This window comes from Streptomyces sp. NPDC031365 (genome assembly GCF_055569765.1).
This window is the reverse complement of the sequence record NZ_JBVIIM010000001.1, coordinates 245,091-301,171: the sequence shown is the minus strand read 5'-3', so window position 1 is coordinate 301,171 and position 56,081 is coordinate 245,091. Positions and strand designations below refer to the sequence as shown.

At 71.7% G+C, this 56,081-nt stretch carries 54 protein-coding genes and 2 pseudogenes (2 of these 56 cut by a window edge); 26 read left to right on the top strand and 30 right to left on the bottom strand.

Features of this window, described 5'->3' with window-relative positions; translation table 11 throughout:
• Nucleotides 1-499, top strand: partial view of a sigma factor gene (locus ACZ5C2_RS01420; RefSeq protein WP_468785305.1) — the 3' portion only. 83 nt of this gene lie to the left of the window's left edge; the window shows 499 of its 582 coding nt (coding positions 84-582); the start codon falls outside the window, past its left edge; it ends in the stop codon at nt 497-499.
• Nucleotides 496-1,731 (top strand): maleylpyruvate isomerase N-terminal domain-containing protein, encoded by a 1,236-nt coding sequence (locus ACZ5C2_RS01415; protein WP_468785303.1) that lies wholly within the window; start codon nt 496-498, stop codon nt 1,729-1,731. Before ACZ5C2_RS01420 ends, ACZ5C2_RS01415 begins: the two co-directional genes overlap by 4 nt.
• A 239-nt stretch (nt 1,732-1,970) precedes the next feature.
• Here ACZ5C2_RS01415 and purU read toward each other — a convergent pair whose 3' ends face one another.
• Both purU and ACZ5C2_RS01405 read right to left on the bottom strand, forming a co-directional pair.
• The gene (purU, locus tag ACZ5C2_RS01410) at nt 1,971-2,852 is read right to left on the bottom strand and encodes a formyltetrahydrofolate deformylase (protein WP_468785301.1); all 882 of its coding nucleotides are present in this window, start codon (nt 2,850-2,852) and stop codon (nt 1,971-1,973) included.
• Nucleotides 2,853-2,899: 47 nt separating this feature from the next.
• Complete coding sequence (locus ACZ5C2_RS01405) at nt 2,900-3,346, bottom strand: SCO4402 family protein (protein ID WP_468785758.1); 447 nt, start codon at nt 3,344-3,346, stop codon at nt 2,900-2,902.
• Between the two features lie 172 nt (nt 3,347-3,518).
• Between ACZ5C2_RS01405 and ACZ5C2_RS01400 the strand changes: the two genes are divergently transcribed.
• The gene (locus ACZ5C2_RS01400; RefSeq protein WP_468785299.1) at nt 3,519-4,826 is read left to right on the top strand and encodes an ABC transporter substrate-binding protein; all 1,308 of its coding nucleotides are present in this window, start codon (nt 3,519-3,521) and stop codon (nt 4,824-4,826) included.
• Nucleotides 4,827-4,919: 93 nt separating this feature from the next.
• Here ACZ5C2_RS01400 and ACZ5C2_RS01395 read toward each other — a convergent pair whose 3' ends face one another.
• Nucleotides 4,920-6,722 (bottom strand): hypothetical protein, encoded by a 1,803-nt coding sequence (locus ACZ5C2_RS01395; protein WP_468785297.1) that lies wholly within the window; start codon nt 6,720-6,722, stop codon nt 4,920-4,922.
• Nucleotides 6,723-6,899: 177 nt separating this feature from the next.
• A complete protein-coding gene (locus ACZ5C2_RS01390) occupies nt 6,900-8,285 on the bottom strand; it encodes a transcriptional regulator (RefSeq protein ID WP_468785295.1) in 1,386 nt (461 codons plus the stop codon).
• 306 nt (nt 8,286-8,591) lie between these two features.
• Here ACZ5C2_RS01390 and ACZ5C2_RS01385 point away from each other — a divergent pair, with 306 nt between their 5' ends.
• Together ACZ5C2_RS01385 and ACZ5C2_RS01380 are read left to right on the top strand one after the other, a co-directional pair.
• Nucleotides 8,592-9,254 carry a bifunctional DNA primase/polymerase gene (locus ACZ5C2_RS01385; protein WP_468785756.1) on the top strand — a complete coding sequence of 221 codons (663 nt, stop codon included), beginning with the start codon at nt 8,592-8,594 and terminating at the stop codon, nt 9,252-9,254.
• A gap of 21 nt (nt 9,255-9,275) precedes the next feature.
• Nucleotides 9,276-9,584, top strand: a pseudogene (locus ACZ5C2_RS01380) (P-loop NTPase family protein); the annotation flags it as partial.
• A 37-nt stretch (nt 9,585-9,621) separates the two neighbouring features.
• Here ACZ5C2_RS01380 and ACZ5C2_RS01375 read toward each other — a convergent pair.
• Complete coding sequence (locus ACZ5C2_RS01375; protein WP_468785293.1) at nt 9,622-10,494, bottom strand: alpha/beta fold hydrolase; 873 nt, start codon at nt 10,492-10,494, stop codon at nt 9,622-9,624.
• Between the two features lie 592 nt (nt 10,495-11,086).
• Complete coding sequence (locus tag ACZ5C2_RS01370; RefSeq protein ID WP_468785291.1) at nt 11,087-11,779, bottom strand: metal-dependent transcriptional regulator; 693 nt, start codon at nt 11,777-11,779, stop codon at nt 11,087-11,089.
• Nucleotides 11,780-12,012: 233 nt separating this feature from the next.
• Between ACZ5C2_RS01370 and ACZ5C2_RS01365 the strand changes: the two genes are divergently transcribed.
• Nucleotides 12,013-12,768 (top strand): SIS domain-containing protein, encoded by a 756-nt coding sequence (locus ACZ5C2_RS01365; protein ID WP_468785289.1) that lies wholly within the window; start codon nt 12,013-12,015, stop codon nt 12,766-12,768.
• 56 nt (nt 12,769-12,824) lie between these two features.
• Here ACZ5C2_RS01365 and ACZ5C2_RS01360 read toward each other — a convergent pair whose 3' ends face one another.
• Nucleotides 12,825-14,237: a PAS domain-containing protein gene (locus ACZ5C2_RS01360; RefSeq protein ID WP_468785287.1), complete on the bottom strand. Its 1,413-nt coding sequence runs from the start codon at nt 14,235-14,237 to the stop codon at nt 12,825-12,827.
• A gap of 300 nt (nt 14,238-14,537) precedes the next feature.
• Nucleotides 14,538-15,212 (bottom strand): helix-turn-helix domain-containing protein, encoded by a 675-nt coding sequence (locus tag ACZ5C2_RS01355; RefSeq protein WP_468785285.1) that lies wholly within the window; start codon nt 15,210-15,212, stop codon nt 14,538-14,540.
• A gap of 270 nt (nt 15,213-15,482) precedes the next feature.
• Here ACZ5C2_RS01355 and ACZ5C2_RS01350 point away from each other — a divergent pair, with 270 nt between their 5' ends.
• Nucleotides 15,483-16,925 (top strand): NCS2 family permease, encoded by a 1,443-nt coding sequence (locus ACZ5C2_RS01350; RefSeq protein ID WP_468785283.1) that lies wholly within the window; start codon nt 15,483-15,485, stop codon nt 16,923-16,925.
• A gap of 329 nt (nt 16,926-17,254) precedes the next feature.
• On the opposite strand, the gene ACZ5C2_RS01345 is transcribed toward ACZ5C2_RS01350, so the two are convergent.
• Nucleotides 17,255-18,355: a citrate synthase 2 gene (locus ACZ5C2_RS01345; RefSeq protein WP_468785281.1), complete on the bottom strand. Its 1,101-nt coding sequence runs from the start codon at nt 18,353-18,355 to the stop codon at nt 17,255-17,257.
• A 284-nt stretch (nt 18,356-18,639) separates the two neighbouring features.
• Between ACZ5C2_RS01345 and pdxH the strand changes: the two genes are divergently transcribed.
• Nucleotides 18,640-19,308 (top strand): pyridoxamine 5'-phosphate oxidase, encoded by a 669-nt coding sequence (gene pdxH, locus ACZ5C2_RS01340; RefSeq protein ID WP_468785279.1) that lies wholly within the window; start codon nt 18,640-18,642, stop codon nt 19,306-19,308.
• The gene (locus ACZ5C2_RS01335; protein ID WP_468785277.1) at nt 19,305-19,463 is read left to right on the top strand and encodes a hypothetical protein; all 159 of its coding nucleotides are present in this window, start codon (nt 19,305-19,307) and stop codon (nt 19,461-19,463) included. The genes pdxH and ACZ5C2_RS01335 overlap by 4 nt, the downstream gene beginning before the upstream one ends.
• Nucleotides 19,464-19,475: 12 nt before the next feature.
• Here ACZ5C2_RS01335 and ACZ5C2_RS01330 read toward each other — a convergent pair whose 3' ends face one another.
• The 11 genes from ACZ5C2_RS01330 to ACZ5C2_RS01280 form a co-directional block, all read right to left on the bottom strand.
• Nucleotides 19,476-20,033 (bottom strand): hypothetical protein, encoded by a 558-nt coding sequence (locus tag ACZ5C2_RS01330; RefSeq protein WP_468785275.1) that lies wholly within the window; start codon nt 20,031-20,033, stop codon nt 19,476-19,478.
• 3 nt (nt 20,034-20,036) lie between these two features.
• Nucleotides 20,037-20,651: a TetR/AcrR family transcriptional regulator gene (locus tag ACZ5C2_RS01325; RefSeq protein WP_468785273.1), complete on the bottom strand. Its 615-nt coding sequence runs from the start codon at nt 20,649-20,651 to the stop codon at nt 20,037-20,039.
• Nucleotides 20,639-21,373: an enoyl-CoA hydratase family protein gene (locus ACZ5C2_RS01320; protein ID WP_468785271.1), complete on the bottom strand. Its 735-nt coding sequence runs from the start codon at nt 21,371-21,373 to the stop codon at nt 20,639-20,641. Before ACZ5C2_RS01320 ends, ACZ5C2_RS01325 begins: the two co-directional genes overlap by 13 nt.
• Entirely contained in the window at nt 21,370-22,950 is a 1,581-nt protein-coding gene (locus tag ACZ5C2_RS01315; protein ID WP_468785269.1) for a 4-coumarate--CoA ligase family protein, read from the bottom strand. The genes ACZ5C2_RS01320 and ACZ5C2_RS01315 overlap by 4 nt, the downstream gene beginning before the upstream one ends.
• A 34-nt stretch (nt 22,951-22,984) precedes the next feature.
• Complete coding sequence (locus ACZ5C2_RS01310; RefSeq protein WP_468785267.1) at nt 22,985-24,148, bottom strand: acyl-CoA dehydrogenase family protein; 1,164 nt, start codon at nt 24,146-24,148, stop codon at nt 22,985-22,987.
• A 111-nt stretch (nt 24,149-24,259) separates the two neighbouring features.
• Nucleotides 24,260-26,104 (bottom strand): acetyl/propionyl/methylcrotonyl-CoA carboxylase subunit alpha, encoded by a 1,845-nt coding sequence (locus tag ACZ5C2_RS01305; protein ID WP_468785265.1) that lies wholly within the window; start codon nt 26,102-26,104, stop codon nt 24,260-24,262.
• A 14-nt stretch (nt 26,105-26,118) separates the two neighbouring features.
• Nucleotides 26,119-27,717: an acyl-CoA carboxylase subunit beta gene (locus tag ACZ5C2_RS01300; protein ID WP_468785263.1), complete on the bottom strand. Its 1,599-nt coding sequence runs from the start codon at nt 27,715-27,717 to the stop codon at nt 26,119-26,121.
• On the bottom strand, nt 27,714-29,396 hold the full coding sequence (locus ACZ5C2_RS01295) for an acyclic terpene utilization AtuA family protein (RefSeq protein WP_468785261.1): 1,683 nt from the start codon (nt 29,394-29,396) through the stop codon (nt 27,714-27,716). Before ACZ5C2_RS01295 ends, ACZ5C2_RS01300 begins: the two co-directional genes overlap by 4 nt.
• On the bottom strand, nt 29,393-30,187 hold the full coding sequence (locus tag ACZ5C2_RS01290; protein WP_468785259.1) for a TIGR03084 family metal-binding protein: 795 nt from the start codon (nt 30,185-30,187) through the stop codon (nt 29,393-29,395). Before ACZ5C2_RS01290 ends, ACZ5C2_RS01295 begins: the two co-directional genes overlap by 4 nt.
• 162 nt (nt 30,188-30,349) lie before the next feature.
• The gene (locus ACZ5C2_RS01285) at nt 30,350-30,508 is read right to left on the bottom strand and encodes a hypothetical protein (protein WP_468785257.1); all 159 of its coding nucleotides are present in this window, start codon (nt 30,506-30,508) and stop codon (nt 30,350-30,352) included.
• Between the two features lie 24 nt (nt 30,509-30,532).
• Nucleotides 30,533-31,486 (bottom strand): EamA family transporter, encoded by a 954-nt coding sequence (locus ACZ5C2_RS01280; protein WP_468785255.1) that lies wholly within the window; start codon nt 31,484-31,486, stop codon nt 30,533-30,535.
• A gap of 227 nt (nt 31,487-31,713) precedes the next feature.
• Between ACZ5C2_RS01280 and ACZ5C2_RS01275 the strand changes: the two genes are divergently transcribed.
• A complete protein-coding gene (locus tag ACZ5C2_RS01275) occupies nt 31,714-32,166 on the top strand; it encodes an NUDIX hydrolase (RefSeq protein WP_468785253.1) in 453 nt (150 codons plus the stop codon).
• Between the two features lie 707 nt (nt 32,167-32,873).
• Here ACZ5C2_RS01275 and ACZ5C2_RS01270 read toward each other — a convergent pair.
• The gene (locus ACZ5C2_RS01270; protein WP_468785251.1) at nt 32,874-35,738 is read right to left on the bottom strand and encodes an FAD-binding and (Fe-S)-binding domain-containing protein; all 2,865 of its coding nucleotides are present in this window, start codon (nt 35,736-35,738) and stop codon (nt 32,874-32,876) included.
• Between the two features lie 291 nt (nt 35,739-36,029).
• On the opposite strand from ACZ5C2_RS01270, the gene ACZ5C2_RS01265 reads away from it, so the two are divergent.
• From ACZ5C2_RS01265 to serC, 7 genes are all read left to right on the top strand, one after another.
• Nucleotides 36,030-38,138 carry an ATP-binding protein gene (locus ACZ5C2_RS01265; RefSeq protein WP_468785249.1) on the top strand — a complete coding sequence of 703 codons (2,109 nt, stop codon included), beginning with the start codon at nt 36,030-36,032 and terminating at the stop codon, nt 38,136-38,138.
• A complete protein-coding gene (locus ACZ5C2_RS01260) occupies nt 38,135-38,542 on the top strand; it encodes a roadblock/LC7 domain-containing protein (protein WP_468785247.1) in 408 nt (135 codons plus the stop codon). The genes ACZ5C2_RS01265 and ACZ5C2_RS01260 overlap by 4 nt, the downstream gene beginning before the upstream one ends.
• Complete coding sequence (locus ACZ5C2_RS01255; protein ID WP_468785245.1) at nt 38,539-38,886, top strand: DUF742 domain-containing protein; 348 nt, start codon at nt 38,539-38,541, stop codon at nt 38,884-38,886. Before ACZ5C2_RS01260 ends, ACZ5C2_RS01255 begins: the two co-directional genes overlap by 4 nt.
• A gap of 103 nt (nt 38,887-38,989) precedes the next feature.
• Nucleotides 38,990-39,574 (top strand): GTP-binding protein, encoded by a 585-nt coding sequence (locus ACZ5C2_RS01250; RefSeq protein WP_468785754.1) that lies wholly within the window; start codon nt 38,990-38,992, stop codon nt 39,572-39,574.
• Complete coding sequence (locus ACZ5C2_RS01245; RefSeq protein ID WP_468785243.1) at nt 39,571-40,812, top strand: cytochrome P450; 1,242 nt, start codon at nt 39,571-39,573, stop codon at nt 40,810-40,812. Before ACZ5C2_RS01250 ends, ACZ5C2_RS01245 begins: the two co-directional genes overlap by 4 nt.
• Entirely contained in the window at nt 40,809-42,059 is a 1,251-nt protein-coding gene (locus ACZ5C2_RS01240) for a cytochrome P450 family protein (protein WP_468785241.1), read from the top strand. Before ACZ5C2_RS01245 ends, ACZ5C2_RS01240 begins: the two co-directional genes overlap by 4 nt.
• A 144-nt stretch (nt 42,060-42,203) precedes the next feature.
• Nucleotides 42,204-43,322, top strand: coding sequence for a phosphoserine transaminase (serC, locus tag ACZ5C2_RS01235; protein WP_468785239.1), 1,119 nt, complete (start codon nt 42,204-42,206; stop codon nt 43,320-43,322).
• A 66-nt stretch (nt 43,323-43,388) separates the two neighbouring features.
• Here serC and ACZ5C2_RS01230 read toward each other — a convergent pair whose 3' ends face one another.
• Together ACZ5C2_RS01230 and ACZ5C2_RS01225 are read right to left on the bottom strand one after the other, a co-directional pair.
• Nucleotides 43,389-43,568, bottom strand: coding sequence for a DUF397 domain-containing protein (locus ACZ5C2_RS01230; RefSeq protein ID WP_468785237.1), 180 nt, complete (start codon nt 43,566-43,568; stop codon nt 43,389-43,391).
• Nucleotides 43,569-43,579: 11 nt separating this feature from the next.
• On the bottom strand, nt 43,580-44,434 hold the full coding sequence (locus ACZ5C2_RS01225) for a helix-turn-helix domain-containing protein (protein WP_468785235.1): 855 nt from the start codon (nt 44,432-44,434) through the stop codon (nt 43,580-43,582).
• 137 nt (nt 44,435-44,571) lie between these two features.
• Between ACZ5C2_RS01225 and ACZ5C2_RS01220 the strand changes: the two genes are divergently transcribed.
• Nucleotides 44,572-44,994: an ATP-binding protein gene (locus ACZ5C2_RS01220; RefSeq protein ID WP_468785233.1), complete on the top strand. Its 423-nt coding sequence runs from the start codon at nt 44,572-44,574 to the stop codon at nt 44,992-44,994.
• Nucleotides 44,975-45,265 (top strand): hypothetical protein, encoded by a 291-nt coding sequence (locus ACZ5C2_RS01215; RefSeq protein ID WP_468785231.1) that lies wholly within the window; start codon nt 44,975-44,977, stop codon nt 45,263-45,265. The genes ACZ5C2_RS01220 and ACZ5C2_RS01215 overlap by 20 nt, the downstream gene beginning before the upstream one ends.
• On the opposite strand, the gene ACZ5C2_RS01210 is transcribed toward ACZ5C2_RS01215, so the two are convergent.
• Both ACZ5C2_RS01210 and ACZ5C2_RS01205 read right to left on the bottom strand, forming a co-directional pair.
• Complete coding sequence (locus ACZ5C2_RS01210; RefSeq protein WP_468785229.1) at nt 45,255-46,103, bottom strand: helix-turn-helix domain-containing protein; 849 nt, start codon at nt 46,101-46,103, stop codon at nt 45,255-45,257. The two genes, ACZ5C2_RS01215 and ACZ5C2_RS01210, sit on opposite strands and share 11 nt — an antisense overlap.
• 17 nt (nt 46,104-46,120) lie before the next feature.
• Nucleotides 46,121-46,872 (bottom strand): annotated as a pseudogene (locus tag ACZ5C2_RS01205) (DUF6879 family protein).
• 195 nt (nt 46,873-47,067) lie between these two features.
• On the opposite strand from ACZ5C2_RS01205, the gene ACZ5C2_RS01200 reads away from it, so the two are divergent.
• Both ACZ5C2_RS01200 and ACZ5C2_RS01195 read left to right on the top strand, forming a co-directional pair.
• Complete coding sequence (locus tag ACZ5C2_RS01200) at nt 47,068-47,301, top strand: DUF397 domain-containing protein (protein WP_468785227.1); 234 nt, start codon at nt 47,068-47,070, stop codon at nt 47,299-47,301.
• Nucleotides 47,302-47,375: 74 nt separating this feature from the next.
• Nucleotides 47,376-47,843, top strand: coding sequence for a hypothetical protein (locus ACZ5C2_RS01195; protein WP_468785225.1), 468 nt, complete (start codon nt 47,376-47,378; stop codon nt 47,841-47,843).
• 229 nt (nt 47,844-48,072) lie between these two features.
• Here the strand turns inward: ACZ5C2_RS01195 and ACZ5C2_RS01190 are convergent, their stop codons facing one another.
• Nucleotides 48,073-49,062 (bottom strand): WD40 repeat domain-containing protein, encoded by a 990-nt coding sequence (locus ACZ5C2_RS01190; protein WP_468785223.1) that lies wholly within the window; start codon nt 49,060-49,062, stop codon nt 48,073-48,075.
• Nucleotides 49,063-49,150: 88 nt separating this feature from the next.
• Between ACZ5C2_RS01190 and ACZ5C2_RS01185 the strand changes: the two genes are divergently transcribed.
• From ACZ5C2_RS01185 to ACZ5C2_RS01175, 3 genes are all read left to right on the top strand, one after another.
• On the top strand, nt 49,151-49,828 hold the full coding sequence (locus ACZ5C2_RS01185; protein ID WP_468785221.1) for an SGNH/GDSL hydrolase family protein: 678 nt from the start codon (nt 49,151-49,153) through the stop codon (nt 49,826-49,828).
• A 110-nt stretch (nt 49,829-49,938) separates the two neighbouring features.
• The gene (locus ACZ5C2_RS01180; protein ID WP_468785220.1) at nt 49,939-50,529 is read left to right on the top strand and encodes a Uma2 family endonuclease; all 591 of its coding nucleotides are present in this window, start codon (nt 49,939-49,941) and stop codon (nt 50,527-50,529) included.
• A gap of 44 nt (nt 50,530-50,573) precedes the next feature.
• A complete protein-coding gene (locus tag ACZ5C2_RS01175; protein WP_468785218.1) occupies nt 50,574-51,566 on the top strand; it encodes an aldo/keto reductase in 993 nt (330 codons plus the stop codon).
• A 132-nt stretch (nt 51,567-51,698) separates the two neighbouring features.
• On the opposite strand, the gene thpR is transcribed toward ACZ5C2_RS01175, so the two are convergent.
• Entirely contained in the window at nt 51,699-52,271 is a 573-nt protein-coding gene (thpR, locus tag ACZ5C2_RS01170; protein WP_468785216.1) for an RNA 2',3'-cyclic phosphodiesterase, read from the bottom strand.
• Nucleotides 52,272-52,392: 121 nt separating this feature from the next.
• Between thpR and ACZ5C2_RS01165 the strand changes: the two genes are divergently transcribed.
• Complete coding sequence (locus ACZ5C2_RS01165; protein WP_468785214.1) at nt 52,393-52,980, top strand: Uma2 family endonuclease; 588 nt, start codon at nt 52,393-52,395, stop codon at nt 52,978-52,980.
• Between the two features lie 24 nt (nt 52,981-53,004).
• Here the strand turns inward: ACZ5C2_RS01165 and ACZ5C2_RS01160 are convergent, their stop codons facing one another.
• Both ACZ5C2_RS01160 and ACZ5C2_RS01155 read right to left on the bottom strand, forming a co-directional pair.
• On the bottom strand, nt 53,005-54,369 hold the full coding sequence (locus tag ACZ5C2_RS01160) for an MFS transporter (RefSeq protein WP_468785212.1): 1,365 nt from the start codon (nt 54,367-54,369) through the stop codon (nt 53,005-53,007).
• A gap of 50 nt (nt 54,370-54,419) precedes the next feature.
• Nucleotides 54,420-54,857: a MarR family winged helix-turn-helix transcriptional regulator gene (locus ACZ5C2_RS01155; protein ID WP_468785210.1), complete on the bottom strand. Its 438-nt coding sequence runs from the start codon at nt 54,855-54,857 to the stop codon at nt 54,420-54,422.
• Nucleotides 54,858-55,014: 157 nt separating this feature from the next.
• Here ACZ5C2_RS01155 and ACZ5C2_RS01150 point away from each other — a divergent pair, with 157 nt between their 5' ends.
• Nucleotides 55,015-55,197 (top strand): ribbon-helix-helix protein, CopG family, encoded by a 183-nt coding sequence (locus ACZ5C2_RS01150; protein WP_468785208.1) that lies wholly within the window; start codon nt 55,015-55,017, stop codon nt 55,195-55,197.
• A gap of 31 nt (nt 55,198-55,228) precedes the next feature.
• Here the strand turns inward: ACZ5C2_RS01150 and ACZ5C2_RS01145 are convergent, their stop codons facing one another.
• A protein-coding gene (locus ACZ5C2_RS01145; protein ID WP_468785206.1) for an NCS2 family permease crosses the window boundary here: on the bottom strand, nt 55,229-56,081 show its 3' portion. It continues 599 nt past the right edge of the window; the window shows 853 of its 1,452 coding nt (coding positions 600-1,452); its start codon lies off the right edge, out of view; the stop codon is at nt 55,229-55,231.

The following is a 56,081-nucleotide window of genomic DNA, read 5'->3' as shown; positions in this document are numbered from 1 at the left end:
GCTCTACGACCGGTTCGCCTCCCTCGTCCACGGACTCGCCCACCGCGTCGTCGGTGACGAACGCACGGCCGACACCGTCACCCGCGACGTCTTCGCCCACGTCTGGCAGCACCCGGACTCCTACGACCCCCGGCAGGGCTCCCTGCGCAGCTGGCTCGCCGCGCTGACCAACCGGCTGGCCGTGCAGCGGCTGCGCACCACCGAGACCGCCGCCCTCGCCCGGGGCGGCCCCGGCACCCCCGAGGACCTGGAGCGCAGGCTGCGGCACGCCTCGGTGGCCGCCCGCGCCGACTACATCGTCCAGTCCATGCCGGCGCCGCTGCGGGCCGCCCTGGAGCTGGCCTACTTCCAGCGCCGGGACTACCACCGGACCGCCGTCGACCTGGGCGTCACCGACGACGAGGCCCGCCGTCGGCTCCGACTGGGCCTGCAACTGCTGGCCACCGCCCATGACGTCGAGGCACCGGGCGCCACGCCCGGCATCGGCGGTGCCGCGTGAGCGAGCACCGCCCCGGCCCGTACGACGGCGGATCCGAGTCGTACACCGGCGAACGGACCGGTGGGCGGCACGAGCGGACGGCCGCCGGCCCGCTCGCCGCGAACGGGCCGGACGACATGAGCTCCGAGCCGGCGCACCACGTACTGAAGTCGCTGCTGGGCGCCTGGGCACTGGCCGCCTGCGGGCCCGCGGAGGCGGAGGCCGTCGAGGAGCACCTTGGCGACTGCGGGTCCTGCGCGGACGAGGCACTGCGGCTGCGGGAGGCGGTCGGCCTGCTCCAGCGGCCCGAGAGCCTCGATCCGGACCCGGGGCTGCGCACCCGCGTCCTGCAGTCCTGCCTGGAGCGGCGCCCGCCGCGCGTCCCGGTACCGGAGTGGGCCGCGGCCTACGACGCCGAGACCGCGCGCCTGGACGCGCTGCTGCAGGACTTCGGGGACTCCGAGTGGCACGCGCCGGTGCGGCTGCGCTGGTACGAGGCCGACGAGGCGAGCAGCCGCCGCACCACCGTCGCCGGGGTGATCGCGCATCTGCTGACGGTCGACGGGCTGGTCGCGGTGGCCCTCGGCCTGGACGACCCGCTCGGCGACGTCACGGCCGCCCGGCCCACGCCGTCGGACCGTACCGAGACCTACTGGCGGGCCGCCCACTTCCCGCCCAACCGCTCCGTCCGCGCGCCCTGGCGGGAGCAGAGCCACGCCCTGGTGCGGACGGTGTCCTGCACCGGCGACGGCCAGGGGCGGGCGGCGGTTCCGTACGGCGATTTCGAACTGCCGCTGCACGACGCGATGCTGGACCGGGCCTTCGAGTGCTGGGTGCACGCGGAGGACATCGCCGACGCGGTGGACTACCCCTACGACCCGCCCTCCGGACGGCACCTGCACCGCATGGCCGACCTGGCCGCGCGGATGCTCCCGGCCGTGCTGGAGCACCGCCGGCTGCACGGGCTGGCCTCCCCCGTCGAACGGCGGCTGGTCGCCGCCGGGGAGCCGGGGCGCAGCCTGCGGCTGGAGATCGAGGGGTCCGGCGGCGGGGAGTGGCTGATCCCGCTGGATTCGTCTGCCGCGAAGGGCTCCGCCGAGCATGAGGTGGCCCATGTGGCGCTGGACGGCGCGGAGTTCTGCAGGCTGGCGGCGGGGCATGTGCCACCGCGGGAGGCTGCCGTCGGGCAGGAGGGGGATCGCGTGGCCATCAAGGACGTGCTGTTCGCTGCCGCGAGCCTGAGCAGAATGTAGGGCGGGCGCGCAGGATGTAGGCGGGTGCGTGGGATGTAGGGCGCGTGCGCGAGGTGGGGCCGGTTGCGGTACGTCGGGCCGGTTGCGGTACGTGGGCGGCCGCGGGTGCGCGGAGGGCTGTTCGCGCGGTTCCCCGCGCCCCTTCGGGCGCGTCCACCGCATCACCTCATACGCGGGGAACCACGCGAGCGGCCACGGACCCACCTACGGCCGCGCGCGAGACGGAAACCCCCGGGTTCCTAGGCGAACACGACCGTCCGGCGGCCGTTCAGGAGAATCCTCCGCTCCGCATGCCACTTCACCGCCCGCGCCAGCGCCTGACACTCCACGTCCCGACCGATGGCGACGAGCCCTTCGGGGGTGACGTCGTGGCCCACCCGCTCGACCTCCTGCTCGATGATCGGGCCCTCGTCGAGGTCGGCGGTGACGTAGTGCGCCGTGGCACCGATGAGCTTCACGCCCCGGGCATGCGCCTGGTGGTAGGGCTTCGCGCCCTTGAAGCTCGGCAGGAAGGAGTGGTGGATGTTGATGATCCGCCCGGAGAGCTGCTTGCACAGGTCGTCGGAGAGCACCTGCATGTAACGGGCGAGGACGACGAGTTCGACCTTCTCCTCGCGCACGATCTCCAGCAGCCTGGCCTCGGCCTCCGGCTTGCCGTCCTTCGGCACCGGGAGGTGATGGAAGGGAATGTTGTACGAAGACACCAGCTCAGCGAAATCGGTGTGATTGGACACCACTCCGGCGATCTCCACGGGCAGCGCGCCGGTCCTCGCGCGGAACAGCAGGTCGTTCAGGCAGTGCCCAAACCTGCTGACCATGATCAGGATGCGCATCTTCTCGTCGGCCCGGTTGATCTGCCAGTCCATCCGGAAGGAGTCACCGATCGCCGCGAAACTCGCCCGCAGCTTCTCCACGGTCACCGGGGCTTCCGCGGAGAAGTGCACGCGCATGAAGAACAGTCCCGTGTCGTGGTCGCCGAACTGCTGGCTGTCCTCGATGTTGCAGCCCGTCATGAACAGATAGCTGGACACGGCGTGCACAATGCCCTGCTTGTCGGGGCAGAACAGGGTGAGGACGTACTGGTCGGCCGGGGCCGTGGCTCGGGTGGACTGCTCGCTCATGCGGAGAAGGGTCCCACACGCGGGGTCGCGCCCGGCCGGCCGTTCCGCTACGCGGACCGCGTCAGGATCCGCAGCACCTCGAGGGTGCTCGGCGGGACGTCGGGGTCCTCGCCGTCGGCGGACGCCATCCGCACATGCGCGTCCCGCGCGGCCCGCACCGCCTCCGGCCATCCCTCGTTCTCGAGATAGGCGGTCACCGGTGCGTCCGGCCCGACCTGGTGCATGATCCGCAGCACCCGCAGCACCGCGGAGTCGACGAGCGCCGCCTCCTGGGAGTCGCGGAAGATCGTGCCGACGTACTTCTCGGCGGACCAGTTGTCCAGCCAGGTGTCCTCGACCAACCGGTAGACGGCGTCGGTGACGTCCCCGTAGCCGGGCACACCGGCCAGCCAGACGTCCCGCTGGAAGCCGGGGTCGGAGAGCATGTGCAGCGCGGAGCGCACATTGCTGCGCCAGCGCCACCACGGCATGTCGTTGAGTGGCATGCCGCCCATGGTGGAGGAGCGACGGCCGCGACGGGAAGAGTTCTCCGAACCTTGCACGGTCGTCGATCGTACGTTTCCGCGCTTCAGGGGTCGCACGGGACCCCGTAATTCACCTCCCCGTCACCGACTGTTGACCAAGGGTCACTCCCGGGTTGGCCATGTGGCGGAATCGTGCGGGAGCATGACCGGCAGGCGCCAGATCCGCAGCACCTTCTTCCCCCACCTCCTGACCCGGCCCTTCAGAGGCGGCGCCCTGACCACGGGCGCGATGGTGGCGTGCGTGTCACTCGCCGCCGGGTGCGGGGTCGTCCCCGGTGCCACGGGGGGCTCCGGGGACGGCACCGTCACCGTGATGACCTGGGCGCCCGAGGGCACCGACGCCACGAACAAACCCGGGATGCCCGCGCTCGCCGAGGCCTATGCCCGCTGGATCAACACACAGGGCGGTATCAACGGCCGCCGGCTCGAGGTACTGACCTGCAACGAGCGGAACGACGCCGTGGACGCCGCGCGGTGCGCCCGGCGCGCGGTCGAGGAGAAGGCCGTCGCGGTCGTCGGCTCCTACAGCCAGTACGCCGACGCCTTCCTGCCCACCCTGGAGGCCGCAGGCATCCCGTACATCGGCGGCTACGGCATCACCAACGACGAGTTCACCAGTCCCCTGTCCTACCCCGTCAACGGCGGCCAGCCGGCGCTGCTGGCCGGTCTCGGCCGCACCCTCGCCGACAGTTGCGGCCCGGTCACCCTGGTCCGGCCCGACAGCATCACGGGCGACCAGCTGCCCCCGCTGCTCGGCTCGGGCCTGAACGCGGGCGGCCACGAGCTCGCCGGTGACCAGCGCGCCGCGGAGGCCGCCACCTCGTACGACAGCCAGGCGAAGCGGGCCCTGGAGCGCGTCACCACCGACCCCGCGGTACCGGGCTGTGTCGTGCCCGCCCTCGGCGACCGCACGGGCACCTTCATGGACTCCTTCCGGCGGGCCCGCGGTGACTACCCCGAGGTGCGCACCGCGACCGTGCTGGGCAGCGTCGACCAGTCGGTCATCGACGCGTCCGGCGGGGCGTCGGGGCCGTACGAGGGGTCGTACGTCACCGGCTGGTACCCGGCGGCGAGCGATGCCCGCTGGGACACCATGAAGAAAGTGATCAAGAAGGAGGCGTTCGGCGACAACCGGATCGACGCGGCGGACGCCGGGGTGCAGACCACCTGGATCGCCTACACCGTGTTCCAGCAGGCCGTGGAGTCGCTCGGCGGCGGCGAGGTCGACGCCGACGCCGTGAGCGGGGCGCTGGACGGCGGGCTGAAGGTCACCACGGGCGACCTCACCCCCACCCTGCGGTGGAAGTTCCAGGACGAGCTGGCCGCCGTCGGCTTCCCGCGCCTGGTCAACGCGAACGTGACCCTCCAGGTGGTCGAGAACGGCCGGCTGGTGGCCGCCCGCAAGGGCTTCACCGACGTGACGCAGACACTGCGGGACGCGGACCTCTGACCGGCTGAGGTCCGGTCCTAGCCGGGCCGGCCGAGGTCCGGACAGAGCCGGGCCGGCCGACGTCCGGTCAGAGCTGGGCCGGCCGACGTCCGGTCAGAGCTGGGTCGGCTGGCGTTCGGTCAGGCCGTACTGCTTGGCGATCGTGTTCCACAGCCCGGCCGCCTTGCCCTTCTCGGCGGTCGCGGTGCCGCTGGCCCGGTTACCGGCCTGGGTCTGCTTGGTCGTGCGGGCCTTGCCGTTCTTGCAGCCCTTCTTGCCGGCGACCTGGTCGGCCCAGGCCGCGTAGTGGTTGTCGGCCGAGGCCGATGCCTGCCAGGCCTTCATGAGCGCGGTGGTCAGTGCCTGGTGGTTCGGAAGCTTGTCGACCGACAGGCCGGAGAGGTCGGTCACCAGCTTGCTGCGCTGGCCGGCCGCGTCCCGCAGGTCCTTGGCCGCCTGGCCGAGGTCGCGGCATGCCTTCACATCGGCCACCGCGTTGATCACGGCGGTCCGGCTGTCGCCGCTGTCGGCCAGCAGCTTGTCCAGCTCGACGGCCTGCTCACGGGCGGGGTCGACGGACGGAGAGGGAGAGGCCTCCTGGCCGGTGGAGGCGGAGGCGGACACCGTCTGGTTGTCACCACTGTCGTCATCGCCCCCGCTGCCGAGCAGGGCGCCCGCGCCGACGCCCAGGACGGCGATACCGACACCGAGCGCCGCGATGACCGGCAGGCGTGAACCGGTGCGGCCACCGCCGCGGCCACCCCGGCCGCCGCCGGCCGGGCCGGCAGGCCGCGGAGTGTGCGCGGCGGGTGCGGACCCGCCGTACTCGACGCGCGGGAGCTGCTGGGTGGATCCGGCCGGGCCGGCGTCGTCGCTGCGGAAGAGGTTGTCGAACTCGGCGGGCGGCTGCCGGTTGCCGTCACCGGGCGGCGGGGCCGGGGCGCCGAAGGGCTGCCCGGGAGGCTGGTCGGTGACGGGGGCGATGTACTGGGTGGCCTCGGCGTCGGGCCCGCCGGCGGGCGGCAGGTGCCCGGTGCCGGGTGCGTTCTGCTGGGGAAGGCCGAGGTACCGGGTCTCCTCGGAGTTGTGTGCGGCGGGCATCTCGGGCGGCAGCGCGCCCGGGCCCACCGGGGGTATGTACTGCGTCGCCCCCTCGTCGGTGCCGTCCGCGGGCACCGGCGGCAGGAACTGGGTCGCCCCCTCGGACCCGTCGGGCGCCGCGGGAGGCAGGGGCGCGGCACCGCCCGGGGAGACGCCGTAGGCGTGGTGGGCGGGGGCCCCGTGGGCGGAGCCGTAGGCGTCGGCGGAGCCGTTCGGCCCGGGATGGGCACCGAATCCGGCCGCGTGCCCGGCGGACGAGCCGTCCGGGCCCCCATGACCGCCGTACCCGGCCCCCGGCTGCGACACCGGCGCGGCACCGTACCCGGCCCCTCCGGCAGCGGCACCGTATCCGTCACCGCCGGCGGCACCGTACCCGTCACCGGCCGCGTGGCCGGCGGACGAGCCGTCCGGGCCCCCCTGACCGCCGTACCCCGCGTCGGTGCCCGGGAACGCCGGCCGGGCGCCCTCGGGGGGCAGCGGGCCGGGACCCTGGGCGCCCGGGGGCGGGTTCCGGGTGCCCCAGGGGGACTGCTCCGGCGCGCTCCACTGTCCGTCGGACGAGGGCTGCCAGTCCTGGCCCGGCGGCGGGCCGGGGTCCGTCCGGCCGGGGCCCCAGGGTGTGCCCCAGGTCTGGCCGCCGGGCGGTGCCGAGGCGGGGAAACCGCCGGCGGGGGGCCGGCCGTCCGCGCTGCCGCCGGGGGCGACCGGTCCGGCCGTCGTGCCCGGCAGCAGGGGTTCACCACCGTCGGAGGGCAGCACGATGCCTTCGCGCGCGGGGCGCGCCGAGGGCTCCTCGCCCTGTCCACTCTGCGTCACCGGGACTCCTACCAATGGGGGACCTTGTGAATCGTCGACTCACGCTACCGGGTTCCCCGAGCCCGGTGCCACGCAGCACAGAACCTGACCTCTTGCCCTGTGAGCGCGGTAACAAAACCAGGTCACCGCACGCTGACTACGTCACCTCCTCCCCATCCTCCCTCCCGGTAACGGGCGTCACGCCGCCGCCTGGAGCTCCATGCGCGCTCCGAACTCCCGCACCACCGGCTCCTCCCGGTACGGCTCAAGGCGCTGCTGGAGGTCCTCCAGATACTCGGCGCCCCGGTTGGAGCGGAGCCCGCCCAGCAGCCCCGCCGCCTTCAGGCCCGTACTGCAGGCCTGTTCGATCTCGCGTTGCTGCACCTGCGCCGTGGCGAGCAGCACATAGCCGATCGCCCGCCGCCGGGCCCGCGACTCGGGGTGCCCCTCCAGCGACTGGCGGGCGCACCGCGCGGCGGCCTCGGCGTGACCGAGGTCCCGGTGACAATGCGCCAACTCATCGGCCAGATAAGCCTCGTCGAAGTGCGCGATCCACACCGGGTCGTCACCGGAGCCCGGATCGGCGGCCTCCATGGCGCTCACGGCGCGCCCCGCCGCCGCCTGAGCGGCGTGCGTGTCGCCCATCAGCGCGTGCCCGCGCGCCTCCGCTGCGAGGAACATCGCCTCGGCGCGGGGTGTCACCCGCCCCCGCGCGCCCTCCTGCGCCGCCCGCGCCAACTGCGCGATCTCACGCGGGTTTCCGAGCTGCGCGGCCAGATGACTCATGGAGGCGGCGAGCACATACCCGCCGTAGCCGCGGTCGCCTGCCGCCTGCGCCAGCCGCAGTGCCTGGATGTAATAGCGCTGGGCGAGGCCCGGCTGTCCGGTGTCGACGGCCATGTACCCGGCGAGTTCGGTCAGCCGCGCCACCGCCGCGAACAGGTCCCGGCCCACCGCCTCGCGGTACGACCCCGCCAGCATCCCCGAGACGACGCTGTTGAGGTAGTGCACCACGACCGGCCGGACATGCCCGCTGCCGTACTGGTGGTCCAGGTCGACCAGGGCCTGCGTCATGGACCGTACGGCCTGCACGTCGGACTGCCCCACGCGCGGACCGGCGGAGCGCGACACCTGCCCGTCGGGAGCGGAGATCAGCCAGTCACGGCTCGGTTCCACCAGCGCGGAGGAGGCGACGGAGGAGCCGGACAGGAAATCCCGCCGCCCCACGTCGCTGCGCCACAGCTCGCAGACCTGCTCGATGGCCCCCAGTACCGTCGGCGAGAACTGGAGACCGACACCCGACGCGAGGTTCTTGCCGTTGGCCATGCCGATCTCGTCGATCGTGACCGTCCGGCCCAGTTTGCGGCCCAGGGCCTCCGCGATGATCGCCGGTGCCCGGCCCCTCGGCTGCTGTCCGCGCAGCCAGCGCGCCACCGACGTCTTGTCGTAGCGCAGATCGAGGCCGTGCTCCGCTCCGCACATGTTGACCCTGCGGGCCAGTCCGGCGTTGGAGCATCCGGCTTCCTGGATGAGCGCCTGCAGCCGTTCGTTCGGCTGCCGCGCGACGAGAGGCCTTGCGGCCATGGCGTACCCCCTCAGGCTGCGGTGCCTGCCCACGCACCGGGTTGACGTTCTTCCGCGGCCGTACTTCTCACGTCCCGGCGAGAAGAACCGGCCGTGAAGATCAATGCCCCGCCGAAGTGCCGACAATGCGAAGCATGTGAGGATTGCCGGGGTAACGGCAGTCGCCGGCCCCCCTCGTGGCTACCCATCCGCGGATGCGGATCCTCCCGCGCGCCCCCACGGATGCACCCATGCGCCCCGATCGGAGAAACGGTGCCCCTCCCCCGCGCATGCGCACGGGCGTAACCCCTGGTGACGGCCGTAGTTGTGTTCATCGTGGAAGAGACGATCGCGGGCACCGACGCCGTAGAGATCCCGAAGCAGCGCGGAGAATCGCTGCTGGACACCGCAGTCCGCTACGCGGAGGAGCGACACTGGGACGTGTTCCCGGGCACCTGGCTGGAGGCCCCGGAGGGGGTGCAGGGCTGCTCGTGCGGTGACGCGGCGTGCCCGGCGCCCGGCGCGCACCCGGCTCGCGCGGACTGGGCGACCGAGGCGACCGGCAGCGCCACCGTCGTCCGGCGGATGTGGCAGACGCGGCCGGCCGCCTCGGTCCTGCTGCCCACCGGGCGGACGTTCGACGCGATCTCCGTTCCGGACACGGCCGGATTCCTGGCGCTGGCGCGGATGGAGCGGATGGACCTGACGCCGGGGCCGGTGACGCTGACGCCGGACCGGCGGATGGAGTTCTTCGTGCTGCCGGGGGCGGCGGCGAAGGCGCCGGGCCTGCTGCGCAGGCTGGGGTGGTCGTTGTCGTCGATCGACCTGGCGATCCTGGGTGAGGGCGCGTATGTGGCCGCGCCGCCCACGCGGTTCGGGTGTCGGGGGGCCGTGCAGTGGGCCCGCCGGCCCACGTCGGCGAATCGGTGGCTGCCGGATGTGGAGGAGTTGATTCCGGCGTTGGCCTATGCGTGCGGTCGGGATCGGTAGGGCTCCTTCTGTCCTGCGGTCGGGCACGACGTGTGGCGGGACCCGGTGCAGGTCAGGGGCCCGGACCGGAGTACTGCCGGAAGGGCCGCGGCCGTTCCGGCGGCCGTCGGGGCGTGAACCGCCCGCCCGCACCGGACGGCTGCGGGGGCTGACCGGTGGTGTGGTCGACAAGCGGGCCGCGCGGTTGCTCGACGCTCTCGATCCGGCCGGTGCCCAACACCGGCTCGTCATCGACCACTCGACCGGCGCGAGAAGACCGGCCTCGCCGCCGCCCTCCGCACGAACCCCGAAGTCCTCTTCCCGGACGAGCCGTTCGAGGGCGTCACCCCGGGAGAGGTCGGGCCGGCCCGGATCCTCGCGGCGGAGATCAGCTGAGGGTGTCCAGAAAGGGTTCGATCGCGGCCAGCCAGGTCTCCGGCTGGTCGTAGTGGACGAGGTGGCCCGCGTCGGCCACCTCCGCGTACTGGCCGTGGGGCAGGACGCGCACCATCTCCTGGGCCTCCGCGCGGCCCAGTTCACCGTCGAGGCCGCGGACCACCAGGGCGGGGGACCGCACCTGGGCCAGTTCCTCCCAGTGGGCGTCGAACACCCAGGTCTCGCGGGAGCGGAGCATCTGGTCCGGGTCGAAGACGGGGCGCCAGCCGTCGGGGGACTCGGCCATCACCTCGGCGTAGAACTCGCCCCGGGCGGGGTTGGGGCGCTCCACCCAGGGGTCGTCCTCGCCGAACCACTTGCGTACGTCGGCGAGCGTGGCGAAGGGGACCGGCCATGCCGTGAACCACTCCGCCCACTCGCGCTGCGAGGCGGCTCCGAGGGCGGAGGCCCGCATATCGCAGATGACCAGGCCACGGACCAGATCGGGGCGTTTGGCGGCGAGCTGCCAGGCGGTCAGCGCGCCCATCGCATGGCCAATGAGGACGGTGGGGCCGAGGCCGAGCTGGTCGAGGGCGGCCTCGGCGTCGTCGACGTAGGCGTCCCGGGTGAAAGAAGCCTGCGGGGGCTTGTCGCTGCGGCCGTGGCCGCGCTGGTCGAGGGCGACCGCGCGGTACCGCGCGGAGAGCCGGCGGGCGGTCGACGCCCAGTGCGAGGCACGGCCCATGAGGCCGTGCAGTAACAGCACGCCTGGCGCGTTCTGCGCGCCGGTCTCCGCGGGGTCGGCCGCGTTCTTGGGCGGGTCGCCGAACTCCCAGGCGGCGAGTCGTACGCCGTCCGCCCCGGTCACCTCGATGCGTCGCGCCATGATCCTGGCACCCCCAAGCTCGCTGCCTGCCCACTGCCTGCGTTCTGGCCCTTCCGGCCGCACTGTTCCGCAGATTATCGAATGCACATTCGAGAATGCCGTCCTGCCCGGCAACACCCCTCGTTCGAGTGACACCCGGCGGGGATTGATCGTCGTGGTCCAGGGGAGATCTTCAACGGGAGGCGGACCGCTCGGGGAAACCGGTCCGAGGGGAATGACCCTGAGAGCTCGGGGCTCCGGGTCAGCACAGGGGAGGACAGGCCCCGGCGCCGTACGGCGCCGGGGCTCCTCACGTGGTCACGGCACATCGTCCCGCCCCTCCCCGGCCGGGGTGACATCGCTGTCGGCCCGGCCAAGAGCCCCTCAGGTCATATGCCTCACTCGACAGCCTTGCACGCGATTCCGGCGAGCGCTGCGATTCGCCGTACTGGATCTTCGATTCGGCGCGTTCACACCGGCGGGCGCGACCCGTTCGCCCGGTGGGCGCGGCGCACCGCCGCGGATCCCGTCGTGCCGGTCACCCTGTCCCTCCGCTGCCTCCCGTCCGTCCGCCCGCTGCCGCCACCCGCCGGGGCCCGTGCGTCCTGGCCGGTCAGGGCTTGGCGACGAACACGTGGGAGGCGACCTCCGTCTCCAGCTCGGCCGCCTCGCCGCTGCTGCCCACCAGCACCCCGCCGGGCGACTCCGTCACGCTCACCACCGAGCCGGGCTGTACGCCCGCCCGGCGCAGCGTGTACATCAGCTGCGCGTCCGTCTGGATCGGCTCGCCGATCCGGCGCACCACGACCGTCTTGCCCTCCGTGCCCGGGTCGAGATCGGCCAGCGACACCATGCCCTCGTCCAGGAACGGGTCGGCACCGTCCTTCTCGCCCAGCTCCTCCAGGCCCGGGATCGGGTTGCCGTACGGCGACTCGGTCGGGTGCCGCAGCAGTTCCAGCACGCGGCGCTCGACGGCCTCGCTCATCACGTGCTCCCAGCGGCACGCCTCGGCGTGCACCTGCTCCCACTCCAGGCCGATCACGTCGACGAGCAGGCACTCCGCGAGACGGTGCTTGCGCATCACGCGCGTGGCCAGCCGACGGCCCTCCTCCGTGAAGTCCAGATGCCGGTCGGGGGCGACGGACACCAGGCCGTCGCGCTCCATGCGCGCCACCGTCTGGCTGACCGTCGGCCCGCTCTGGTCGAGCCGCTCGGCGATCCGGGCGCGCATGGGGACCACACCTTCCTCTTCCAGCTCGAGGATGGTGCGGAGATACATCTCCGTCGTGTCGATCAGTCCGGACATACATGCCCCTCGATGAGATCTGTGCGAATTGGCTCTGCCGGAAGCCGGGCTGCTCACCGGCGCGTGCGCCGGCCCAGGACTCAATTCTGACGCATACGGCCGACAACCGGGTCGCGCCGCGGGAACGAGGGGTTTCGGGGTCGGGAAACCGGGCTTCCCGATGCCGTATTGACACGGCACTGGTCCAGACCGCACGGTGATCCGCAACACTCCCACCCGCGAAGGGACGCCGGATGAGCGACCGCACCCCGGCCGGTCAGTTCCTCGACGCCGCGATCGGCCTGCTGCGGCGGATCCGCGACGAGGAGGCCGAGTCCGTGGCGGCCGCGGGCACGCTGCTCGCCGACTCGGTCGCGGACGGCGGCCGGCTCTTCGCCTTCGGCGCCGGGCACTCCTCGCTCGCCGCACAGGACCTCGTCTACCGCGCGGGCGGACTCGCGCTGATGAACCTGCTCACCGTGCCGGGTGTCGTCGGCGTCGACGTGATGCCGGCCACGCTGGGCTCCGCGCTGGAGCGCGTCGACGGGCTGGCGACCGTCGTGCTCGAGTCCTCGCCGCTCCGGGCGGGCGACGCACTGGTGATCATCTCGCTGTCCGGGCGCAACGCGCTGCCCGTGGAGATGGCCATGAAGGCCCGGGAGAGGGGCGTGAAGGTCATCGGTGTGACGTCGGTGGCGTACGCGACGCAGACGTCCTCCCGGCACTCCTCCGGGACGTTCCTGAGGGACCACTGCGACATCGTGCTGGACTCCGGGATCGCGGTCGGTGACGCGGAGCTCACCCATCACAGCGTTCCCGCGCCCTTCGCCCCCGCGTCCACGGTGGTCACCACGGCGCTGCTCCAGGCTGTCATGGCCACTGCGGCGGCGGCGCTCGCCGATCGCGGGATCGAGCCGCCGTTGCTGCGCTCGGGCAACGTGGACGGTGGCCACGAGTGGAACGCGCGCGTCTTCGAGGAGTACGCCGACCGCATCTTCTACCGCTGGTGACTCCCGCCCGCCGCCGCCCCTTCCCGTCCCGGGACCGGGGCGGCGGCGGGCGGGGATCAGTGGTCCGGAGGGACGAGGGACGCCAGATCCAGAGACGTGGCAATGCGAACCGCCACATCCTCCGCGTACATCGCGTCGGAGCGCTCGAACGCGTTCCGCCCCGCCCCCCGCAGAAACGTCACAGCACCGAGCGTGCGCCCCCGGCACCGCAGTACCGTGCACAACGCGTACACCGCGTCCGCCGGCCACTGCCGCGCCAGCGCCCACGCCCGCGCGTCCTCGGCGGGCAGGGAACCCGCCCCGGCCCGCACGGACCCGACCCGCTCCACACACTGCACCGCCGGATGCCCCTCCCCGTACCGCACCGGCAGCCCCGCCCGCCCGTCGAGCCTGCTGGGCCCCGGCGCGCCGGACGGTGTGGCGGCGATCCGCACCAGCCGCACCCGGTCGGCGCCCTCCGCGCCGGCCGGGCCCTCCGCGCCTTCTACCACGCGGTCAATCAGCGCATGGTCGGCGAATCCGGCGAGCGCGAAGTCCAGGTGGACCGTCGCCGCCTCCGCCGGATCCTCGCACTCCGCCGCCGCGCGCGCCGCGCGGTGCAACTGCTGCGCGCGGAACCGCAGCAGCGACGCCTCCTGCTCGCCCTGCCGGTACTCGGTCACGTCCTGGAACAGCCAGCCGACCCCGAGCGGCACCGGCTCCTCCGCGAGCGGCGAGGCCAGCCGCACGAACCCGCTGCGCCAGCACCGCCGCCGTTCGCCCTCCGGCGTCCGTACGCTCACCCACAGCTCGGCCGGCGCGGGCGGCGCGCCCTCCGCGAGGACATGGGTGAGCGCGCTCTCCACTTCCTCCACACCCTGTGCCAGCAGCTCCCCGAGCGGCCGTCCCAGGACGGACGTACGCCCCGCGCCCAGCGCCCGCGCGGCGTGCGCGTTCACCACCGCGGGCCGCAGGTCGGCGTCGACCAGGACGACGCCCCAGCTGGCGTCCTCCAGCAGTGCCTCGCTCAGCGCGATCGACCGCTCCAGATCGATCTGCGCGTGCACCTCGCTGAACGCGCAGTACACCCCCGCCGGCTTCCCGGCCGGCCCGCGCACGGCCGCGGACTGCGTCCGCACCAGCACCCGGCCGCCGTCCTTGGTCAGCAGCGCGAACTCGTTGACCTGCCGGCCCGGCGCGTCCATGGCCGACATCAGCCGCGCCTCGACCTCCTCGGCGTCCGCGCTGCGCACGGCCCACCCGGCGAACCCGCTGCGGCCCACCGCCTCGGCCGCGGTCCAGCCGAGGATCCGCTCCGCCTCGCGGTTCCAGTGCGTGACCGTGCCGTCCGCGTCGAGGGCGCACAGGGCGGCGTCCATACCGTCGAGCAGCGCGGCGAGGAGGTCGGAGCCGTCCGAGCCCTCCCGCGCGGGCTCGGGCTCGTCCGGCCCCAGCTCGTCGGTGGTCCCACTACGCCGGGAAGCACTCACCTGGACCCCCTGCAGGCTGCGTCCGCACGTACGGCACGACGGTTCGCTCACTGGCCATCATTCAACTTGAACGTGACTCAGCGCACACCGGGTTCCCGACAAGATTGAGAGAATCGTTGTACGACACGGCCGTATGTGCCCGTTCACGAGGGGAAAGACGCCGGCCTCAGCGTGAGCCACAGCTCGCTCTCCCCCGGCAGAACATACCGCTCGACCTCATCGAAGCCCCGCGAGCGAGCGAACCGGACGCCGTCCCCGAGGGTGGCGGTCCGGCTCGGGACGCTGGACGGGGCGCGGGCTTCAGCGGTTGTGCAGCAGGGTCCAGAAGCGGTCGACGATCCCGTCGAGATAGCGCCGCCCGTCGTCTCCGGCGGAGGCGCCGCCGGCCCGGCTGAGGGTGACGGCCATGAGGGCCTGGTACTCGCCGTGCATGGTACGCAGCACGCTCTTCAGATCGCGGCGTTCCATGGAGAGCAGCCGGGCGATGTCGTGGATGTGGGCCTGCCAGCGGGTGGAGACGGCTTCGGTGAGGAGGTCGGCGAGCTCCCCGTCGCCCCCTGTGAGGGTGAGCAGGTCTCCTGGGGGGAGTTGGAGAACGGCCCCGAGGTTGGCCGACTGCATGCGGTCACCGGTCCATCGGCCGGTCTCCTCCATGGCGAGGTAGGCGTCGAGGCCGAGACCGACGGCGCGGGCGACGTCCTCGGGCGCGACCCCGCGGGCGATGCGGTGCTCCCGCAGGGTGCGGGGGGCACCCATGAGATCCCGGGGCGAGCACCACAGGGCGGCGGCCAGGGCGGTGAGTTCGTTGGCGGTGGGTACGGCGAGGCCGCGCTCCCAGGCGGTGATGTGATCGGGCGAGACGTACGTCATGCCGTAGGAGGCGCGCATGCCGTAGGCGACATGGCCGGGGGCCATTCCGAGCTTCTCGCGCAGGATGCGTGCGGCGCGTGCACTGAAGGGGAGGGGAGGATGCACGGGGCGAGAGTAGGGAGCGACGCATCGTGATCACCATGCCCGCTGTCGCCTGCATCCCGTTATGGCGGGAAGGTCGTCGTCGATTCATAGGAAATGACATAGACCAGCGGGACGGCAACCACCCTTTGCTTCCCAGATGTTGACTCGGCGGCCATGCTCGACAAGGTTCCCGCGCAAGCCGTTCGGGCTGGGATCTCGTAGCAACCTCCATCCCCGCCCCTCGGCGGCATCGCCATGCCCCCCCGCTCCACGCAGGCCAGGAGAGACCACGTGCACACCATCACCACCGATCCGGAGAGCCCCACGCCCGACAGAACCGGCGGCTCCCTCGACCGGCTCTTCCGCATCAGCGAGCGCGGCTCGACGTACAGCCGGGAGATACGCGGCGGATTCGCCACGTTCTTCACCATGGCGTACATCCTCGTGCTCAACCCGATCATCCTCGGCAGCGCCGAGGACAAGTTCGGCGACAAGCTGGACCCCGCCCAGCTGGCCACCGCCACCACCCTGGTGGCCGCCGTGATGACGGTGATCATGGGCGTGGCCGGCAACCTGCCGCTCGCCCTGGCCGCGGGCCTGGGCCTCAACGCCGTCGTCGCCTTCCAGATCGCCCCGCTGATGAGCTGGGACGACGCGATGGGCCTCGTGGTGCTCGAGGGTCTGCTCATCTGCGTGCTGGTGCTGACCGGTCTGCGCGAGGCCGTCATGCACGCCATCCCGCAACCCCTCAAGCAGGCGATCAGCGTCGGCATCGGCATGTTCATCGCCTTCATCGGCTTCGTGGACGCCGGGTTCGTCACGCGCATCCCCGACGCCGCGAACACCACCGTCCCCGTCCAGCTCGGCACCGGCACCCTGTCCGGCTGGCCCATGCTCGTGTTCTGCCTCGGCGTCCTGCTGACGGTCGTCCTCATGGCCCGCAGGGTGAAGGGCGCCATCCTCATCAGCATCGTGGCGATGACCATCCTGTCCGTCGTCATCAACGCGATCGCCGACATCAAGACCTGGGGCCTGACCGAGCCCGAGCTGCCCGGCAACCCCGTCGCGGCGCCCGACTTCGGGCTCCTGGGGCAGTTCGACCTGCTCGGCTCGTTCGGTCAGATCAGCGTGCTCACCGTGGTCCTGCTGATCTTCACGCTGATCCTGTCCGACTTCTTCGACACCATGGGCACCGTCGTCGGTGTCACCGCCGAGGCCGGGCTGCTCGACGAGCACGGCAAGGTTCCCGGTCTGGGCCGGGTCCTGTTCATCGACAGCGCGGCGGCCGTCGCGGGCGGTGCGACCTCCTCGTCGTCCGCCACCACCTACATCGAGTCCGCCGCCGGTGTCGGAGAGGGCGCCAGGACCGGCTTCGCCAACCTCGTCACCGGTGGCCTGTTCGCCCTCGCCCTCTTCTTCACCCCGCTGCTGACCATCGTGCCGATGCAGGCCGCCTCCCCCGCCCTCATCGCGGTGGGCTTCCTGATGATGACGCAGGTCAGGCACATCGACTGGGACCGCTACGAGCTCGCCGTCCCCGCCTTCCTGACCATCGTCGTCATGCCGTTCACCTACTCGATCAGCAACGGCATCGGCGTCGGCTTCATCTCCTACGTGGTCATCAAGGCCTGCCTGGGCAAGGCCCGCGAGGTGCACTGGCTGCTGTGGGCCACCGCGGCGCTCTTCCTCGCCTACTTCGCCATCGAGCCGGTCAAGCAGCTCATCGGCGTCTGAACGCGCCGGCCCGCCTCCGGAGCTTCCGCCGCTTCCGTGCTCCGGGAGAAAAACGGTTGATCCGACGCCGAGCACTTCCTAGGCTTTCGGATACACAGAAGGGAGGTGGTTCGGCAGATGTATGAATACCGGACGCGTGAGGTGGCTGCGGGCTAGCGGCCCGTCACCACATTCCGTGCGGTGCCGGACCAGCGCGTGAGCGAAGCGCGCAGTCGGCCCAATCCCGAGCGGTCACCCGACCCGCGAGTCGCCGGTACGTCCGGCCGGCTTCTCCTCGAGGAGAAACCCGACTCGCGGGTCGTCCGCGTTCTCGACGCTTCCGGCCGGGATCAGCGGGCGATGTCCCCGTAGCCCTCGATCTCGCGCGGGTCGCGGGTTCCCGGGCCGACGTAGCGGGCCGAGGGGCGGATCAGGCGGCCGGTGCGCTTCTGCTCCAGGATGTGGGCCGACCAGCCCGCGGTACGGGCGCAGCTGAACATCGAGGTGAACATGTGCGCCGGAACCTCGGCGAAGTCCAGCACGATCGCCGCCCAGAACTCGACGTTGGTGGCCAGCACCCGGTCCGGCCGGCGGGCGTGCAGCTCGGCCAGGGCGGCCTTCTCCAGCGCCTCGGCGACCTCGAAGCGCGGGGCGCCCAGCTCGCGGGCGGTGCGGCGCAGCACGCGGGCGCGGGGGTCCTCCGCGCGGTAGACGCGGTGGCCGAAGCCCATCAGACGCTCGCCCTTGTCGAGGGTCTGCCTGACGTACGCGTCGGCGTCCCCGGTGCGCTCGATCTCCTCGATCATGTGCAGCACGCGCGAGGGCGCGCCGCCATGCAGCGGTCCCGACATGGCGCCGACCGCTCCGGAGAGTGCCGCCGCTACGTCGGCGCCCGTCGAGGCGATGACCCGCGCGGTGAACGTGGAGGCGTTCATGCCGTGCTCGGCGGCCGACGTCCAGTACGCGTCGACGGCGGCGACGTGCTTGGGGTCCGGCTCGCCGCGCCAGCGGATCATGAAGCGTTCGACGACGGACTCGGCCTTGTCGATCTCGCGCTGCGGCACCATGGGCAGACCTTGGCCGCGCGCGGACTGGGCGACGTAGGACAGCGCCATGACGGCAGCGCGCGCGAGGTCGTCGCGGGCCTGCTCGGCATCGATGTCGAGGAGCGGCTTGAGGCCCCATACGGGGGCCAGCATGGCGAGCGCCGACTGCACGTCCACGCGGATGTCACCCGAGTGCACGGGGATCGGGAAGGGCTCGGCCGGCGGCAGTCCGGGGTTGAACGCCCCGTCGACGAGCAGCCCCCAGACATTGCCGAAGGAGACGTGCCCGACCAGATCCTCGATGTCGACGCCCCGGTACCGGAGGGCGCCGCCCTCCTTGTCCGGTTCGGCGATCTCCGTCTCGAACGCGACGACTCCTTCGAGCCCGGGTACGAAGTCGGACATCTGGCGGCTCCTTGTGAGGTGGGTGACAGATGGTGTTGTGGGTGGGACGACCATGTGTCGGTCAAAGTCGGGGCGGGTGCGTCCGGTGGATCCGCGGTCACGCTGTGTCGACTCGCGGTCCGGGACGTCAACCCTGTGATTCCCGGCTGGCGGTCACCCAACCGGATCAGTGCCAGCACGATATCCCCGAGTGCCATCTTTGGGGAGAGTTCGCGGCACTCAGTGCCATCGGGTGGCGAAGGACACCGCTCCCCCAGGGCCCGCTCATACGGCAGGATGACGGCGTGACCGACCGAGACGCCGTTCCCTTCGATCCCGCCGCGATGCGCAAGCAGTACCGGACCGAAGGGCTCTCCGAGACCGACCTGGCCGCCACTCCCGTGGAGCAGTTCGCGCGCTGGTTCAAACAGGCCGCGACGGAGGGCGGACTGTTCGAGCCGAACGCCATGATCGTCTCGACGGCCGACGCGGAGGGACGGCCCGGTTCCCGCACGGTGCTGCTGAAGCACTTCGACGACGACGGGTTCGTCTTCTACACGAACTACGACTCCCGCAAGGGCCGGGACCTGGCGGAGAACCCGCACGTCTCCCTGCTGTTCCCGTGGCACCCGGTGGCCCGCCAGGTCATCATCACCGGCACCGCGCGGCGCACCGGGCGCGACGAGACGGCGGCCTACTTCCGTAGCCGTCCCCACGGCTCCCAGCTGGGCGCGTGGGCCAGCGGCCAGTCGTCCGTGATCGCCGGCCGGGCGGAGCTGGACGCGTCGTACGCCGCGCTCGCGGCCCGCTACCCGGAGGGCGAGCAGGTACCGGTGCCGCCCCACTGGGGCGGATTCCGGGTGACCCCGCGGTCGGTGGAGTTCTGGCAGGGCAGGGAGAACCGCCTGCACGACCGCCTGCGGTACGTCGCGGAGGCGGGCGGGGGCTGGCGGGTGGAAAGGCTGAGCCCGTGACCGGGCGGGAGTCCCGCGCGCGGGACGAGGAGACGGCGCTGTCGCCGGACGAGGCGGCGGTCGAGGCCCGCGCCCTCGCCGCGCGAGGCGATGTCACGGCGGACGACATCTACGACGCACTCCGCGCGGTGCGCGAGGAGCGCGAGCGGGCGTGATCGCGCGGGTTCCTACAGTTTGCCCCAGACGTACGCGGTGCGGTGCCCGTGCAGTACCTCGGCCGTCCGCGCACAAAACTCCCCGGTGAGCTCGGGCCAGTTGCAGAACTCCAGGCCCAGTGTCCCGAAGGCGAGTGGCGCCTCGTCCCAGGTCCAGTCCGCAAGGGGTACGGTCGCGGAGCAGGCGGGGCAGCCGACACCGGCGGCGCCCTCGTCGTACCAGGTCCGCATGGCGTGGGTGAAGCGCTCCCAGTTCGCGTGATCCAGCGCGGTGGCCGCCGCACAGCGCGGGCAGAGGGCCGCACCGGGCATGTCCGCGCCGCTGGTGAAGCCGGTGCGGCCGGTGTGGACGGCGAGACCGTCGCCAGGGGGCAGGTCCCAGTCGTCGGTCACCGCCCGCTGCCAGTGGGGGCCCGGCGGGTACCCCAAGGCCTGTCCCGGCACGCACGGCGTGCGCTCGGCGAGCACCACGCCCTCGGCCACCAGCCACGTGACCGCGCGGTCCGCGAGCCGTTCCGCCTCCGCCCCGGTCGCGTCGAGGTCGACGATCACCTGCAGAAGGTCACCCACGGCTCAGCCCAGCGCCTCGTCCAGCAGCACCGCCCACTGCGTCACCACCCGCTCCCGGCGGGCCGTGTCGTCGCTGAGGAGGTTGGCCAGGCCCAGGCCCCGGGCCATGTCGAGGAGGCCCTGGACGGTTTCGCGGACGCCGGGGCGGGACTCGTCGGCGCCGAGGAGTTCGACGGCGGTGCGGTGGGACTCGCGGCCGACGCGCAGCTCCAGCTCGGTCACGCGCGGGCGCAGTTGTTCCTCGTTGGAGGCGGCGACCCAGAGGTGGAGCGCCGCGCGGAAGACGGGGCCGGTGTAGAGGTCGACCAGCGCCGCGATCACCGCGCGGCGGTCGCTCGCCGCGGCACCCTCCGGGAAGAGGGCGCGCAGGGCGGTGGAGCGTTCTTCGGCGACGTATTCGACAGCGGCCGTGAACAGGTCCTCGCGGGTCGGGAAGTGGTGCTGGGCGGCTCCCCGGGAGACGCCCGCGCGTTCGGCGACCACGGAGACCGTGGAGCCCGCCCAGCCGTGTTCGGCGAGACAGGACACGGCGGCCTCCAGGAGCCGCTGCCGGGTGGCCCGGCTGCGGTCCTGCTTGGGAACACGTTCCGCACGGTCGGCCGTGCTCACACCACCCATTGCGGATCCCGTCGTTCGAGGAAGGCCGTCATTCCCTCGCGCGCGTGGGCGGAGGCGAAGAGTCGGGCCGAGAGCGCGGTCAGGTCGGCCGCGTCCCGGTCGAAGGTCTCCAGCACCCTAGCCGTGAGCAGCCGCTTCGTCTCGGCCAGGGCTTCGGGGGCGGACCTGCGCAGGCCGTCGAGGATCGGGGCGAGGATGTCGTCCACGTCCGCACCGGCCGCCGTGAGCAGGCCGATACGGGCCGCCTCCGCGGTGTCGAGGCGTTCACCGGTGAGGTAGTAGCGGGCCAGCGCCCGCGGGTCGGTACGGGGCAGCAGCGGCAGCGAGATGACGGCAGGGGCGACCCCGATGCGGACCTCGGTGAAGGCGAACGTCGCCGCGTGGGAGGCGACGGAGATGTCGCAGGCGGCGAGCAGCCCCAGCCCGCCCGCGCGGACGTGTCCGGTGACCCGCGCGACGACCGGTTGGGGAAGCTCGACGATCTGTCGCAACAGGCCCACCAGCGCTTCGGGCGCGGGCGGGTCGCGCAGGTCGGCGCCCGCGCTGAAGGTGTTGCCGGTGTGGGTGAGGACCACGGCTCGGACGCCGGTGTCCTGGCCGGCGTCGGTCAGCGCGTCGGCCAGTTCGCCGACGAGCGCGGCGGACAGGGCGTTGCGGCGCTCCGGGGCGTCGAGGGAGAGCGTTTCGACGCCCCGCGCGCGGGTGCGGCCGATCAGGGTCACGAGGGCTCCTTGTGCGCCGAGCGGAGTTCACGGCGCAGGATCTTTCCGGAGGCGGCGCGCGGCACGCCGTCGATGAAGGTGATGTGCCGGACCCGCTTGTACGGGGCGACGCGCTCGGCGACGTACATCATGACCTCGCCCTCGGAGAGCTCCGGCGCGGACGGCTGGCGGACGACGAAGGCGTGCGGGAGTTCGTTGCCGTCCGCGTTGTAGACGCCGATGACCGCCGCGTCGGCGATCCCGGGATGGGTGAGGAGCAGCGCCTCGAGTTCGGCGGGGGCCACCTGGAAGCCCTTGTACTTGATGAGCTCCTTGACGCGGTCGACGACGAAGAGCCAGCCGTCCTCATCGGTGTGCCCGACGTCTCCGGTGTGCAGCCAGCCGTCCTCGTCGATCATCGCGGCGGTGGCGTCGGGGCGGCCGAGGTAGCCCTTCATGACCTGGGGGCCCCGGATGAGGATCTCGCCGGACTCGCCGGGCCCGAGGTCCTTGCCGGGGTCGTCGAGGGCGACGATGCGCATCTCGGTTCCGGCGATCAGCTTGCCGACGGTGCCGGGCGGCGCCTCGTTCATGGCGTCGAGGGGGACGACATGGGTGCCCGGCGACAGCTCCGTCATGCCGTACGCCTGTCCGACCGGCGGCAGCCCGAGCCGCCGCGAGCAGGCGGCGGCCAGGCTCGCGTCCAGGGGCGCGGCGGCGCTGATGACGTGCTGCAGGGAGGACAGGTCGTACTGGGCGACCAGGGGGTGCTTGGCGAGGGCCAGCACGATCGGCGGGGCCACGTACAGGCCGGTGATGCGGTGGTTCTGGATGGCCGCGAGGAACGTCTCCAGGTCGAAGCGCGGGAGGACGACGACGGTCGCGCCCTGCCGCAGGGGGGCGTTCATCAGGGCGGTGAGCCCGTAGATGTGGAAGAACGGCAGGACGGCGAGGATCCGGTCGCCGGGGCCCGCCGTGATGGACGGCTGGAGCTGGGCGAGGTTGGTGGCGATCTGCCGGTGGGTGAGCATCACGCCCTTGGGGACGCCGGTGGTGCCGGAGGAGTACGGCAGCGCGGCGACGTCCTCGGCCGGGTCGATCGCGACGACCGGCTCAGGGGCCGTGCAGGCCAGCATGTCGATCAGGGAGCGGTGTCCCGGCGCGCTGTCGCAGACGAAGATCTCCTCCACCCCGCCCGCGAGTTCGGCGGCCCTCCGCGCGGTCTCCAACAGGGGTGAGACGGTGACGATCCAGCGGGCCGCGGAGTCCTTCAGCTGCTTGCCGAACTCCTCGGCGGTCGCCAGGGGATGGACGGTGGTGATGGCCGCGCCCGCACGGGTGGCCGCGTAGAACGCGGTCGGGAAGGCGATCGTGTTGGGGCTGTGCAGGGCGAGCACGTCCCCCTTGCGCACGCCCGCCTCGGCGAGGCCGGCGGCGACGCGCCGGTGGAAGCGGTCCACCTGTTCGTAGGTGAGGGTCGTGCCGTCGGTGCCGTCGATCAGCGCCGGGGCACTCCCGAACTCGGCGGCCCGGGCGAGCACCGCGTCATGGATGGGGAGGTCGACCGGGGAGACGTCTGCGTACTCGCTTCGGAACATGGTTCCTCCAAGGCGGCCGGGGGGCCGGGCGGGCCTAATACGACTTGGGCAGGCCCAGGGTCTGGTGGGAGACGTAGTTGAGAATCATCTCCCGGCTCACCGGGGCGATACGAGACACGCGCGCGGCCGTTATCAGCGAGGCGAGCCCGTACTCGCGCGTGAGGCCGTTTCCACCGAGGGTGTGCACGGCCTGGTCGACGGCCTTCACGCAGGCCTCGGCGGCCGCGTACTTGGCCATGTTGGCGGCCTCACCGGCGCCGATGTCGTCACCGGCGTCGCACAGGTGGGCGGCCTTCTGCATCATCAGGCGGGCCATCTCCAGTTCGATGTGCGCCTGGGCGAGGGGGTGGGCGATGGCCTGGTGGGCGCCGATGGGGACCTTCCAGACCGTGCGTTCGCGGGCGTACTCGACGGCCTTGCCGAGGGCGTAGCGGCCCATGCCGATGGCGAAGGCGGCGCCCATGATGCGCTCGGGGTTGAGCCCGGCGAACAGGTGCAGCAGGCCCGCGTCCTCGTCACCGACGAGTGCCCCGGCGGGCAGCCGCACGTCGTCGAGGACCAGCTCGAACTGCCTCTCCGAGGCTTTGAGTTCCATCTCGATGACGTTCCGCTGGAAGCCCTCGGTGTCGCGCGGGACGATGAACAGGCAGGGCTTGAGGTTCCCGGTGCGGGCGTCCTCGGTCCGGCCGACGATGAGTGTCGCGTCGGCGGTGTCCACCCCGGAGACGAACACCTTGCGGCCCGTGAGCAGCCAGTCGCCGGAGCCGGCGTCGCGCCGGGCGGTGGTGGTGATGCGGTGCGAGTTGGAACCGGCATCGGGTTCGGTGATGCCGAAGGCCATGGTGCGGGTGCCGTCGGCCAGGGCGGGCAGCCACTCCCGCTTCTGCTCCTCGGTGCCGAAGCGGGCGATGACGGTGCCGCAGATCGCCGGGGAGACGACCATCATGAGCAGCGGGCAGCCCGCCGCGCCCAGTTCCTCCAGCACGATGGAGAGTTCGGCGATGCCGCCGCCCCCACCGCCGTATGCCTCCGGCAGGTTGACGCCGAGGTAGCCGAGCTTGGCGGCCTCCGACCAGAGTTCCTGGGGGTGTTGGCCGGAGGTGACGGCGTTGGTGAGGTAGTCGCGGCCGTAGCGTGTGCCGAGGGCGGCGACGGCTGCGCGGAGGGCCTTGTGTTCTTCGGATTCGATGACGGGCATGAGCGCTCCTAAGGGGGAAGGGCTTCAGGTCGTCGGGAGAGTGCGGGTTGTGTCGGGCCGGTCGCGCCCACGCGGCGGCAGCCGCCTATCGGGCACAGGCCGCCCGCGCCCCTAGGGGGTTGCTTCCACCACCGCCAGGAGGGCGCCGACCTCCACTTGCTGTCCCGGTGTGGCGTGGAGGGCGCTGAGGGTGCCCGTCGCCGGGGCGGTGATTCTGTGCTGCATCTTCATGGCCTCCAGCCACAGCAGGGGTTGGCCGGCCTCGACCGGCGTTCCCTCGGTCAGGCCCTCCGCGATACGGACGACGGTGCCCGGCATGGGGGCCAGGAGGGAGCCGGGGGCGTGCTGGGCGGTGGGATCGGGGAAGCGGGGCAGGGCGGTGAGGGCGGTGGCGCCTGCGTACACGCGGTCGCCGTAGCGGCTGACCTCGTAGCGGCGCCGTACGCCGTCCACGTCGAGGATCACGAGGCCGGCGTCGGCGTGCACGACCTGCACGCCGTCGGCGGCCAGGCCCTCGCGTGTGTGCCGGTAGCGGACCTCGTGTTCCTCTCCCCCCATGGCGTACCGCTTGACCTGCGGCTGTGAGGCGACGTTGCGCCAGCCGCCGAAGCGGGAGCGGCCGTGGGCGTCGGCGAGGGCGGCGGCGAGCGGGGCGTGCGGGTCGGGGGCGGGTTCGGTGAGGCCGGGCAGGTGGCGGTCGTAGAAGCCGGTGTCCATACGGGCCGACGCGAACTCCTCGTGCCGCAGGGAGCGGACGAGGAGGTCCCGGTTGGTGACGGGGCCGTGGATCACCGCGCGGTCGAGGGCGGTGGCCAGCTTGCGGATCGCCTCCGCCCGGGTGGGCGCGTGGGCGACGACCTTGGCGAGCATGGGGTCGTAGTGGACGCCGATGTCGTCGCCGTCGGTGCAGCCGGTGTCCAGGCGCACGGCGTCGGGGACGACGAGGCGGTGCAGCCGGCCGGTCTGCGGGGCCCACTCCTGGGCCGGGTCCTCGGCGTAGAGGCGGGCCTCCACGGCGTGACCGCGCGCGGTCGGGGGCTCGGTGTCCAGGGCGTGCCCCTCGGCGACGCGGATCTGTTCGGCGACGAGGTCGACGCCGAACACGGCCTCCGTCACCGGGTGTTCCACCTGGAGGCGGGTGTTCATCTCCAGGAAGTGCGCCCGGCCGCCGGCCACGAGGAACTCCACGGTGCCGGCCCCGACGTAGGAGACGGCACGCGCGGCGCGTACGGCGAGCGCGTGGAGCTCCTCGGTGAGCCGCGCGGTCAGCCCGGGTGCCGGTGCCTCCTCGATGACCTTCTGGTGGCGGCGCTGGAGCGAGCAGTCACGCGTGCCGAGCGCCCACACCGTGCCGTGGGTGTCGGCGAGGACCTGTACCTCGACGTGCCGTCCGCCTTCCACGTACGGCTCGGTGAAGACCTCCCCGTCACCGAAGGCGCTCGCGGCCTCCGCACGGGCGGCGGCCAGTTCGCCGTCCAGGTCCGCGAGACGCCGTACGACACGCATCCCCCGTCCGCCGCCGCCCGCCGCCGCCTTCACCAGCACCGGCAGGTCCGCCTCGGTGACCTCGTGCAAGGGCTCGATGCCCATCAGCTCCTTGGCGCGCGTCTTGGACGCCATCGCCTCGATCGCCTCCGGGGGCGGCCCGATCCACACCAGGCCGGCGTCCCGGACGGCACGGGCGAAGCCGGCGTTCTCGGAGAGGAAGCCGTAGCCGGGGTGCACGGCGTCCGCGCCGGCCGCGAGCGCGGCCTTCACGATCAGGTCGCCGCGCAGATACGTGTCGGCGGGCGCCGCTCCCGGGAGTCGTACCGCCGTGTCCGCGACGCGCGCGTGGAGCGCGTTCCCGTCGGCGTCCGAGTGCACGGCGACCGTCCGGATCCCCAGCTCACGGCAGGTGCGGACGATACGGCAGGCGATCTCGCCCCGGTTCGCCACCAGTACGGAAGTAATCATGGGCATCGTGGGCCTCACATCCGGAAGACGCCGAAGCCACCGCGCGCGCCCTCGTAGGGCGCGGTGTGGATGGCCGACAGGCACAGGCCGAGAACGGTGCGGGTGTCGCGCGGGTCGATGACGCCGTCGTCGTACAGCCGCCCGGACAGGAACATCGGCAGCGACTCGGACTCGATCTGCTGCTCCACCATGGCGCGCAGCGCCGCGTCCGCCTCGTCGTCGTACGGCCGCCCCTTCGCCGCCGCCGACTGCCGCGCGACGATGGAGAGCACGCCGGCGAGCTGCTGCGGGCCCATGACGGCGGACTTGGCGCTGGGCCAGGCGAACAGGAAGCGCGGGTCGTAGGCGCGGCCGCACATGCCGTAGTGCCCGGCGCCGTAGGAGGCGCCCATGAGGACGGACAGGTGGGGCACCCGGGAGTTGCTGACCGCGTTGATCATCATCGCGCCGTGCTTGATGATGCCGCCCTGCTCGTACTCCTTGCCGACCATGTAGCCGGTGGTGTTGTGCAGGAACAGCAGCGGGATGTCCCGCTGGTTGGCGAGCTGGATGAACTGGGCGGCCTTCTGGGACTCCTCGCTGAACAGGACCCCCTGGGCGTTGGCGAGGATGCCGACCGGGTAGCCGTGCAGGGCGGCCCAGCCGGTGGTGAGGCTGGTGCCGTAGAGGGGTTTGAACTCGTCGAAGTCGGAGGAGTCGACGATCCGGGCGATGACCTCGCGCGGGTCGAAGGGGATCTTGAGGTCGTCGGGGACGATGCCGAGGAGTTCGTCCTCGTCGTACTTGGGCGGGGCGGCCGGTCCCGGGTCGGTGTACGCCTTGCGGTGGTTGAGGCGGGCCACGACCCGGCGGGCCTGGCGGAGCGCGTCCCGCTCGTCGACGGCGAAGTAGTCGGCGAGGCCCGACACGCGCGCGTGCATCTCGGCGCCGCCCAGGGACTCGTCGTCGCTCTCCTCCCCGGTCGCCATCTTCACCAGCGGCGGCCCGCCGAGGAACACCTTCGCCCGCTCCTTGACCATGATCACGTGATCGGACATGCCGGGGACGTACGCGCCCCCGGCGGTGGAGTTGCCGAAGACGACGGCGACGGTCGGGATGCCGGCCGCCGACAGCCGGGTGAGGTCCCGGAAGATGGCGCCGCCCGGGATGAAGATCTCCTTCTGGGACGGCAGGTCGGCGCCGCCGGACTCGACGAGGCTGATGCAGGGCAGCCGGTTGGCGAGCGCGATGTCGTTGGCGCGCAGGGCCTTCTTCAGGCTCCACGGGTTGCTGGCGCCGCCGCGCACGGTCGGGTCGTTGGCGGTGATCAGGCACTCCACGCCCTCGACGACCCCGATGCCGGTGACGAGGGAGGCGCCGACGGTGTAGTCGCTTCCCCAGGCCGCCAGCGGGGAGAGTTCCAGGAAGGGCGTGTCGGGGTCGAGGAGCAGTTCGATGCGCTCACGGGCGAGCAGCTTGCCGCGTGTGCGGTGCCGCTCGACGTACTTCTCTCCGCCGCCCGCGACGGCCCTGGCGTGCTCGGTGTCGAGTTCGGCGAGCTTGGCGAGCATGGCGTCGCGGTGCTCCCGGTACTCCGGGTCGGTGGTGTCGAGGGCGGATGCGAGGACCGTCACAGCAGGACCTCCGGGATGTCGAGGTGCCGGGACCGCAGCCATTCGCCGAGCGCCTTGGCCTGCGGATCGAATCGGGCCTGCGCGGCGACGCCTTCGCCGAGGATGCCCTCGACGAGGAAGTTCAGGGCGCGCAGGTGGGGCAGGACGTGCCGGGTGACGGGCAGATCGCGGGCCTCGGGGATCAGCGCGCGCAGTCGCTCGACGGTCAGCTCGTGCGCGAGCCACCGCCAGGCGTCGTCGTCGCGCACCCAGACGCCGACGTTGGCGTTCCCGCCCTTGTCGCCGCTGCGGGCGCCGGCGAGGAGGCCCAGGGGCGCTCGTCTCGTCGGTCCCGCGGGCAGCGGCTCGGGGAGCGTGGGCTCCGGTACGTCGTCGAGTACGGCGGTGTCGTGCGGCGCGGCCACGGTGATACGGCGGCCGTCGTGGAGGACGGCCACATGGTCGACCTCACCATGGGGGACGTACACATCCTCGAAGACCCCATACGGGGAGCCCTTCCCCGGTGGTGCCATGACATGGAATCCGGGGTAGCTCGCCAGCGCCAGCTCGATGGCGGCCCCGCTGAGCACCCGCCCGACCTTCTCCTGGGAGGGGTCCCGCACCACGAGCCGCAGCAGCGCGCTCGCGGTCTCCTCGGTGCCGGCGTCGGCCCGGTCGGTGCGCGCCAGTTCCCAGCGCACGTCGGCGGGCGGCGCCTTGGCGAGCGCGTCGCCCATCTGCTCCTTCACGAGGTCGGCCTTGGCCTCGACGTCGAGTCCGGTGAGGACGAACACGACCTCGTTGCGGAAGCCGCCGAGCCGGTTGCGCCCGGCCTTGAGGGTGGGCGGGGGTGCCTCCCCGCGCACTCCCTCGATACGCACCCGGTCGGGCCCGTCCTGCCGCAGCCGTACGGTGTCCAGCCGCGCGGTGACGTCCGGCCCGGCATACCGGGCGCCGCCCGTCTCGTAGAGCAGCTGCGCGGTGACCGTGCCGACGTCGACGAAGCCGCCGGTGCCGGGGTGCTTGGTGATGACGCTGCTGCCGTCGGCGTGGATCTCGGCGAGTGGGAATCCGGGGCGCCGGAGCTCGCCGGGGCGGCGCTCACCGAAGAAGGCGTAGTTCCCGCCGGTCGCCTGCGCCCCGCACTCCAGCACATGTCCGGCGACGACGGCCCCCGCGAGCCGGTCGTGGTCGGTCGCCACCCAGCCGAAGTGCGCGGCGGCAGGGCCGGTGACGAGCGCCGCGTCGGTGACCCGCCCGGTGACGACCACACCGGCACCCGCGCGGAGGCAGTCCGCGATCCCGAAACCGCCGAGGTAGGCGTGGGTGGCGAGGCTGCCGGGATACCGCGCGGTGAGGTCGTCGCCCTCGACATGGGCGACCCGTACGGGGATGCCGAGCCGGTCGGCAAGGGCCCGTACGGCGTCGGCGAGCCCCCCAGGGTTGAGCCCGCCCGCGTTGGTGACGATCCTGACGCCCCGCTCGTGGGCGAGGCCGAGGGTCTCCTCCAGCTGCCGCAGGAAGGTGCGGGCGTATCCGGCCGAGGGGTCCTTCAGCCGGTCGCGGGCGAGGATGAGCATGGTCAGCTCGGCGAGGTAGTCGCCGGTGAGGACGTCGACCTCGCCGCCGGTGAGCATCTCGTGCAGGGCGTCGAAGCGGTCGCCGTAGAAGCCGGAGAAGTTGCCGATGCGCAGGGTCACCGGGCGCCGCCCTTCGGCTCCCGTCCATCGCCGGGCGGCCCGGCGAAGGCCTGGGCGATGTCCAGCCAGCGGTCGGCGTCGGGGCCGTCGGCGGTGAGGGCGAGGTCCGCGCGGTGGGCGCGCTGGGTGACGAGGAGGCAGAAGTCGAGCGCGGGCCCGGTGACCCGCTGGGGCGCGTCCTCGGGACCGTAGGCCCACACCTCACCCCCCGGTCCGACGAGCTCGACGCGGAACGGTGAAGTGGGCGGGGTGAGGCCGTGCGCCCCGTACGCGAAGTCGCGGGTCCGCACCCCGAGCCACGCCACGTGCCGGAGCCGGTCGCTGGGCGGCCGGGTCGCACCGATGGTGTCGGCGATGTCCTGCCCGTGCGCCCAGGTCTCCATGAGACGGGCCGTGGCCAGGGAGGCGGCCGACATGGGCGGCCCGTACCAGGGGAACCGTGTCCCGGCCGGAGCCTCCCGCAGCGCCTTCTCCAGCGCCGCACGCCCTTCCCGCCACCGCGCCAGCAGCTCGCCGGGCGCGGACCGGGCGTAGTCCGCGGCACCGTCGTCCACGAAGGTGTGCGGTGCGTTGAGCGCCCCTTCGACCAACGCCTGAAACCCGTCCGCGTCGGTGACGGCGAGCAGCGCGGAGTGGTCGGTCCAGGCGAGGTGGGCGATCTGATGGGCGACCGTCCAGCCGGCAGCGGGCGTCTGCAGCGCCCATTGCTCGGGACCGAGCCCGGCCACGAGCCGGTCGACCTCCTCGCTCTCCTCACGCAGATCGTCGATCACGGGCGTCGGATCGGACACGAGGCGCTCCCCTCGGGGCACGGACACGGCGGTGTGCGGCGCGTTTGCGTGGAGCATGGCAGTGGAATCAGAAACAAGCAAGCATGCTTGCATGCATTTTCCGGAGCACTGTTCCAGGAGGATCCGATCACCTGGGCGGCCGCCCCGTTCTCCGCTGAGCCCTCAGGCGAGAGGATCCGGCGTCACGTCCTTCGCCTGGTCGTACGCCGCCAACAGGCCGGGGGCGACGACCGTGCAGGCAGCCCACAGAGCGCCAGGTGCTCGCTCCGGGCAGGGGATCAGCGGGTGATCGCCGACGGTCCCGGTGTGCTGCACGCTCATGGCGCTGTTCCCGCCCGGCGATCGTCAGGAGACAGCCTCCGCCCCCTTCACCTTCCCCCGCCCCACCTGCGTCCGCACCGCGCCCATGCTCGCAGCGATGACCAGGGCGATGGCGGCGGCCTCGGCGGTGGAGAGGGCCTGGTCGAGGATGAGGAAGCCGGCGGCGGCCGCGAGGGCCGGTTCCAGGCTCATCAGGATGGCGAAGGTGGAGGCGGGCAGGCGGCGCAGGGCCAGGAGTTCGAGGGTGTACGGCAGTACGGAGGACAGCACCGCGACCGCCGCGCCCAGGCCGAGGACCGCCGGGTCGAGGAGCTTCGTACCGGACTCGGCGATACCCAGCGGCAGGAAGAGCACGGCCGCCACCCCCATGGCGAGGGCGAGCCCGTCCGCCTGCGGGAAGCGGCGCCCCGTACGGGCGCTGAAGACGATGTACGCCGCCCACATGGCACCGGCGCCCAGTGCGAACGCCACCCCCAGTGGGTCGAGGCTGCTGAAGCCTCCGCCGCCGAGGAGGAACACACCCGCGAGGGCGAGGGCGGCCCAGACGACGTTGACCGCCCGCCGGGAGGCCAGCACGGACAGCGCGAGCGGGCCGAGGACCTCCAGCGTGACCGCCGGGCCCAGCGGGATCCGCGCGACGGACTGGTAGAAGAGCCCGTTCATCGCCGCCATGGCGACGCCGAAGACGATCACCGTGCCCCAGTCGGCGCGCGCGTGCCCGCGCAGCTTCGGCCGGCACAGCACCATCAGCACGAGCGCCGCCACCAGCAACCGCAGCGTCACCACGCCGAGCGCACCGGCCCGAGGCATCAGCGTCACCGCCAGCGCCCCGCCGAACTGCACGGAGACCCCACCGGCGAGCACCAGCCCGACCGGGCCCAGGGAGCCGCGCCCTCGCGGGGCACCGGCCGGCGCGGGCGCAGGGGCGTGGCCCGTCCCGGGGGCGGTGGACGGGGTGGCGGCGCTGGGGCTGGTCACGGGACCTTCCAGGGACGTCGGAGCGGGCGGGCACGTGCTGATACCGAGTGTGCGTCCTGATGGACTACTCAGTCCATCCTGTTGAACTCAGTCAGCACCGTAGGGAGCCATATACCTGACGATGACGTCCGCGCCCCGCCCCGGTCAACTCCGTCCACGACGTGGAACCCCACCAGGTACCGTTCCCGGTGGTGACACCCCCGTCCGTTCCCAGCATCCGAGGCCCCGTGCGACGCCTTCTCGTCCGTCTCTGGCGACTTCTGCGCCCGGTACAGAGCCGCATCATGTGGCTGCTGCACGCCAAGTTCGTGGTCGGCGTGACCGGCGTCGTGCGCGACGACGAGGGGCGCGTGCTGATGCTCCGCCACCGCATGTGGCACCCGGCCCGCCAGTGGGGCCTGCCGAGCGGCTTCGCCCGCAAGGGCGAGGACTTCCGGGCGACCGTGGTGCGCGAGGTCAAGGAGGAGACGAACCTCGATGTGGAGGTGGGCCGTCTCGTCATGCTGAACAGCGGCCTGCGCACCCGCATGGAGGTCGCCTACGAGTCCCGCCTGCTCGGCGGCGAACTGCGCCTCGACCCCTTCGAGATCATCGAGGCCCGCTGGTGCCGCCCCGACGACCTCCCCGAAGGCACCCAGCCGGCGTGCGGCCCGCTGGTGCGGGGCGAGACGGCTCTCTGAAGGGCGTCAGCCCGTAGGCGGGGGCACTACGCCCCTGGGCGCTCGGCAACGAAGGAGCCCAGGCCGATCTCGGCGCGGACCAGCCCCTCCGCCTTCAGGTGGGCCGGCGCCTTCTGGGCGGTCGATGCGGCGATACCGAACTCGGCCAACGACCTATCGGCGGCCTCCGCGCGTGGGTGGATCTGCTCTTGAACCCGCGCGGAGTTCACCGTTGTACCGGCCCTCGCGCGGTGTTCCCGTCCGCACCGGCCTCGCCTCGCCCGGCAGGGACCTGGCCGGCCCTTCCCTCGCACCGCAGCCCTTACGGCCTCCATCCCCTCCTCGACGGAGCCGAGACCGTCGCCGTACGCCCGTACGTCCCGGTCTCCTGGTTCCCGGAGAGGCAGGCGGCATGAGTGAACCGCGCGAGGCGCGTCTGCTGCCCTGGGCCGGGAGTGCGGGCAAGGCGTGCTACCTGATCACCGGTGATCATGGCGGCCCGGTGTCGCGGCTCGCCGACGCCACCGAGGCCGTGCAGCTGGGGATGGGGCGGGAGTTGCTCGCCCATGCGCGGGAACTCCTGCCGGACGCACCGCGCGCTGAGCTGCGCCACCTCGCCGGGTGCCCCACCCACGCCCTCACCGACGCGCTGCGGGTGGCGAAGAGCCGGGGCGAAGGTTGGAGCAGCTCCACTGAACGCCGCTGGAGCACACAACGCAGGAGATCGCTCACTCGTCCAGCGCCTCCGCCAGCACCTCCGCCAGGTGTCGGCCCCGGACACCCGCCAGTTGTTCCAGTTGCGTCCGGCAGGAGAAGCCGTCCGCCAGGACGATCGCCCCGTCCGGGGACTCCCTCACCGACGGGAGCAACTGCTCCTCGGCGCAGGCGGCCGAGACCTCGTAGTGGCCCTTCTCGAAGCCGAAGTTGCCTGCCAGGCCGCAGCAGCCGCCGGTCAGTTCGCCGGTGAGGCCGGCCGCCGCGCGGAGCCGGCGGTCGGGGTCCTCGCCCAGCACCGCGTGCTGGTGGCAGTGGGTCTGGCCGGTGACCGGGCGGTTCACCGCCGGTGGGGTCCAGTCGGGGGCGTGCCGCTCCAGGGTTTCCGCGAAGGTCAGGACGCGTTCGGCGAGCCGCGCCGCGCGGGGGTCGTCGTGGAGGAGTTCCGGGGCGTCCGTGCGCAGGGCGGCCGCGCAGCTCGGTTCCAGGACGACCAGGGGGGCGTCGGTGGCCAGGACCGGTTCCAGCAGGTCCAGGGTGCGGCGCAGCACCGTGCGGGCACGGTCCAACTGCCCCGTGGAGATGTACGTCAGGCCGCAGCAGACCCGGGCCCTGCGGGCCGTCAGCAAGGACAGGGCCGAGCGGGTGCGGGCGTCGCCCACCCGGCCGCCGGTCGGCCGCAGTGTCGGGGGCAGAGCCACGCGCAGGCCCGCCGCCTCCAGCACACGCACGGCCGCCCGGCCCACCGACGGCGACAGGTGCTCCGTGAACGTGTCCGGCCAGAGGAGCACCAGCCGGCCCTCGCCCGAGGGCACTCCCCGGCCCCGCCACCACCGCGTGAACGTCTCCCCCGCCACCCGGGGGATCTCCCGCTCCCCCGCGATCCCGCCCAGCCGTTTCACCACGCTCGCGAACGGGCCCACCGAGGCCAGGGCGTTCACCGCCCCCGCGGTCCTCGTCCGCGCGACCCAGCGCAGCCACACCGGCAGCCACCCCATCGCGTAGTGCGCGGCCGGGCGGCGGCGGCCCGCGTAGTGGTGGTGGAGGAACTCCGCCTTGTACGTGGCCATGTCGACGCCGACCGGGCAGTCCGAGCGGCAGCCCTTGCAGGACAGGCACAGGTCCAGGGCGTCCCGTACCTCCGTGGACCGCCAGCCGCCGGTCACCAGCCCGCCCGCGAGCATCTCGTGGAGCAGGCGCGCGCGCCCGCGCGTGGAGTGCTCCTCCTCGCCCGTCGCCCGGAACGACGGGCACATCACCGCCGGGCCCGACACGGACGTCGTACGGCACTTGGCCACGCCCACGCAGCGGCGCACGGCCGCCGAGAAGTCGCCGCCGTCGGCGGGGTAGCCGAAGGCGACGTCCACCGGTTCGCGCGGGAGGACGGAGAAGCGGAGGCCGGCGTCCAGGGGTGCCGGGCGGACCAGCATGCCCGGGTTGAGCAGGTCGTCGGGGTCCCAGACGGCCTTCACGCGCTCGAAGAGGGCGACCGCTTCCGGGCCGTACATGCGGGGCAGCAATTCGGCGCGTGCCTGTCCGTCGCCATGTTCCCCGGAGAGCGAGCCGCCGTGGGACACGACCAGGTCGGCCAGCTCCTCCGAGAAACGCCGGAAACGGGCGATGCCCGGCGCGGTCAGCAGGTCGAAGTCGATGCGGACGTGGATGCAGCCGTCCCCGAAGTGCCCGTACGGGGTGCCCCGCAGTCCGTGATCCGCCATGAGGGCCCGGAAGTCCCGCAGATACGCGCCGAGCCGGGCGGGTGGCACCGCGCAGTCCTCCCAGCCGGGCCAGGCCTCCGTCCCGTCCGGCATCCTCGTCGCCGTGCCGCTCGCGTCCTCCCGGATCCGCCACAGCGCGCGCTGCCGGGCCGGGTCGGTGACCACCAGGGCGTCCAGGACGTCCGCCGCGCGGAGAATCGTCTCCGCACGCGCGCGTGCCTCCGCCTCCGTGTCCCCGCCGGTCTCCACGAACAGCCACGCTCCCCCGCGCGGGAGGTCCGCACCCGGCGGGACCAGATCGGCCGCCATGCCCTCCACCGTCAGAGGCCCGTGCTCCAACAGTCCCGCCGCCGCCTGGGCGGCCCCGCTCTCGTCCGCGTACGCCAGCACGGCGAGTGCCCGCGCGCGGGGGGCCCGTACGAGGTCCACGACTGCCTCCGTGAGCACGCCGAGCGTGCCCTCCGAGCCGCAGAGGGAGCGGGCGACGTCGGCGCCGTTCTCGGGCAGCAGGGCGTCCACGGCGTATCCGGAGATACGGCGGGGGAGGTCGGGGAAACCCGTGCGCAGGCGGGCCAGTTCGCCGTCGATCAGGTCGCGCAGTCCGGCCGGGGCGCCCGCCCAGCCCCGGCCCGGACGCAGGTGCTCCCCACGCGGGGTGACGACCGCGAGCTCACGCACACTGTCCGCCGTCGTGCCCCAGGCCACCGAGTGGGAGCCACAGGAATTGTTGCCGATCATGCCGCCCAGGGTGCAGCGGCTGTGGGTCGAGGGGTCCGGGCCGAAACGCAGACCGTGCGGGGCGGCGGCCTCCTGGAGACGGTCGAGGACGAGGCCGGGCTGGACGACGGCCGTGCGCGCCTCGGGGTCGAGGGACACCAGGCGGTTCATGTGCCGTGTGAAGTCCAGCACTACACCCGTGCCGGTCGCCTGGCCCGCGATCGACGTGCCACCGCCGCGCGGCACCACGGGGACGCCGTACGTCCGGCACACCGACAGCGCCGCCGCCACGTCATCGGCGTCCCGTGGGGCCACCACCCCGAGCGGCACCCGGCGGTAGTTGGAGGCATCCATCGTGGTCAGCGCACGTGCGGTCGTGCCGAAGTCGACCTCGCCCCGCACGGCGGCGCGCAGTCCGGCCCGCAGTTCCCGGTGATCCGTCATGCCCTCAGGATGCCTCCGCACAGGCCGGGCACATCCGACGGAACACGCGGTCCACGGCAACGCGCCACGCCCGGAAACGAGGCATTTACCGAAAGTGGAAGCGGAATCTTCCCAAGACAATCACGAACTCTCATATAGTGACCGCGAGTTGCGCGCAGTTGTCGGGCCTCGTTCGAAAAGGCGACCCCAGAATCAGGTCCGGCGTCCCCCAATGAACCCGCCCGAGGGCCGCGCAGGCACGACGGCGCCCGCCCGCGGACCGACCGAGGACCCGACCGAGGACCCTGATTGATGACCTCCCCCCTGCTCCCCGGCGACCGCCCCACCCCCCGCAGCCTGTTGCCCGTACCCCTGCTCACCGCGGCACTCGCCGCACTCGCGGTCCTCGCCGCTCTCTTCCTCGTCCCGGACGCCGCGATGGGTGCCGTCATGGTGACCGGGACGATCGCCGCCGTGCTGCTGTGCGCGGCCGCCGCCGTGGCCACGCACGCCGTGCTCTCGGCGCGTGCGGCACGGGCCCGGCTGGAGTCCGTCACCCAGGACGTGGGCCGGCTGCTCCAGGAGCGGGCCCGGCTGGCCGAGGACTCCCGTCGCCAGCACGAGCGGCTGACCGGTGAACTGAACCGGGAACGTGCCCGGTTGTCCGCCGAGCTGGACCAGGAGCGGGCCCACCTCGCCGATGCCCTGACCGCCGAACGCGACCGGCTCACCGAGCAGTACGGCGACGACCTCGCGCGGTTGGCGCGGGAGCACACCGAGGAACGGAACCGGCTCACCGAGTCGCACACCGTCGAACTGGAGCGCCTGGCCGAGGAGCACGCCGCGAAGCTGCACCTCATCACCGAGGAGCACACGGCCCACACCGCCCGCACGGCCCGCGACCACGTCGAGGAGGTGAAGCGGCTGGAGGACGAGCGGACCGAGCTGGCGTCCGAGGCCGACCGGCTCCGCGAGCGGAACGCCCGGCTGACCACCAAACTGCGGGAGGCCAACGCCATCCGTGCCGCCGCCGTCTCCGCGACCGCCAACGCGGCCGGACGGATGCAGGCACTCTCCACCGGCATGCTCGCCGACCTGCGCGCGATGGAGGAGAAGCACCACGACGAGGAGGTCCTCGCCGACCTGCTCCACCTCGACCACCGCACCGCGCAGGCAGGCAGGCTCGCCGACTCCGTCGCCGTCCTCACCGGCGCCCGTTCCGGCCGCCGTTGGGCCCGGCCCATCGCCATGGAGTCGATCCTGCGCGGCGCCATGGGCCGGATCAGCGGCTACCAGCGGATCCGCGTCCACTCCGCCAGCGACACCGCCGTCGCGGGGCACGCCGCCGAGGGCGTGATGCACGCGCTCGCCGAACTCCTCGACAACGCCGCGAACTTCTCGCCGCCGACCGCCGAGGTCCACGTCTACGTCGAGGAGGTCCCGGCCGGGGTCATCGTGTCCGTCGAGGACAGCGGGCTCGTCATGGGCGAGGCGCAACTGCGCCGCGCGGAGCGCGCGGTCCTGGGTGAGACCACCGAGCTCGGGGGTCTGACCGGCACCCGGCTGGGCCTCGCCGTCGTCGGCCGGCTCGCCCGGCGGTACGGACTGCGGGTCTCCTACCGTCCCTCGGCCCGCGGCGGCACGGGCGTACTGATACTCGTCCCGCAGGACATCCTCGTACCGGTGGACGCGTCGCCCGCGGCCCCGCTGCCGGCAGCCGCCGCGACCGCGGCGCCCGCCGGCGCCGCCCCGTCGACGCCGGCGGCCGTCACGGCCCCGGAGCGTCCGGCGATCTCCGCGGTCCTCACACCCTCCAGGGCCTCCGCGGACCCCGCGTCCCGTGGCCTCCCCCACCGCCGGGACGGCCGCCCCGGATCCGGCCCGGCCGCCACCACCCCCGACCGGCCGGAGCCGGAGACCACCCACACCACAGCGCACGGCGGCGACACCGGCACCACGTCGGCCGAACGGCCCGCATCCAGCGAGAGCACCCGCCCGGCCTCCTACGCCGCCTCCCGCGCCGGTACCGACCTCGACCCCGACCCGGTCCCCACCCACGAGTCGCCGTCCCCGGACACCGACGCGGTGGCACCCCTCGTGCTGCCCCGCCGCCGACGGGGCCGGACCCTCGCCGAAGCCGAACGCGGGCGTTCCGGCAGCAGCGGCACCGCCGTTCCACGGCCCGCCCCCACGGCCGAGGAGACGAGGGCCCGCACCGCCCGCTTCAGCAGTTTCCGCCAGGCCGTCCGCGCCCCCACCCAGGACGACACCACCGGCCCGGACACCGTCACCACCACGGACGCCACCGGCCCGGACACCGTCACCACCACGGACGCCACCGGCCCCGGCGGCACCCCCTCCGACCCGACCCCCGCAGCACAGAACACTCCCGCGACCCCGGAAGGCGACACCACCTCATGACCGGCACGACGACCGCCGACGAGAAGCTCACCTGGCTGCTGGAGGGCCTGTTGGAGCGCACGCCGGGCGCGCGGCACGCGCTCGTGCTGTCCCGTGACGGCCTGAAACTGTGCCGTACCCCCGAGCTGTCCGCCGACCAGGCCGACCAGCTCGCCGCGATCGCCGCCGGCATCCAGTCGCTGTCCCACGGCGCCTCCGTCGAGTTCGGCGACGGCAGCGGCGGGGTGCGCTCGGCGATGACCGAGTTCTACGGTGGTGTGCTGTTCATCGTGGAGGCCGGCCAGGGCGCCCACCTGGCCGTCGTCACCAGCGAGGACGCGGACGCCGGGCTCATCGGGCACAACATGAGCGAACTCGTGGAACAGCTCGGTGAGCACTTGACCGCGCTGCCGCGCAGCTCATGAGCAGGCCCGGCAGGGACGACGCCCCCGACCGGCTGTACACCCTCACCGGAGGGCGCAGCCGGTCCGGTCCCGACAACCCCTTCGACCTGGTGACCCTGGTCGTCGCGGAGTGCGATCCGGTGCCCGGCATGCAGTCGGAGCACACGGCGATCCTGCGGCTGACCGAACGCCCCACGGCGGTCGTGGAGATCGCGGCCGTGCTGAAGCTGCCCGTCAGCATCACCCGGATCCTGCTCTCCGACCTCCTCGCGACGGGCCGGGTCAGCGCCCGTCACCCCCGCAAGGCCGCCGTACCCGACCCCGACATCCTGGAGCAGGTGCTCGTTGGACTCCGCAACCTCTGAGCCGCGCATGACCTCCGAGCCGCAGCCGGCCTCCGAGGCGAGCCCGGCGTCCGAACCGCAGCCGGCGTCCGAACCGCAGTCCGCGGACGCCACACGTACGCCGCTGGGCGCGTCGGCCGACAACGGCCTGAAGATCGTGGTCGTGGGCGGCTTCGGCGCCGGCAAGACGACGATGGTCCGCTCGGTCAGCGAGATCCGTCCCCTCAACACCGAGGAGACGATGACCCAGGCGGGCGAGGCCGTCGACGACATCAGCGGCGTGCGCGGCAAGACCGCGACCACCGTCGCCTTCGACTTCGGCCGCATCACGCTCGACGCGCACAACGTGCTGTACCTGTTCGGCGCGCCCGGCCAGGAGCGCTTCTGGTTCCTGTGGGACCGGCTGTTCTCCGGCACCCTCGGCGCGGTCGTGCTCGTCGACACCCGGCGCATCGACGATTCCTGGTACGCCATCGACCGGCTGGAGCAGCACGGCACGCCGTTCATCGTCGCCTGCAACGACTTCGGCGGCCCCACCTTCACCCCGCAGCAGATCCGCGAGGCCCTCGACCTCGACCCGCACGTACCGCTGGTGAACTGCGACGCGCGCTCCCGGGAGTCCAGCAAGATCGTGCTGATCACGCTGGTGGAGCACATCCAGAACCTGTACGCCGACCCGGCCCGAGCCCCCCGTCAGGAGCTGGTGTGACCCCCACCCCCGCGCACTCCGCGGCCCCCGTCCGTCTCAGCGGCCCCCTGCTCCAGGACGACCCGGCCCGCGTGTACCGGGAGATGCGCCGCGAGCACGGCAGTGTCGTACCGGTGCTGCTCGACGGCGACGCACCCGCCTGGCTGGTGCTCGGTTACCGGGAGCTGCACCAGATCACCGGCGATCCGGTGCTGTTCAGCCGCGACTCCGAGCTGTGGAACCAGTGGGACGACATCCCCGACGACTGGCCGCTGCTGCCGATGATCGGCCGTAGGCAGCCCTCGATCCTGTACACCGTCGGCGAGCGGCACCGCGAGCGGGCCGGGATGCTGGTGAACGCGCTGGAAGCGGTCGACCCGTTCGAACTGCGCGACCATGCCGAGAAGTTCGCCGACGAGCTGATCGACGGCATCTGCCCCAAGGGCACCGCCGACATCATCGGCGAGTTCGCGATGCTGCTGCCGGTGCGGGTGCTGACCCGGCTCTACGGGTTCCCCGACGACAAGGGGCCGGGCCTGGTCACCGCCCTCAACGACATGATCGACGGGCGGGAGCGGGCGCTGGCGGGCCAGACCCACCTGTTCACGTCGATGACGGAACTGGTGGCCGACCGGAAGAAGGAGCCGGCCGAGGACGTCGCGTCCCGGATGATCGCCGACACCTCGGGCTTCACCGAGGAGGAGATCGTCCAGGACCTGATGGTGATGATGGCGGCCGGGCACCAGCCCACCGCCGACTGGATCGGCAACTCCCTGCATCTGATGCTCACCGACAGCCGGTTCGCCGCCTCCCTGTTCGGTGGCCGCAACAGCGTCGCCGAGGCGATGAACGAGGTGCTGTGGGAGGACACGCCGACCCAGAACGTGGCCGCCCGCTGGGCGTCCCGCGACACCCAGCTCGGCGGCCGCCGCGTCCGCGCGGGCGACATGCTGCTCCTCGGCCTCCAGGGCGCCAACTCCGACCCCCAGGTGCGCACCGACGGCTCGGCGCTGACCGGCGGCAACGGCGCCCACTTCTCGTTCGGCCACGGGGAGCACCGCTGCCCGTTCCCGGCGCAGGAGATCGCCGAGGTGATCGCCCGGACCGGCATCGAGGTCGTACTGGACCGGCTGCCGGACATCGACCTCGCGGTGCCGGCCACGCAGCTGTCCCGCCGCCCCTCTCCGTGGCTGCGCGGCCTGACCGAACTCCCGGTCACGTTCACACCCACACCCGCCCTTGGAGGCATGCGCGCATGACGGCTGCTACGGACAGCACGACGACGGACACCGCACAGCCCCGTATCCCCCTCGACCCCTTCGTCTCCGACCTGGACGGGGAGAGCGCGGCGCTGCGGGCCGCGGGGCCGCTGGCCGCCGTGATGCTGCCGGGCGACGTGCCGGTGTGGGCGGTCACGCACCACGCCGAGGCGAAGAAGCTGCTCACCGACCCCCGTCTGGTGAAGGACATCAACGTCTGGAGTGCCTGGCAGCGCGGCGAGATCGCCCCCGACTGGCCACTGATCGGGCTGGCCAACCCGCCCCGCTCCATGCTCACCGTGGACGGCGCCGACCACCGCCGGCTGCGCACGCTGGTCGCGCAGGCGCTCACGCCCCGCCGGGTGGAGCGGATGCGGGAGCGGATCACGGAGCTGACCGAGAGCCTGCTGGACCAGGTGGCCGCGCAGTCCGGCGACACGGTGGACCTGAAGGCGACGTTCGCCTACCCGCTGCCGATGTACGTGATCGCGGACCTGATGGGGCTGGCGGAGGAGCGGCTGCCGCGGCTGAAGGAACTCTTCGAGAAGTTCTTCTCCACGCAGACCCCGCCCGAGGAGGTCATCGCGACCCTGACCGAGCTGGCCGGGATCATGGCCGAGACGGTGGCGCACAAGCGCGAGACCCCGGGCGACGACCTGACCTCCGCGCTCATCCAGGCGTCGGAGAACGGCGACCGTCTCACCGACCAGGAGATCGTCGCCACGCTCCAGCTGATGGTCGCGGCCGGCCACGAGACGACGATCTCCCTCATCGTCAACGCGGTGGTCAACCTGTCCACCCATCCGGAGCAGCGGGAGCTGGTGCTGTCCGGCCAGGCGGACTGGTCGGCGGTGGTCGAGGAGACACTGCGGTACGCGACCCCCACCTCCCACGTCCTGATCCGGTTCGCGACCGAGGACGTGCCCGTCGGGGACACGGTGCTGCCGGCCGGGGACGCGCTGATCGTGTCGTACGCCGCCATCGGCCGGGACGAGCAGGCGCACGGGCCGACGGCCGGTGACTTCGACATCACCCGGGAGAGTGCCAACCGGCACATCTCCTTCGGCCACGGCCCGCACGTGTGCCCCGGTGCCGCCCTGTCCCGGCTGGAGGCCGGTGTGGCCCTCCCGGCCCTGTACGCACGCTTCCCGAAGCTGGACCTGGCGGTCCCGGCGGCCGAGCTGCGCAACAAGCCGGTGGTCACCCAGAACGACCTGTACGAGCTCCCGGTGAAGCTCGGCGGGTGACCGACGCGGGTGGCGGCCGGACCTCCCCCCGGTCCGTCCGCCACCCGTCTCGTCGTTCCGCCACCCGTCTCGTCGTTCTCGTTTCCCGTCTCAGCGGACGGACGATGTTTCGCCCGGGTTTCCCGCAGCCGCTAGGCTCCGGTCGTGGCTGATATCGAGATTCCCACTGACATCAAGCCCGCCGACGGACGTTTCGGCGCGGGTCCCTCCAAGGTACGGACGGAGGCGCTGGACGCCCTGGCCGCGACCGGCACGTCCCTGCTCGGCACCTCCCACCGTCAGGCCCCGGTGAAGAACCTGGTCGGCGCGGTGCGCGAGGGCATCTCCGAGCTGTTCTCCCTTCCCGACGGCTACGAGGTGATCCTCGGCAACGGCGGCTCCACCGCGTTCTGGGACATCGCGACCCACGGCCTGATCGAGAACAAGTCGCAGCACCTCAGCTTCGGCGAGTTCAGCTCCAAGTTCGCCAAGGCCTCCAAGCTCGCCCCCTGGCTCGCCGAGCCCACCGTCATCTCCTCCGACCCGGGCACCCACCCCGAGGCGGCCGCCGAAGCCGGCGTGGACGTCTACGCGTTCACCCACAACGAGACCTCCACCGGTGTCGCCATGCCCATCAGGCGGGTGGCCGGCGCGGACGAGGGCTCCCTGGTCCTGGTGGACGCCACCTCCGGCGCGGGCGGCCTCCCGGTCGACATCGCCGAGACGGACGTCTACTACTTCGCCCCGCAGAAGTCCTTCGCCTCCGACGGCGGCCTGTGGATCGGCGTGTTCTCCCCGGCCGCGATCGAGCGCGCCGAGCGGATCCACGCCTCCGGCCGCCACGTCCCGGAGTTCTTCTCGCTCCCCACGGCGATCGACAACTCCCGCAAGAACCAGACGTACAACACCCCGGCGCTGGCCACCCTGTTCCTGCTCAACGAGCAGCTGAAGTGGCTGAACGGCCAGGGCGGCCTGGACTGGTCCACGGCCCGTACGAAGGACTCCTCGACCCGGCTGTACGCCTGGGCGGACGAGTCCAAGTACGCCACCCCGTTCGTCACCGACCCGGCCAAGCGCTCCCAGGTCATCGGCACGATCGACTTCACGGACGAGGTGGACGCCGCCGCCGTCGCCAAGGTGCTCCGCGCCAACGGCATCGTCGACACCGAGCCCTACCGCAAGCTCGGCCGCAACCAGCTCCGCGTCGCGATGTTCCCGGCGATCGCCCCGTCGGACGTCGAGGCCCTGACGAAGTGCGTGGACCACGTCATCGAGCAGTTGTAGACCGTCGTACATGAGTGAAGGGCGCCCGGCGACGATCCGCCGGGCGCCCTCTCGTGTGTGCGCTGCCTACGCGAGATGCCGCAGGAATGCCTGCCAGCTCTCACGGGAGACGGTGAGGAGGGGGCCGTCACGCCGCTTGCTGTCGCGGACGGCCCGGCGTCCGGAAGTCGTGTCGGCGATCTCCACGCATTCGCCCTGCTGGCTGGAGTACGACGACTTCCGGAAGCCGCCCACTATCTCGGTCACGTTCGGCGCTCCTAGATACTCTGCAGTGCGTCTCGGATGAGCTTCGCGCTCGCGTCCGGTGTCAGTGCCGTCGATCGTAGGAGTTCGTACGAACTCGCGTAAACAGCGAGGTCGTTCGGCGACTCAATGACAGACGTGCTCATCAGGTCGTCCATGGTCACCGCCTCGATCGCCGACTCCGAATCGAAACTGAAGGCGGAGAAGGCCGAGGCGGCAGCCGCCAGTGTTCCGGCACTGAACGGCAGAACCTGCACGGTGATGTTCTCGCGCTCCCCGGCTTCAAGAAGCGCGGACAACTGCTCCCGGTGAACGTCCGGACCCACCAAGGGATAGAGGACGGCCGCTTCCCAGATGACAGCCGTGTACAGGGCCCCACCCTCCGCGATTTTCTCCTGCCGCCGCCGACGCACATTCACCAACCGTGCGACGTAATCGACGTCCAGCCGGGTAGGGCCACCGGCGATGACCGCCCGAGCGTAGGCCGGGGTCTGCAGCAGGCCCGGGACCAGGGTTGGTTGCCACTGCCTGATGTGGATCGCGTCATCTTCCAGCGCGATGTGGTCGAGGTAGTCCGAACGGAGGTGCGGGGCGTGCTCCGTCCACCAACCCCGGTTCTTGGAACGCTTTGCCAAGTCCTCCAGTTTGTCGCGCACTTCCCGGTCCGTGACGCCGTACGCGTCCAGCAGTAGCCGTACCTCGATGACGCGAGGCGTGGCCCGCCCACTCTCCACACGGCTGATCCTGGCCTGACTTGACGCGATCACCTCGGCGGCCTGCGGCTGATCCAGCTTCGCGGCCTGCCGGTACTGCCTGAGCGCCGTACCCAGTCGCCTGCTGCGCACCGTCGGCCGTCCACCTGTGGGCATGTGAGCCTCCCCTCTCGGCTGAGAGCCTGTCACATCGCGGGCGCATGTCGGTTTGCATCACACGATTGAGTGACATCCATGCATGTATTCCCTGATTTTGATTGCGTAGATTCCGCATCCATCCCTACCTTCGCCTCATGGCGAGCACCGAAACCTTTCGCATCCCCAAGCACAGACGGCACGTGTCAGTGGCTCGACGGCTCTTACGCGACACCCTCACGGACTGGCGTGTCGACGATGACGTTGCCGACGCCACCTCCCTGCTGGCCAGCGAACTCGTCACCAACGCCGTGCTCCACTGCCGCGTCTCCCACGCCCAGGTCCGGGTCACCCTCACCCTGGACGGACCGGAGTTGATGCTGGAGGTCTCCGACCCGGACCGTGACCGGCTCCCCCGGCTCCACGACTCCGCCCCCGACCACGAGGGCGGACGCGGGCTCGCCCTTGTGGCGGCCTTCGCCGACGCATGGGGCTGCCGACAGGAGCCGTACGCGAAGTGCGTGTGGGCCAGGTTCACCCTCACGGAAACGGCGAAGGCCCATGCTCCGACGGCTTCTTGAGACGCTGACGCGACGGCGCTCCCGCGCCTCGTCCGAGGCGACGGCCCGGGACCTGGGCGGCGAGGTCCGGACCCCGGACCCGTACGTCTGGCGCCTCCCGAACCCGCACGACGCCCGCTGGCGCCGCTGGTCCAAACGCTGCCGGGCGGAGGGCCGCTACCTTCCCTTCCCTGCCGAGGAGGCTTGCTGGCACGCACCGCCGCGCCGCCCCGCGTCAGCACCCTGGCACACCGACGACGACGTAGTACGGCCGTACGTCCTCAGACCGTGATGCCCCTGCGCACGCGGGCGATCACCTGCTGGGCCTCGGTACCGAAGACGGCCGACTCGGCGAGGGTGTCCCAGACACGGCGGTAGAGAGCAATCGTTTCGGCGTCGTCGAGCCAGAGTGCCGCGTGCCAGTCTTCGACGGTGACCAACCTGTCGTCCAGAATCCAGAATCCATTCCCCGGCGGCAGGCGCAGCACGGCATCCCAGGGAACGACGCCGAGTTGGACGGTGTCCATGCCCACCAGCCCCAGCAACCGGTCCAGTTGGGCGGCCTGCACCTCCGGCGGGCATGTCCGTGCCCGCAGCGCGCCCTCCCACATCAGTGTCTTCAGCTGCTTACCCGGCTGGTACAGCCATTCCTGCCGTTTCATTCGGGCTCGTACCGCGTCCTCCGAGTCCCGTGGAGAGCGCCTGAACTCCGCGTAACGTTCGAACAGGTTCCGGGCGTAATCGGCTGTCTGCAACATGCCGTTGACAGCGAAGGTGTCCCACACATGCAAGGTCCGGGTCTCCCCGAGAAGAACGTTCCACTCCTCTTGCACCGGTGCGTGCCCGGCCGCCAGCCGCCGCTGCCACGAGCGGATATGACTTTCGAACCCCTTCAGACGGGCGCGCAGTTCCGAGAATGCGGCAGGCTGCCCCGCGGCCTCGGCCCATGCTCGAAGGTCCTCGCTCGTGGGGGTCTGCCTGCCGTTCTCCAGCTTGCTGACCTTCGACTGCGGCCACCCCAGCCGTTGTGCCAGTTCGGTACCGGTGAGCCGGCCATGGGGGCTTTCGACACGCAGCTCCTTGAGTCTGCGCCCCAGCGCCGCGCGTGCCCTCTGATAGTCCGTGCTCACCAGTACAGCTCTTGCTCCTACGCGTCGCCGGGCATCTCGGCCGTGAACTGCTGCCACGATACGGCGTGGTGCCAAGCAGCATCCCGCACCATGCAGCAGCGCACCACCTCTGCGGGCTCTGTGATCAGATCCACGTGCGTGAGCTGATCGTCGTCGTCAAACCGCAGGAGCGCGATGAGGCGGCTGTCGAACAGCCAGAAGTCCTCAGCGGGCAGACGGAGTCGATCGGCGTCAGCGCGCCACAGATTACGGATGTCCTCGCCCAAGACGCTGTTCCGCTTGGCGTTGTCCAGGAGGAACTTCTGACCGAGGGTGGCGGGCTGATCCACGATGCGCACCCGCTCGACGCGCTTGCCCAAGTTGGTTTGTTCGCGGATCGTCTTGCAGTACGGGTGGTCGAACGTCCAATTGACCTGTCCGACCTCTACGAACTGCCGGTAGGCGTCGGTTGCTTCGTCACTCGCGTACCGGCGCCGGGTCTCCAAGCGCCATGCGGTGTGCTCGAACTTGCCGAACAGACCGCTGAACTCATCCAGCTCGATCGTCCGCACTTCCTCGTCCGCCCTTTCGGGGCCCAGTCCACCAACAGATCCCGTGGCACCACCACAGCGACCTCCCCCTCCGACAGGCGCTGAAGCTGTGCGACATCCTCCGGATCGGTGAGCGGAGGGCCGTGCACGACGACCTCTCCGCTGTCCAAGTCCTCGTGCACAGACGGGCATCCGTCCTCGCCGCTCCCGGTCCCGTTGAACCGTAACCGCCGCGCCATGCACAGCCACCTCTTTCCACACTCATGGAGTTCCTCCCCTCAAGAGTGACGACCACACTGAGTGAATGTCCATGCATTCCGAGTGATCACCTGAGAATATCTGCGAATATTCTCAGTACGGCGCACCCTTCCCGTCCTACGTTCCTCGCTGAAAGCAACTGCCCAGCCACATCGGCGAATCGGGAAGGACCACCCATGCTCGACACGACCAATCTCTACGCACTCGACATCACCTCGGCCTCGTTCACGAAGGCCTGCGGCGGCAACACGCATCCGGACGGCGAGTCCTACGTGATCCTGGCCCGGATCGGCGAGGACGCCTGGGCCCTCGGTGACAGCAAGCGGCCGGACGTACCACCGTTGCGGTTCACCTCGGAGGAGCTGAGCGTGGCGGGGATCGACCCGACGCGGTTCGGTCTGACCATCTGAGCACCCCGTCCCCGGTAGGTCCCGGACCTACCGGGGCCTCGTGCTCACGGCCACGACACCGAACAGGACCGCCGGTGCATCACCACGGCTATCTGTGGACCGGTCCGAAGGACCGCTTCGACCAGGAGGCCCTGCGGCGGCCTCCCCACCCCGAACCGCCCCCGGCCGACAGCCGCCCCGAACTGATCAGGCGGTACCGCGAAGTTGCCGCCGAGTTCCCCACGTCGGACCTGCCACCGCTGGAGACGGCCTACTGGCTGGTCAAGCCGCGCGCTGTGGTGCGAGGCACCTGGCCGGACCCCTGGGAAGCGGCGGCATGGCTCAGGGAGCGGCTGGCCGAGTACGCGCCCCGAGTGGCCTCCGGCGCCCGGTGCGACCCGGACCACCTGACCGTCCTCGTCACATCCGCCGCCGGCCGGCTGGGCTCGGGCGCCGACGTCTCGCTGGGCTTCTACCTCGAACGTCCCTCGTACCTTTCCCTGGCCCTGGTCACCTGTTCCCCGAACCGTGCGGACCCGGAACTCCGCTGCCCCTTGGCATGAGGGCCGAGGGGGCGGCCGCCAGGTGGTCAGCCGACGTGGGCCGGCACCTCTGCTCGGACCGCTCTCCGGCCCTGCTCGAGACCGCTCTCCGGCGTCGTCCCGCCGGGCTCCGGTCGGCGGCCTGAGCCCCAGGGGCCCGGCGGCAGTGCGCCCGGAGACGTGGTCCGGTCTCGCGCGCAGCGCGCTTCTCGGGACGATGAAACTCCGGTCCCGCGGACCGGCGCCCGGTTCACTGACGGCGGCGGCGCCGGCGGCTCAGCCCGAAGAGGGCCGCGACGGCGACGGCCACCGCGACGGCACCCCCGACCCTGACGGTGTCCCCGCTCCCCTCACCAGCACTGCTCTTTCCGTCCTCCCCGCGGGTGCCCTTCCCGCCGTTGCCCCCACCGTCACCGCCGGGTGCCTCCCGGGACTCCACCGGACTCTCGGCCCCCTCGCTGCCGTACATGAGCCGGGAGCCGTCGGCCGAGTAGGTCACCGACTCCCCCTGCCCCTGGAGCGGCACGCTCAGCCGGCCCTCGCGCCGGAGCTTCCCGCCGTTCCAGGCGTAGTGGATGCCGCCGAAGTAGCCGCGCACGGCGAGGTCTTCGCCGTCCGGGGAGAGCGCGGCGTCGGTGGCCCACAGCTCGACGGGGGCGACCGGCCGGAAGACGTTGGTCCCGGACGCGGAGAGCTTCGCCGGCCCTTCGTACAGATGCCCGCCCTCTTCCTTCTTGTCGACGATGTAGACCCGCCCGGTCTTCGGGTGCACGACCAGCGACTCGGCGTCCCGGGCCCCGTCGGAGTACGTCACGACGTACTGCGTGGCCCGCACGGTCGCGTCCCTGAGCTCCTTCGGCTCGGGCAGCTCGTAGATCCAGACGTGCCTCCACGTGCCGCCGAGGTTGTCCCCGATGTCCCCGACGAAGAGCTTGTTGCCGGGTCCGACGGAGATGGCCTCGACGTCCCGGGGCGTGCCCACGCCGGTGAGGGTGAGCCGGGCGACGGTCTCCCCGCTCGCGCTGTCGACGGCGTAGAGGTGAGGGCCGTCGTCGCTGTCGTTGTGGGTCCAGTAGATACCGGGGTGCAGGCGGGAGGCGGCGAGCCCGCTGGACTCGGTGATGCGCGGGTCCTTGATGGCGAATCCCTCGTTGCCGTCACCGCCGTCGGCTGCGGAGGCGGGCACGGCGAGCGCGCCCGTGAGAAGGGTCGCGGCGAGCAGGGCGAAGGGTCGGCGCATGTGCCAAGAGTGCCATTACTCACCGGACTTCACGGCGGGTGTCCGGTCTCACATCGCGGCGGACGGGCCGATCCTCCATGATGAGCGTGTGCTCAGGTTCATGCCCGTAGGTGACTCGATGACGATCGGGAGCGCGGGTGAACACACCTGGCGCTACCGGCTGTGGCAGCACCTGTGCACGGCGTACGGCGGCCCCTTCACGCTGGTGGGCCCGCGCGAGACGCTCCACGACCCCTCGGCGGACGCCCCCACGTCGTACGCCTACGCCGACCCGGACTTCCCCCGCGCCCATCTGGCCGGCTGGGGCGAGGGCTGGCACCACATGACCCCGCTGATCGGCGAGGCCGTGCGCTCCTGCCGCGCGGACGTGCTGCTGGTCTCGCTGGGCCTGATCGACCTGGGTTTCTACACCAACGCCGAGCAGACGGCGGACAACGTCCGCGCGTTCGTCGCCGAGGCGAGGGCCGCCAGGCCGCGCGTCCGCATGGCCGTGATGCCGGTGGTCCGCAACATCCGGGTGGAGGCGGACACGTCCTTCGCCGACCAGGTCACCCGCTTCAACGAGCTCCTGGCGAAGACCGTCGCCGACCTCGACGAACCGGGCTCCTCCCTGCTGCTCGTCCCGCCGCCGGAGTCGTACGACTTCCACACGGACACCTACGACGGCACACACCCCAACGAGACCGGTGAGCACAAGATCGCGGGGGCGTTCGCGGAGGCGATGTGGCAGGAGTGGGACCTGGGCGGGCCGTACGGGGCGGCATAGCGGCTGAGGGCTTCCGGCATATGCACCCTTCTCCGTGTCCTGCTCACCGTGCGTATCGTTGTACCGCGCGGCCGCACTCGTCCGTGGGGCGGCCGGGGAGGAGCGCCACGATGACCGTCCTTGACGACAGGATCGCGATGGCCGAGAGCGACAACACGCGCCAACTCGACGAGATGTTCGATCGGCTCGAGAAGATGCCCGTCCCCGAGGGATACAAGGTCGAAATCGTCGGGGGGGCTGTCTACATGGCACCGCAGCGGGACATTCACTGGGAAACCATTCGCATGATCCTCTGGGCCCTGGAAGACCGATTCGGGCGGCAGGCCACACTGTTCTCGGATGTCCGCATCGACTTTCCCGGCCACCGGAACGGGTTCTGCCCGGACGTGGCGAAGATCAGGGACGGGGCACAGAAGGACGACAAGGGCAAGTGGCGCTACCAGGACGTGGAGTTCGTCGCCGAAGTCATCTCGAAAGACACGGCGCAGAACGACTATGACCCCAAGAAGACCGCGTACGCCCTCGCAGAGGTACCGGTTTATCTGATCGCCGATCCCTATGTCCGCAAGTGCCGCCTGTTCACCCACCCCAAGAACGGCACCTATGTGAGCGACACGTCCATCGACTACGGCGGGGAGGTCGACATGACGGCCACCCATGTGGGCCTCGTCCTCAAGACCGACGGCTTCCCTCGCGGCTGAGCCCTCTTGCATAGAGCGCACTCCAGGCCGTTGGCTTGACGACCATGAAGTACACGCAGCTCGGACGCACAGGTCTCAAGGTCAGCCGGCTCGTTCTCGGGACGATGAACTTCGGTCCGCAGACCGACGAGCCCGACTCCCACACCATCATGGACGCGGCGCTGGACGCCGGGATCAACTTCTTCGACACGGCCAATGTCTATGGTTGGGGCGAGAACAAGGGCCGCACCGAGAGCATCATCGGCAGCTGGTTCGCGAAGGGCGGCGACCGCCGGGACAAGGTGGTCCTCGCGACCAAGGTGTACGGGAACATGGGGGCCGACGGCGAGGCGTGGCCCAACCACGACAAGCTGTCCGCCGTGAACATCCGGCGCGCGGTCGACGCCTCGCTGAAGCGGCTGGGGACCGAGTACATCGACGTCTACCAGTTCCACCACATCGACCGGCAGACCCCGTTCGAGGAGATCTGGCAGGCGGTCGACGTCCTGATCCAGCAGGGCAAAATCCTCTACGTCGGCTCCTCGAACTTCCCCGGTTACAAGATCGCCCAGGCAAACGAGATCGCCGCCCGGCGCGGCGGCACCATCGGCCTGGTCAGCGAGCAGTGCCTGTACAACCTCGCCGAGCGCCGCGCCGAGATGGAGGTCGTCCCGGCCGCGCAGGAGTACGGGCTCGGGGTCATCCCCTGGTCACCGCTGCACGGCGGTCTGCTGGGCGGTGTGATCAAGAAGGAGGTCCAGGGCGGTCGCCGTGCCTCCGGGCGGGCCGCCGACACACTCGCCGATCCCACCGCGCGCAACCAGATCCAGGCGTACGAGGATCTGCTCGACAAGCACGGCATCGAGCCCGGCGAGGCCGCGCTGGCCTGGCTGCTCACCCGGCCCGGGGTGACCGGCCCGATCGTCGGCCCGCGCACCGCCGCGCAGCTCGCGTCCGCACTGCGGGCGGTCGAGCTGGAGCTGAGCGAGGAGCTGCTGACCTCGCTGGACGAGATCTTCCCGGGGCCCGGGCCGTCCCCCGAGGCCTTCGCCTGGTAGGCACGGGCACGCCGTGACGGCCGGCGGCGGCACTACTTGCCGAGCGCTGCCGCCAGCCCCACGACGACGAACATCAGCATGAGCGCACCGGCCATGATCCGGTTCCGGGTCTTCGGGTCCACGCCGTCGAGCCTAACCGGCCGCGCCCAGTGCCCGGCGGGCGACCGCCTCGTAGCGGGGCTGCTCGCCCGGTATGCCCGACCTCGGCAGGTTGCTCCGTACCAGCACCAGCTCGTCGACGGTCCAGGCGCGGCTGCGGAAGCCGTCCAGTTCCTCCAGGTACGGCCGTACGTCGACGCTCTCGCGGCTGCGGGCCACCGTCAGGTGGGCCTTGTACCGGCGGTGCTCGTCCATCGGCACACCCGCCTTCCGCGCGGCGGCCTCGGTCCGCTCGGACAGCAGCCGCATGGTGCGCAGATCCCCCTCCGCCCCGGCCCACAGCGCCCTGCCCCGCCCGAACTGCCCGCCGCCGCGCAGCGCCAGCCCGAACGGCTCGGTCCGCGCCGCGGCCCGCGCCAGCCGGGTCGTCAGCTCCGGTACGAGTTCGTCGTCGACCTCTCCGTAGAACGCGAGCGTGAAGTGCCATCCGGCCTGCCCGGTCCACCGCATCCCGTCGGCGCCGGGCAGCTTCCTGAGCCGCCCCACCTCGGCGGCGAGCTCGCGGACCACGTCCTCGGGGGGCAGCACGGCGGCGAAGAGTCTCATGGGGCCAGTCTCCCCTCCCTTCTGGGAACACACGTACGGCCACGCGTGTCCTGGTCGCCGTGCGTATCGTTGTACCGCGCGGCTGTACGCATCGAGCGGGCAGCCGGGGAGGAGCGCCACGATGACCGTCCTCGAAGACAGGATCGAGATGGCCGAGAGCGGCGACGAGCTCACGCTCGACATGATGTTCGAGTGGCTGGAGAAGATGCCCATCCCCGAGGGTTACAAGACCGAGATCGTCGGGGGGCACATCTTCATGGCACCGCAGCGGGACACCCACTTCCAGATCATCTTCGACGTGCTGGAGCAGTTGCGTGCCCAGTACCCGCGCAAGCGACTGGCCTCGGCCGTACGGATCGACTTCCCCGGACGGCTGAACGGCTTCGCCTGCGATGTCGCGGCGTTCGCCGATCGGTCGGTCAAGGACGGCCGGGGTCACTGGCGCTATCAGGATGTCGAGTTCATCGTCGAAGTCATCTCCAGGGACACCGCCGCCAATGACTACGGTCCGAAGAAGGACACGTACGCGAGCGCCGGCGTACCGCTGTACCTGATCGTCGACCCGTACACGGCCGAGTGGCATCTGCACACCCTGCCGAAGAACGGCACGTACCACAGCGACATCAGCTTCGGCTTCGGCGAGGAGATCGACCTGACCACGACGGCGGTCGGCCTCGTCCTCAAGACCGACGAGTTCCCCCGCGACTGAGCGCGACCGCGGCCGGGGAGGGCGTCACGCCACCGGGGCCAGGGCTTCCTGCCGCTCCCGCGGTACGAACCGCACGCGCGGATGACCGCCGTGCCAGCACACCGACAGCCGCAGGCCGCCGACCCTGGCCAGGATGAGGCCGATGACGGCCGCCGCGAGCATCGCGATCGCGCCGCCGACCGCGAAGCCGGCCCGGGCGCCGTAGGTGTCGGTGATCCAGCCGACGATGGGGGCGCCGACCGGGGAGCCGCCGAGGAAGACCATCATGTAGAGGGCCATGACGCGGCCGCGCATCGCCGGGTCGGTGGCCATCTGGAGGCTGGTGTTGGTGGTGACGTTGACCGTCATCGCGAACAGGCCCAGCGGAATCATCAGCAGGGCGAACATCCACAGTTCCGGCACCGCGGCGGCGACGATCTCCAGGGCGCCGAAGGCCAGCGCGGCGAGGACCAGCAGCCGCAGCCGGGCCGTACCGCGCCGGGCGGCGAGCAGCGCGCCGGACACGGAGCCGACCGCCACCAGGGTGTTGAACATGCTGTACGCGCCCGCGCCCCCCTCGAAGACGTCGTCGGCGAAGGCCGAGAGGTAGACGGGGAAGTTGAAGGCGAAGGTGCCGATGAATCCGACCAGGACGATGGGCCAGAGCAGCTCGGGCCGTCCGGTGACGTAGCGCACGCCCTCCCGCAGCTGTCCCTTGCCGCGCGGGGCACGCTCGACGGCGTGCAGCTCGCCGGCGCGCATCATCATCAGGCCGGCCAGCGGGGCGACGAAGGAGAGGCCGTTGAGGAGGAACGCCCAGCCGGTGCCGACGCCGGTGATCAGCAGACCCGCGACGGCGGGGCCGACCAGGCGGGCGGACTGGAAGTTGGCGGAGTTGAGGCTGACCGCGTTCTGCAACCGGCCGGGGCGGACGAGCTCGGAGACGAAGGCCTGGCGGGCGGGGTTGTCGACGACCGTGGCGAGGCCGAGGGCGAAGGCGGCGACGTAGATGTGCCAGACCTCGACCCGGCCGGTCAGGGTGAGGACGGCGAGCGCGATCGCCGTGAGGGCCATCGCGGACTGAGTGACGAAGAGCGTGGGCCGCTTGGGCAGCCGGTCGACGAGGACACCGCCGTACAGGCCGAACAGCAGCATCGGCAGGAACTGCAGCGCCGTGGTGATGCCGACGGCGGCCGAGGAGCCGGTGAGGGTGAGCACCAGCCAGTCCTGGGCGATGCGCTGCATCCAGGTGCCGATGTTGGAGACGACCTGGCCGAGGAAGAACAGGCGGTAGTTCCTGACCCTCAGCGAGGAGAACATCGAGTTCTTGCGGGCGGGGGTGCCGAGGGCGGCCTGGGTGTCGTGGGGGTCAGGTGCGGGGGCGGAAGCTGCTCCGGATCCCGTACTCAAAAGGGTTCGCCTCCTTGCTTCGGCCGCTGCCCGCGGCGCTGCTGTCCGGCTCAGATGTGTGCGAGTTTCTCCAGCACGGGGGCGGCGGCGCGCAGTTTCGCCCACTCGTCCTCGTCGAGTCCCGCCACCAGCGTCGCCAGGAACGCGTTCCGCCTGCGGCGGCTCTCCTCGAGCATCGCCTCGGCCTGTTCGGTCTGCGTGACGACCTTCTGGCGGCGGTCGTCGGGGTGCGGCTCCAGGCGGACGAGTCCCTTGGCCTCCAGCAGGGCCACGATGCGGGTCATCGACGGCGGCTGGACGTGTTCCTTGCGGGCGAGCTCGCCCGGGGTGGCATGGCCGCAGCGGGCCAGGGTGCCGAGCACCGACATCTCGGTGGGGCTGAGGGACTCGTCGACGCGCTGGTGCTTGAGCCGACGGGACAGCCGCATCACGGCGGAACGGAGGGAGTTCACGGCGGCTGCGTCGTCGCCATGGCTGAAGTCCGGCATGTTCCTTAGCGTAACTCATTACTCTCGCTAAAGACCAGCGGGCGGCGGGTCGGACGCCGTGACTCCTGCCACTCGGGTCACGCCGGATCACCCGTACGAGTGATCCGGCCGCGAAACGCGACGCACCGCACCCTGGTGTGCGGCAACGCTCATGCCCATGGGGACCGACGTGCTCAGTCTGCGCATGGACCACGAACTGCTCGAGCGACTCCGGGAGCATGCCGCCAGACGCGGCATGAGCGTCCAGGACTATGTCGTCCGGACGCTCATGCGCGATGACTTCGACCAGCGTTTCCGGGCCGCCGTCGAGGAGACGGAGAAGTTCTACGGGGTCACGTGAGCCCGTGGACGCGGGACCCCGGGCCGCGGGATCAGGTCAGGCCCAGCGCCGGCATCAGGTAGTAGAAGGCGAAGACCGCCGCCACCGCGTACATGGGCGCCGGGACCTCCCGGCCGCGGCCGGCCGCCAGGCGCAGCACCGCGAAGGTGATGAAGCCCATGCCGATGCCATTGGTGATCGAATAGGTGAACGGCATCATCACCATCGTCACGAAGGCCGGGATGGCGATCGTGTAGTCGGCCCAGTCGATCTCCCTGACCGAGCCCGCCAGGATCAGGAAGCCCACCGCCAGCAGCGCCGGGGTGGCCGCCTGGGACGGGACCATGGTGGCGACGGGCGTGAGGAACAGTGCCGCGGCGAACAGGCCGCCCGTGACGACGTTGGCGAAGCCGGTCCGCGCGCCCTCGCCGACGCCGGCGGTGGACTCCACGAACGCGGTGGTGGCCGAGGCGGAGCTGGCACCGCCCGCCGCGACCGCGACACCGTCGATGAACAGGACCTTGTTGATGCCGGGCATCTGGCCCTGCGCGTCGGTCAGCCTGGCCTCGTCCGAGATGCCCATGATCGTGCCCATCGCGTCGAAGAAGCACGACAGCAGCACGGTGAAGACGAACAGGATGCCGGTCAGCACCCCGACCTTTCCGAAGCCGCCGAACAGGCTGACCTCGCCGATCAGGCCGAAGTCGGGGGTGGCGACCGGGTTGCCGGGCCAGGTGGGCGTGGTGAGGCCCCAGGACGGGACCTCCGCGACGGCGTTGACGACCAGCGCGACGACCGTCATCGCGACGATCGAGATGAGGATCGCGCCGGGCACCTTGCGCACGATCAGCGCCAGCGTCAGCAGCGCGCCGAGGACGAAGACGAGGACGGGCCAGCCGTTGAGG

Excerpts from the sequence above, each read along its gene's own strand:
- purU (WP_468785301.1), bottom strand. The coding sequence starts at position 2,852 with ATGAGCGAGCAGTCCACCCGAGCCACGGCCCCGGCCGACCAGTACGTC.
- ACZ5C2_RS01405 (WP_468785758.1), bottom strand. The coding sequence starts at position 3,346 with ATGGGCGGCATGCCACTCAACGACATGCCGTGGTGGCGCTGGCGCAGC.
- ACZ5C2_RS01400 (WP_468785299.1), top strand. The coding sequence starts at position 3,519 with ATGACCGGCAGGCGCCAGATCCGCAGCACCTTCTTCCCCCACCTCCTG.
- ACZ5C2_RS01390 (WP_468785295.1), bottom strand. The coding sequence starts at position 8,285 with ATGGCCGCAAGGCCTCTCGTCGCGCGGCAGCCGAACGAACGGCTGCAG.
- ACZ5C2_RS01375 (WP_468785293.1), bottom strand. The coding sequence starts at position 10,494 with ATGGCGCGACGCATCGAGGTGACCGGGGCGGACGGCGTACGACTCGCC.
- ACZ5C2_RS01370 (WP_468785291.1), bottom strand. The coding sequence starts at position 11,779 with ATGTCCGGACTGATCGACACGACGGAGATGTATCTCCGCACCATCCTC.
- ACZ5C2_RS01365 (WP_468785289.1), top strand. The coding sequence starts at position 12,013 with ATGAGCGACCGCACCCCGGCCGGTCAGTTCCTCGACGCCGCGATCGGC.
- ACZ5C2_RS01345 (WP_468785281.1), bottom strand. The coding sequence starts at position 18,355 with ATGTCCGACTTCGTACCCGGGCTCGAAGGAGTCGTCGCGTTCGAGACG.
- ACZ5C2_RS01325 (WP_468785273.1), bottom strand. The coding sequence starts at position 20,651 with ATGGGTGGTGTGAGCACGGCCGACCGTGCGGAACGTGTTCCCAAGCAG.
- ACZ5C2_RS01315 (WP_468785269.1), bottom strand. The coding sequence starts at position 22,950 with ATGTTCCGAAGCGAGTACGCAGACGTCTCCCCGGTCGACCTCCCCATC.
- ACZ5C2_RS01310 (WP_468785267.1), bottom strand. The coding sequence starts at position 24,148 with ATGCCCGTCATCGAATCCGAAGAACACAAGGCCCTCCGCGCAGCCGTC.
- ACZ5C2_RS01305 (WP_468785265.1), bottom strand. The coding sequence starts at position 26,104 with ATGATTACTTCCGTACTGGTGGCGAACCGGGGCGAGATCGCCTGCCGT.
- ACZ5C2_RS01285 (WP_468785257.1), bottom strand. The coding sequence starts at position 30,508 with ATGAGCGTGCAGCACACCGGGACCGTCGGCGATCACCCGCTGATCCCC.
- ACZ5C2_RS01270 (WP_468785251.1), bottom strand. The coding sequence starts at position 35,738 with ATGACGGATCACCGGGAACTGCGGGCCGGACTGCGCGCCGCCGTGCGG.
- ACZ5C2_RS01265 (WP_468785249.1), top strand. The coding sequence starts at position 36,030 with ATGACCTCCCCCCTGCTCCCCGGCGACCGCCCCACCCCCCGCAGCCTG.
- ACZ5C2_RS01260 (WP_468785247.1), top strand. The coding sequence starts at position 38,135 with ATGACCGGCACGACGACCGCCGACGAGAAGCTCACCTGGCTGCTGGAG.
- ACZ5C2_RS01255 (WP_468785245.1), top strand. The coding sequence starts at position 38,539 with ATGAGCAGGCCCGGCAGGGACGACGCCCCCGACCGGCTGTACACCCTC.
- ACZ5C2_RS01240 (WP_468785241.1), top strand. The coding sequence starts at position 40,809 with ATGACGGCTGCTACGGACAGCACGACGACGGACACCGCACAGCCCCGT.
- ACZ5C2_RS01225 (WP_468785235.1), bottom strand. The coding sequence starts at position 44,434 with ATGCCCACAGGTGGACGGCCGACGGTGCGCAGCAGGCGACTGGGTACG.
- ACZ5C2_RS01220 (WP_468785233.1), top strand. The coding sequence starts at position 44,572 with ATGGCGAGCACCGAAACCTTTCGCATCCCCAAGCACAGACGGCACGTG.
- ACZ5C2_RS01215 (WP_468785231.1), top strand. The coding sequence starts at position 44,975 with ATGCTCCGACGGCTTCTTGAGACGCTGACGCGACGGCGCTCCCGCGCC.
- ACZ5C2_RS01200 (WP_468785227.1), top strand. The coding sequence starts at position 47,068 with ATGCTCGACACGACCAATCTCTACGCACTCGACATCACCTCGGCCTCG.
- ACZ5C2_RS01190 (WP_468785223.1), bottom strand. The coding sequence starts at position 49,062 with ATGCGCCGACCCTTCGCCCTGCTCGCCGCGACCCTTCTCACGGGCGCG.
- ACZ5C2_RS01180 (WP_468785220.1), top strand. The coding sequence starts at position 49,939 with ATGACCGTCCTTGACGACAGGATCGCGATGGCCGAGAGCGACAACACG.
- ACZ5C2_RS01175 (WP_468785218.1), top strand. The coding sequence starts at position 50,574 with ATGAAGTACACGCAGCTCGGACGCACAGGTCTCAAGGTCAGCCGGCTC.
- thpR (WP_468785216.1), bottom strand. The coding sequence starts at position 52,271 with ATGAGACTCTTCGCCGCCGTGCTGCCCCCCGAGGACGTGGTCCGCGAG.
- ACZ5C2_RS01165 (WP_468785214.1), top strand. The coding sequence starts at position 52,393 with ATGACCGTCCTCGAAGACAGGATCGAGATGGCCGAGAGCGGCGACGAG.
- ACZ5C2_RS01155 (WP_468785210.1), bottom strand. The coding sequence starts at position 54,857 with ATGCCGGACTTCAGCCATGGCGACGACGCAGCCGCCGTGAACTCCCTC.
- ACZ5C2_RS01150 (WP_468785208.1), top strand. The coding sequence starts at position 55,015 with ATGGGGACCGACGTGCTCAGTCTGCGCATGGACCACGAACTGCTCGAG.